Origin of the sequence: Deefgea salmonis, from assembly GCF_020531905.1 — a bacterium.
Lineage (GTDB): Bacteria > Pseudomonadota > Gammaproteobacteria > Burkholderiales > Chitinibacteraceae > Deefgea > Deefgea salmonis.
Genome location: NZ_JAJAWG010000015.1, coordinates 1 through 57,671 on the forward strand (window position 1 = coordinate 1; position 57,671 = coordinate 57,671).

A 57,671-nucleotide genomic window follows, 5' to 3' on the forward strand; every position below is an offset into this window, starting at 1 on the left:
ATGCGGCATTCTATACGGCGCAATTCGCTGCGCTCATTGACGCCCTACACAAGCATTGCGACGTACGCGGTTATATCAGTGGTGTATTTGCGTCTAGCCTTTCAACAGCAATGCTTTGCTGGCAATACATCTAAGTTTCATCTTGATCGTGGGTCTGGGGCTGGTAATCCCCTGTATCCAGCCGAGCGAGGAACAAGCGGGGCGGGGTTTTTGCGCTCATTGTTTGAGGCCGCAGGCCGAGTTTTGAGCGCAACCGCCTCGATTGTCCGCAGCGAGGGCACCGACGAAGTCGGCGCAGATACCGGGGGCTGCTTTGGGGTGAAGGGGGCTTTGCAGATGACGGGGCCCCCGCAAAGTTGCAAACTTTGTGGGGTGTGGGGCAAAGTCCCTTCCCGCCCGCGCGGCGGAACGCGCGCCAAAAACCACGCGGCGCAGCCGCAGAAAAAACAACACCGCCGGGGTTAATCGGGCGGTTGTTTGATCGCGGTAAACGTTGGGCTGCGCAAGCTTAGCCCAACCTACAGGGCTGGCAATACATCTAAGTTTCATCTTGATCGTGAGTCTGGGGCTGGTCATCCCCTGTATCAAGCCGAGCGAGGAACAAGCGGGGCGGGGTTTTTGCGCTCATTGTTTGAGGCCGCAGGCCGAGTTTTGAGCGCAACCGCCTCGATTGTCCGCAACGAGGGCACCGACGAAGTCGGCGCAGATACCGGGGGCTGCTTTGGGGTGAAGGGGGCTTTGCAGATGACGGGGCCCCCGCAAAGTTGCAAACTTTGTGGGGTGTGGGGCAAAGTCCCTTCCCGCCCGCGCGGCGGAACGCGCTCCAAAAACCACGCGGCGCAGCCGCTTAAAAAACAAAACCGCCGGGGTTAATCGGGCGGTTGTTTGATACAAAATGCGGCGCACTACGCTTCGCTTTGAGTGCGCCCTACTAGCTCTATTTGAACCTGCGTTGTTTTTCAATTTGCATATTGAATTTCTCAGTAATTGACTCATGATTATGATTTATTTCATTAAAATCATAATTATAATTTTTAGGGATTGATCCAAGTTGATAGCATATTAGTATGAGACTTCTATCTAACCCTGCTTTGTAGTTATACAAATCAATCATCAAAGGGATGTACTTGCCTGCATAATATCTAACGAGCATCTTATCGCATGGCATTTTATTAAGTTCCAACACAGCAAGAGAGTAACGCGTAAATCTGAGGGTTAGGTCTTGTGTAGTAGGACGAAAAACTCCATCGGACTCAAAGACACCTAACTTTATCAAATGGGGTATTACTTCATCAATTGAAAGGTCAGGATTTGCTATGTTATTAAAGTAGTGCTTCACAATCTGTAAATTATCATGCTTATTTAACTTACTATCAATCGTTTTTAATATCATATCCATACTTATCTTTCTTGAAATAATTTCTTTTATTTCATCTTCACAACGATGGAGTTCATTAATAATCTGACCGTAATAAAACGAAACTCTAGTTTTAATAATATTATCTATCACAGCTAAAACTGAAACCATTGCAACGGCGGCTGAAAGTAACTTAATAGGAAAATCAAATAATTTTATAAATCTCTCAAACCCTTGAGATGAAAAATCTAAAGAGTATATTTTATACTCTACAGATAAAATTTTAAAAAACGACAATATAGCGATTAAAATAAAAAAACATATAAAAGCATAAATTATTTTTATAGAATTATTAGCCTTCATTTTTCCACCAACATGTAATATTTACAGCCTTGATCGTTTTGTCGAGGACTTAAACCAGCTCATAGAGTGAAATAACTGAAAGGCATTCCACCGATTTGCGAACTATCAATAAAACGGTGGAATGCGCTTCGCTTATTCGCACCCTACACTTTATTTCGCCGACTCATGGAATACGGCGCAACGCCACAGCATTGCGCTCCCCCCCTCATCACTCCGCCGTCAACGCCACCAGCGCCGCAGCGACATCATCGGCACTCACGCCTTCCGCCAACGCCACTGGCGCGTCAGTCAACGCGGCGATGCCTTCTTTCTTCAAACGCCCAACCCACTGCCCGGCGTCTTTACCCGAAGCAAAGCCGGAACTGGTCAATAACAAACGACCAGCAGCGTCGCTGAAGTTGAAGTAGAACTGGCCGTCTTCAAGGCGGAATTGCTTGAAGCTTGGCAGCGCAACTTTGACGGCTTTTTCTTTGACGGCTGGCAGTGCGTTCATGCGGCGCAGGCCGACCGCTTCACGCACTTGCTTGAGTAGCGGCGCGGCAACGGCGCGGGCTTTCATTGCACCAATCTGCAGCAATGCTTCGATTTGCTCAGGATGCGCCATCAGAGCTTGGTATTTGTCGCGCATCGGGCCGATGTGGCTTTCAATCAGTTCAATGGTGTGCTTTTTCGCGTCGCCCCAGCCAAGGCCGGCGACTAAATCTGCGCGGAATTTCGCGGCTTGCTCAGGTGTCGCGAACGCTTCGTAAATGCTGACCAAATGGCATTCTGGGTCTTTCGGTTCGCCCGGCAACAGGCTGTTAGTGACAATCTTCGCCACGGCGTCTTTGAGCGCTTTGGCGCCGCCTTCAAATAGCGGAATGGTGTTGTCGTATGATTTACTCATTTTTCGGCCGTCCAGGCCCGGCAGCGTGGCGACTTGTTCTTCGATATGCGCTTCAGGCAAGACGAAGAAATCTTTGCCTTGGCCGAATAAATGATTAAAACGCGCGGCAACGTCGCGGGTCATTTCGATATGTTGAATTTGATCGCGACCAACCGGCACTTTGTGCGGGTTAAACAGCAAAATATCGGCGGCCATCAAAATCGGATAGCAAAATAGGCCCATGGTGATACCCGCATCGGGATCTTCACCCGCAGCTTCGTTGGCGTCGGTTGCGCCTTTGTAAGCGTGGGCGCGGTTCATTTGCCCTTTGGCGGTAACGCAAGTCAGTAGCCAATTGAGTTCGGTCACTTCCGGCACGTCCGACTGGCGATAAAACGTTACGCGTTCAGGATCGAGGCCAGCAGCCAACCAAGTCGCGGCGATTTCAAGGCGCGAGCGCTCAATGCGGGCGGGATCATCGCATTTAATCAGCGCGTGATAGTCGGCCATAAAAAAGAAGCAGTCGGTATTGGACTGTTGGCTAGCGACAATCGCTGGGCGAATCGCGCCGACATAATTGCCCAAATGCGGTGTACCCGTGGTAGTAATGCCCGTTAAAACACGCAAACTCATTATTTTTTCCTCAAACTAAAACCGTGCCAGCCCCTGCAAATGGCAGAAAGCAAATTGATGGCGGCAAGTCTAGCAGGCGGCGCAGCAAAACCATAGCGTCTGTGCGCTGGCGCGGGTTTTATGCCAAGACGCCTTGGTCAATGCCACCACGACATTGACCAAAGCCGTCAACGCTTATCCGGCTCGGATTTGCTTTAGCGCAGAGCTTGTCGATGCGATGACTTATTTTGCCGATTTGATCGCCAGACATTAACCACAAAGCGGGCTAAGTCGCCGATAATCACCCCACTCATTTCAATAGGACTCACGACGATGAATGCTACCGATCACTCTGCCATCACCCTTGAAATTTGCGCCGGCTCGGTGACGTCTTGCCTTGCAGCGCAAGCAGGCGGCGCGCAGCGCGTTGAGTTTTGCGATAACTTGCTCGAAGGCGGCACCACGCCATCATATGGCCAGCTGGCTGCAGCGCGCGATCGCTTATGGATTACGTTGCACGTGATCATCCGGCCACGCGGCGGCGATTTTTTGTATAGCGATTTGGAATTTGAAGTGATGGAGCGCGATGTATTGGCGTGTAAAAGGTTAGGGGTGGATGGTATTGTCATCGGGCTATTGACCAGCGATGGCCACATCGATATACCCCGCACTAAACGCTTGGTTGAACTGGCGGCACCGATACCGGTGACGTTTCATCGTGCCTTTGATGTGGCGTGCGATCCGGTGCAAGCACTGGAAGACATCATCAGCGCGGGCTGTGTTCGTTTGCTCTCCAGCGGCCAAGCGGCGAGCGCAATCGAAGGCGCGGCGTTACTCAAAGCACTGCAAACGCAAGCGGGCGATAGATTGATCGTCATGCCGGGCGCGGGCGTGCGCGGCCACAATATCGCCGAACTGGTGGCGGCCACAGGCTGTAATGAGTTTCATAGCTCAGGCCGTGCGCCGTTCCCCAGTGGCATGGTTTACCGTAATCCCAAGGTCAAAATGGGCGCGCCGGGGCAAGATGAATACAGCGTGGTGGAGACCGATCCGCAATTGGTGCGTGAATTACTGGGCAACGCACAAAATGCCGCCGCGCTACGTGATTAATGTCTACAAATTGACGTAAAACTTTCAAGACTTTCTGGTTATCCTGCGCATTTGCTGTATGTTGTTATGTATGCCAACTCGTGCAGGATTAACCATGTCACTCCAAGATAAAGTTGCTTTGATTACGGGCTCAACCAGCGGTATTGGTCTGGGCATAGCGCGCGCTTTAGCCCAGCAAGGCGCGACGATTATTCTCAATGGTTTGGGCGATCCGGCGCAAATCGAAATCATCCGCGCCAATTTAGCCGCCGAATTTGCCACCCCAGTGCATTTCATCGCCGCCGATCTGAGTAAAACTGCGGCGGTTGAAGACTTAATGCAGCAAATCGACGCGCAATGCGCTCGACTGGATATTTTGGTCAACAATGCTGGCATGCAGTTTGTTAGCCCGATCGAAGACTTCCCGCCCGAAAAATACGATTTAATTATCGCGCTGAATTTATCGGCCGCGTTTCACACCATCCGCCTGGCTGTTCCCGGCATGAAAGCGCGCGGCTGGGGACGCATTATCAATATCGCCTCGGCGCATGCCTTGGTCGCCTCGCCGTTTAAATCAGCGTATGTCGCGTCGAAACACGCGGTGTTGGGGCTCACCAAAACCGTAGCACTGGAACTGGCCGAGCACGGCATCACCGCCAACGCCATTTGCCCGGGCTATGTAATGACGCCGCTGGTACAGCAACAAATTCCCGATACCGCCAAAGCGCGTGGCATTAGCGAAGCAGCGGTGATTCGCGACGTGTTGCTCGCCGCACAGCCAACCAAACGCTTTGTCGAAGTCGATGAACTGGGCGCTTTAGCCAGTTTCTTATGCAGCGATGGTGCGCGCTCAGTCACCGGTGCGGCACTGCCGGTCGATGGCGGCTGGACTGCGCATTAATCATCATTAAAGACCACCCCTGCGCCAAGATTTCCAGCCACTGAAAACGCGGGCATGGCGGGCGAATAACACCGAGGATCATCATGAGCAAAAAGAAAATCGCGATCACCTGCCAAGGCGGCGGCAGCCAAACCGCTTTTACCGCTGGCGCGCTCAAAGCCTTGTACGACAATGGCTTTGCCGAGCATTACGAGCTGGTCAGCATTACCGGCACTTCCGGCGGCGCGCTGTGCGCCACGCTGATTTGGTACGCCCTGCTCAAAAAAGACCGTTACATTCCACAGCGCATGCTTGACCTATGGGCCGACAATACCGCGCAATCGGATGCCGAATTACGCTTTAATGATTATTTAGTGGACGCAATGCGTAAGGTGAATAGCGGTCAGATGCCGCAATTTAATATCAGCCCCTACTCGCCCTTGATGCAAATGATGAACAGCGTGACCGGCAAGCAATTCCGGCCAAACTTTACCGATTTTCGCGCCTTGCTCGAATCGCATATCGATTTTGCTGAGCTCAAAGCCATGGGCGCCAATACCGAGATGCCCGCGCTGATTTTGGGTGCGGCCGAAGTGTTAACCGGCCAATTGGCGAAATTTAATTCGCGCACCGAGGCGATTCGCGTCGAGCATATTTTATCGTCGTGCGCCGTGCCGAATATTTTTGAAGCGGTTGAGTTTGATGGTAAAGCGTATTGGGATGGGCTGTTTTCGGACAATCCGCCAGTCGACGAAGTGATCAAACCGATTTACGTTGGCGAAAAAAATATTCCCGATGAAATCTGGGTAATTAAAATCAACCCCAATGGCTGCAAAGCAGTGCCCAAATCACCCGAAGCAATTGCGGATCGGCGCAATGAAATGATCGGCAATATGTCGTTATTTCAGCAGCTGACCAGCATTCGCACACTGAATGAATTGCTGCTCAATCACGCCTTTACGCCCGAATTTTTAGCCAAAAACGGCGTAAAAGAACCCGTCAAGCTACCGCGCTGCCTCAGTAGCGACGATATTCGCCCCTACCACATTCCATTTATTGAGATGTCTGAGGCGCTGCAAAGCACTTTAGATTATGAAAGCAAGCTCGATCGCAGCCCAAAAAACATCCACAAATTAATGCACGACGGCGAGCAACAAGCGCGGCTATTTTTAGCCGAAAGACTGGCTGCGAGCTAGGGTCGGTTGACGTTTGGTTTTCAGTCGCAAACCAAACGTCGTTCGATGTGAGCTTGCTACAACGCTAAATCGCCGCGAACAGTAGCCAGCGCTCGGCGCTGGCCACTTTAAAGCACCATCACGCGGCGACCTTGCGCGTCGCTTTGAATGGCTAATTCTAAGATTCGCATCACATTCCGCGCCTGCGCCGCCGTCACTGGATTGTCTCCAACACCGAGTAAGGCATCACGAACACCGGCGTAATACGCCGCATAATTGCCGGCGGGTAATGGCAAGGCTTGGACTGAAATTTGATCATTTTGACTTTGAAAATGCTGCGCCTGCCGAGGGTCATCCCCCCAAGCCGCCTGCTCAGGCAATAATCCGGCCTTTAACCAAGTCTCTTGGGCATCAAGCCCATTCACCGACCATGCGCCTTGTGTGCCTTGCACTAAAAAGCGCGCTGTGCCACCACTCACCAAGGTGCTCGCGGCCAAAATCGCTCGCATTTTTGGGTAGTGCAAAATCACATGAAAATCATCCACCGCCTGCGCGCCACTGCGCCGCAAAGCCAAATCGGCAGTCACGGCATTAGGCATGCCAAATAACTGCAATGTTTGGTCAATTAAATGCGGGCCTAAGTCATACCACAGCCCAGCACCCGCGACATTGGCTTCACGCCAGCGCGCTTTCACTTCAGGACGATAACGATCAAAACGGGAAGTAAATTCAACCACATCACCTAAAACACCACTTTGCAGCATTTCACTCAAAGCAATAAAGTCATTGTCCCAGCGCCGATTATGAAATACCGACAGCAATAATCCCGCTTGCTCGGCGCGCACGGCTAAGTCTTCTGCTTCACGTACTGTCAAAGTAAATGGCTTATCCACCACCACATGCTTACCGGCCGCAATGGCGGCGCGCGCCAAGGGATGATGCGCGTCATTGGGTGCGGCGATGACGATTAAATCTAAACCGGGGTGCGCCAATAAGCGATCCGGCTCGGTTTTGACCACAATATCCGGCCAATCGGCCAACACATCCGCAGGCCGTGAGCTGGCAATGGCGACCAAACGCAATCCCGGCGTCGCATTAATCAGGGGAGCATGAAAAGTTTTACCCGCGTAGCCATAACCAATCAGGCCTACGCGCAAAGTTTTAGTCTTTGGCATAAGTACTCGTGCAAAAAATTTTATGGCAAGACGTAAAGGCCGATAAGACATCCAGTACGACAAAGCGATACAACGATGCAAAAATGCTGTTACGGGTCTACTTACGTCTTCAAAATTGAATCACTGAGTGTTGCTTATATCGCAAATAAAAACCCTTGTCGCTAAGTTAATACCGCAGGCCGACGCATTAACTAGGCAGTTTATTGCTGACAAAATGCAAGTTAAGCCATATTAATTGCAGGCATTAATTTAAGGCTTTGTTTTTTATCGCAGAATAATTAAGCCATTTAAAAAAACTTAAACCGCACCAATTTAAATCGCCACAATCGGTGAATATTGCCACAACATATCCACATGAGAAATATCATCCTCAAGATAAGGCGCAGAGACGGTGGCAAAGCCACTTTTGGCGTAAAAATCTTGCAAATGCGCTTGTGCCCCAATTTTATTATTAAGACCAGGGTATTGCTCGACAGCCCCTTTTAAACCGCGTGATATCAATTGATACCCAAGACCAGTGCCACGAAAATCAGCCCGCGTAATCACCCGACCCAAAGAAGGTTCGGCGTATTTCAAGCCCGGCGGCACCAAACGCAAACAAGCGACCAAACGATCATCGCAATACGCTAATAAATGCGTTGCGACTAAATCCAAATCATCGATATCGGCATAAGCACACGCCTGCTCAACAATAAATACTTGCTGTCTGAGTTGTAAATATTGAAACAATATCGGGGTATCAAATTCATCAAAAGTGAGCCAGCGCCAAACTATATTCATCATTACACTCAAAATAAATCAATTAAATCGATCATAAAAAAATACGGCATGCAATAAAAGCCGGATACTGACTTCAATCGTTCGCATTCATTTCATCAGACAAAAACATTTGCAAGCCAATCAACCGCGACGATGGCATCGCAATCCGCGCCTGCCTATAAAAAAAGCATCATTTTCCTAAATAAAACAGGATAAATGATGCTTTTAAAGCCGGCTAAAGCCAATTTAGCAGCCTAAACGTTCACGCCATTTTGCCACTTGGACTAAAACTTGGAACGGCGCGGTGCCGCCGACGTGATTGCGCGCTTCTAAGCTGCCTTGCAGTGTCAGCACATGGCAAACGTCTTCTTCGATTAAAGGAGAAAAACTTTGCAATTCAACCAAGGTTAAGTCCGACAAATCTTGGCGTTTTTGCTCGGCATAACGCACCGCCAACGCCACCGCTTCATGCGCATCGCGAAACGGCAAGCCGCGTTTGACCAAATAATCGGCCAAATCAGTCGCTGTCGCAAAACCTTGCTTAGCGGCACGCTCCATCGCATCGGGCTTCACAGTAATACCGCGCATCATGTCGGCATAAATCCGCAAGGTATCAGTGAGCGTATCTACAGTATCAAATAGCGGCTCTTTGTCTTCTTGATTGTCTTTGTTGTAGGCCAACGGCTGGCCCTTCATTAAGGTCAACAATGAAATCAAGCTGCCATTCACGCGGCCAGTTTTGCCGCGAACGAGTTCAGGCACGTCCGGGTTTTTCTTTTGCGGCATGATTGAAGAGCCGGTACAGAAACGATCGGCAATATCAATAAAGCCAAAGCGTGGACTCATCCACAAAATCAGCTCTTCCGAAAGGCGCGATAAATGCGTCATGATCAAAGCGCCAGCAGCGGTAAATTCAATCGCAAAATCTCGATCGGACACGGCATCGAGTGAATTTTCGCAAATGCCTTCAAAACCGAGTAATTTGGCAGTGATTGAGCGATCAATTGGGAAGGTCGTCCCGGCCAATGCCGCAGAGCCTAAAGGCATGCGATTGACCCGTTTACGGGTATCGACTAAACGCTCAGCATCACGGCCAAGCATTTCGACATACGCCAGCATGTGATGACCAAAAGTCACCGGTTGCGCCACTTGTAAATGAGTAAAACCGGGCATCACGGTATTGGCATTGCTTTCGGCCAAATCGAGCAAAGACTTTTGCAATTCACGCACCAAGCGCAGCAAGACATCAATCGCTTCGCGCAAATACAAACGAATATCAGTGGCCACTTGATCGTTGCGCGAACGACCGGTATGCAAACGCTTGCCCGCATCACCGATTTTATCGGTCAAACGGCGCTCGATATTCATATGCACGTCTTCGAGATCCAAACTCCATTCAAAACGGCCGGCGCGGATGTCATCCAAAATATCCGCCATGCCACTTTGAATCGAACGTAAATCGTCGTTGGATAAAACGCCCACTTGATTGAGCATCCCCGCGTGCGCCAGCGAGCCTTGAATATCGACCTCCGCCATGCGGTTATCAAAAAATACCGATGCGGTATACCGCTTTACCAATTCACTCACTGGTTCATTAAAGCGACCAGACCAAGCTTTGTTTGCAGATTCGGACATGCGAAAAATCCAGATATAGTTGGAACAATGACAGCGATTATAACGACAGCCGAGCAAAAGCTGCACTCGACTTGCTCGATGCGCCAGAAACCGCCCACTTTAAGCGCTCATTGCGACGACAAAGAGACGCCCGCGAATACAATCAGCCTCGCCAGCGCCGAACATCAGCCCTTTATCGGCCGCGAACGCGCAGTGTTAAGCCTTTTAAGAAGTTGCGTAAGAACTGATCGCCGCAAGGGCGAAAATGCTTGTGATCTTTTTTACGGAATAATGCCGATAGCTCTGGCTTGGATACTTCAAATCCGGCTTCAGCCAACATCGCGTAAATATCATCGTCTTTGAGTTCAAAAGCGACGCGCAATTTTTTAAGCACTAGATTGTTGGTGACCGGCAATTCAATCGGCATTGCCGGACGGCTTTGGTCTTTACCACGGCGCAAATACACCAAACCATCGAGAAAATTGGCCATCGTCACATCATCACATTCTTGATATTCCAGCTCTTCTTCTTTTTTTAAAAACGCCATCATGGTGGCTTTATCTAAAGTTTGGCCGGCCAATTGCAGTACATCGACTAATTTGGCATCGCTTAAATCGAGCATGTAGCGAATGCTACGCAGTACGTCGTTATTTAACATGTTTGCAATCCTTCCATTCAGAGTGACTCCATTGTACCTGCTGCGCTGCGCTTCGCCGTGCGCAATCACGCATTGCCAACCCCAACAACGCGCAGAGCGAAAGCTGGCATCGGAGCAAAATCGTTTTGATCGCCAGCAAATCAAACGCGACCAAAGTAAAATCGAGCACATTGGCTGTCGCTTTTCTGCTGATCTGACCCCGCTTACTGAGGTTGGGGTCGATAATGCGCTGCTGGAACTTGCAAAGCGCGGTAGAATCACGCGATTCGTAGAATCAATTTCGCGCAGTGCCCAATACCCAGCTGTGCGATAAAAAGGCCTTATCCGCCGGAGACCAGAGCAAGCCATGAGCCGTGATATGAAACCCATCCGCAGTAGTAGCCGCAGTGCCAGCAGCAGCGCCAATAGCCAACGTAAAAGTGGCGGTAGCTCATTAATCACCGGTTTACTGCTTGGATTGTTTGTTGGTATTGCCATTGCGGTCGCCGTGGCGCTGTATTTAAATCGCAGCGGTAATCCATTTAAAAACGGCAATGCCACCCCAGCGGATGCGGTGAGCTCAGCGCCTGAAACCGCCGTCGCGCCGCCAGAAGTTTTGCTGCCAGGCAATGGCAAAGAAGTGGCACTCAATCCCGCCCCAGCCAGTACTGTCGCCAGCAAACCGGCCAGTGCCAACGCCAGCGGCGAGCGTTTTGATTTTTATAAAGTGTTGCCTGAGCTCAACGAAGAATCGGCCGTTGCCAGCACGCCAGCGCCAGTCAAAACGGCCAGCCCCAAAGCCAGCCCAACCGTTTCACCCGCAGCAACCCCCAAAGCGGAAGCCAATAAAAATGCTTGGCTGCAAGTGGGCGCGTTCAAAGATGAAGGCGACGCCGACAATCTGAAAGCCAAGTTGGCGCTATTGGGCGTTGAATCACGCATTCTCACCTCAGATATTCCTGACAAAGGCATTTGGCATCGAGTTCGCATTGGCCCTTTTAATTCAAGCGCCGATCTCGATAAAGTCCGCGGCCAACTCAAAGCCAATGGCATTGATAGTGCCATGGTAAAAGCCAATTAATCGACCCGCAGGTGATCATTCGGGATGTGCAGCAAATGGGGATCGGACAGCCCCATCCCAACTTGCAACCCTCAATCCCCTCTCTTTTCTAAGGAAACATGATGTTAAAGCACTGGATTAAAACCATCGTCGTCGCCGCGTCATTGCTCAGCGCCACCGCAGCTTTTGCCTTTACCGAAGGTAAAGATTACAAAGCCATGAGCAAACCGATGCCCGTTGCTGTACCTGGCAAGGCCGAAGTAATCGAGTTCTTTTGGTATGGCTGCCCACACTGCTTTGCCATCGAACCGTATGTCGATGCATGGGCAGAAAAGCTACCGAAAGACGTTAATTTCCGCCGGGTTCATGTGATGTGGGATGGCCGCAATGATATGGAAGGCCACGCCAAGATCTTCCTCGCGCTACAAGGCATGGGCTTGGATGCCAAATACCAACAAGCGGTGATGAAAGCGGTCCAAACAGACCGTATCGAATTACGCAACGAAGCCAAACTGCTGGAATGGGTTAAAAAACAAGGCATTGATGTTGCCAAATTTAAAGCCAATTACAATGGCTTCTCCACCCAAATGCAGCTGAAAAACCTGACTAAAATCACGCAAGACTATCAAGTAGACGGCGTACCGATGTTTGTCGTTAACGGCAAATGGGTGACTAGCCCAGCAATGGTCGGCGCGGAAGATGCCACCATTACCAAAATGGTCGATGAACTGATCGCCAAAGATCGTAAAGCACCGAAAAAGAAATAAGCCCTTAATCCTGATAAAATACGCCACGCTGCCAACAAGTAGCGTGGCGTATTTTTTATTGAATCAACGTATATCCAGCTAGCCCTTATCCAGATTGGGCTAGCGATCAATACTCTGTTGAATAAACCTCAACCCGGAAGGACAACATGCTCCGCATTACCGAACTCAAACTGCCGCTCGACCATTCTGAAGCCGAACTTAAAACCGCCATCGCCGCTTATTTGAGCATCGCCGAAACCGACATCAATGGCTTTAGCGTATTTAAACGCAGCTTTGACGCACGTAAAGGCCATATGCTGCTGGCCTACATTATCGATTTGGACGTGGGCGCGCTCGAAGCGAAACTGCTGGCGCAATTTAAAAACAATGTGCATGTGCTGCCAACGCCAGACACCCGCTACCACTTTGTCGGCCAAGCACCGGCCGCCTTGCCACATCGCCCTATCGTTGTTGGTTTTGGCCCATGTGGGATTTTTGCGGCGCTGATTTTGGCGCAAATGGGCTTTAAACCGATTGTGCTCGAGCGCGGTAAAAAAGTGCGTGAGCGCACTAAAGACACTTGGGATTTATGGCGTAAAAACACGCTGCATCCCGAATCGAATGTGCAATTTGGTGAAGGCGGTGCCGGGACTTTTTCTGACGGCAAGCTGTATAGCCAAATCAAAGACCCGCGTCATCTCGGCCGCAAAGTACTCAATGAGTTCGTCAAAGCGGGCGCACCCGATGAAATTCTGTTTATCGCCAAGCCGCATATCGGCACGTTTAAACTCGTCAGCATGGTCGAAAAAATGCGCGCCGAGATTGAATCACTCGGCGGCGAAATTCGCTTTCAGCAGCGCGTTGACGATCTCATCCTTGAAGATACCGCCGATGGTAACAAGCAAATCCGTGGCGTTCGCATCACCGAGATTGGCGTCGAAGGCCAGCCTAGCAGTGAAATTTTGAGTGAACACGTGGTCATCGCGCTCGGCCACAGCGCGCGCGATAGTTTTGAAATGATGCACCATCGCGGCGTCTTTATGGAAGCCAAACCGTTCTCGGTCGGCTTTCGCATCGAGCATCCGCAATCCTTAATCGATGCCGCGCGCTGGGGACAATACGCTGGCCATCCGATCTTGGGCGCTGCCGACTATAAACTGGTGCATCACGCCGCCAATGGCCGCGCCGTGTATAGCTTCTGTATGTGCCCGGGTGGCACTGTCGTTGCCGCCACCTCTGAAGTGGGTCGCGTCGTCACCAACGGCATGAGTCAATATTCGCGTAACGAGCGCAACGCCAATTCCGGCATGGTGGTCAGCATCAATCCAAGCGACTATCCCGGCGGCGCCATGGCTGGGATTGAATTCCAACGCCAGCTCGAAAGCCAAGCGTTTATCCTCGGCGGCGAAAACTACAACGCGCCAGCGCAATTGGTCGGCGATTTCCTCGCTGGCCGCGCCTCCCGCGGTGTCGGCGCAGTCGAGCCATCGTACAAACCCGGCGTGAACTGGACTGATCTGGCCAGCACACTGCCCGATTACGCCATTACGGCCATGCGCGAAGCACTCCCCGCCTTCGGCAAAAAAATCCGTGGCTACGATATGCACGATGCCGTGCTAACCGGCGTTGAAACGCGCACTTCATCACCACTGCGTATCACCCGTGGTGACAATTGCCAATCGCTCAACGTGCGCGGTCTCTACCCCGCTGGCGAAGGCGCAGGCTACGCCGGTGGGATTTTATCGGCTGGGGTGGATGGGATTAAAGTCGCGGAAGCGTTGGCGCTGGATCTCTTAAAATAAGGGTATATCTACGTAGGCATTGATTAACAATAGCTACAAACAAATACAATGGGCAGGTATATCCTGCCCTTTTTTTTGCTGCCGATTCAAGCCAAGGGGCGGAGTCAACAGATCCTCGGTAAGCAATCCATTGCGTGATATAATCGATGCCACTCCTTCACGACTTAGGCTCAGCCATGCACATCGCGCCTTATCTACTCAGTGTTTTGCTTGTCGCCAGTCATCATGGCTGGACCGCCCAGTCCAGCACCGACGACGAGTGGCAAATTAGCAAAGTAGTGATTCTCAATCGACACGGGGTTCGCTCCCCCACCAAAGACACGGCACTGATGCAGCAAGTGACGCCCGATCGCTGGCCTGCGTGGCCAGTGGCACTGGGTGAACTCACGCCACGGGGTGGACAATTACTCCAGCTACTTGGCCATTATTATCAAACCGCATGGCAAAACAATGGGCTATTACCCGCCCAAGGCTGCCCAGCAACCGGCCGCATGCTGGTGTGGGCCGATAGCGAGCAAAGGACCCGCGCCACCGGTCAAGCTTTGATCGACGCCGTTGCGCCCAATTGCGGCGTCGCGCTGCAAAGCCAAGCGAACGCCAGCCAAGTTGACCCGCTATTTCATCCGCTAAAAATGGGGATTTGTCAGCTCAACCCCAAGGCAGTGCGCCGCTCGATTCAGCAGCAACTGGGCACTGAGCCGGTCGATCAACAATTTGCCAGCGCGTACCAACAACTGGCGGCAACGCTCAATTTGAACGCTGCGCCGCTGTGCACGGCCCAGCCACAAAGCGATTGCCGCCTGCCACAATTATTGCCCAGCCGTTTGCATGTCGATCACCACGGCGCGCATTTTAAAGGTGCGCTGGGTTTGGCTTCTACATTCAGCGAGATTTTTTTATTGCAATACGCCGACGGAATGCCCGATTCACAGGTCGGCTGGGGGCGAATTGAGCAGCCAGCGCAGTGGCAGCAACTCTTTACTGCGCATAATGGCAATTTTGCGCTGACCCAAAAAAATCCACTCATAGCCAGCGCCAATGCCACGCCCTTATTGCAGGTCATTAGCGATGCGCTGCAAGATCACGCCCCCGCCAACGGCGGCACTTTGGCCCAGCAAGCAGCGAGCGCCAAAATCGTTTGGCTGATTGGCCATGACACCAATATTGCCAATGTCGCCGGTGCGCTCGGCCTTAATTGGCAGCTCACCGAGCAACCCGACAACACCGCGCCAGGGTTAGCGATGATTTTCGAGCGCTGGCAACAGACGCGCAGCCAACGAGAGCAAATCAAGATCAAATTGGTTTATCAAACCTTGCCACAAATGCGCGCCATGACGCCGCTGAGCCTGCACGGCGAACAGCCGGGCATCATTGAGCTCACTCTGCCGCAATGCACGGGTGCGGCCTGCACCCCAAGCCGTTTTGCCAAATTGAGCCGCAGCCGGCAAGTCAAAGCCTGCCAATATCAGCCATAAGCAGACAGCGTGGTGCCAGTGTCTAGGTGGGTTTAAGTCGATAAGGTTACGGCTTATTCGCCGCTCGATGAATCACGGCGAACGGGGGGCAACCATTGAATTACGCTAATGGCTTGCTCTAGTCGCTGCAAACTTAGATTTTTTTTCGCTAAGGCCATATTGAGCGCTGCAGCCAAAGGCATGGCTTGTGCGGTTTCGCCCTTGGCGTTTTTAATCGCCCGCGCAATCATTTTGGCGTCGTTCTCAGTAAAGCGCGTAGCCCATTGCGCGGCGACGGCAGTGGCTTGCGTGGCGATTTTTTCTTGCATCACAAACTGAAACGCCACATCGCTCATCATCACAATGTATTGCGTGCCATTGCGATCGAGCGCGGCCTGCGCGGTTTTAATTTCGGCGATTTGCTGGCGTAACTCTTCAACTGGCGTCAATTGCGCCTCCTGATCTTGCAAAGGAAATGGCATTTCATCCTCAAAGCACAAAAAAAATCGAGGATAACAGAAGGCAACAGCGCGCGGTCATTCGGCGCAATGTGCTGAACAGGTTGCGACTCAGGCGTGACAAAGTCGCCAGCGCCGCGATGACCGTGAGCCAAACGAGGGAACAGCGGAGCTGGGCGCGATCAAAATCGCCTTTCTTTTCCCCTAACTCTTTGACGGACAAAGAAAAGAGGGTCCCCGTCACGGACTGCGACTGTAAAACAATGTGCCGCAGGCACTTAAAACCATCAACACGTAATCTGAACATCAGTAAAATCAATAGGTATTGCTTCAAACACCATATAAAACAAAGCCTGAAAAGCAATACCCACCCATCAACTTTAAATCATGGCTTGATTATTCGCAGCCTTCTGGGCGACAAAATCCACCGTGCTCTGCGGGCAAAGTTGCGGGTGCTTGCTGCTGTATCCAAGCCACAAAAGCAGCGGGTTGACCTAAAAATGGGCCTAAATCAATGCCTGCCCCCTCCGCGAAACGCAAAGATGGAAAACCACGCAAACCGTGCTGCGCCATGTCTTGCTGGGTTTGGGCAAAATGCGCGGCGATCGTTGTCGCTTGCTGCTGCATCGCTTGCTCAAATGCTGAGCGAGTGAAGCCAAGTTCCGCCGCCAGATCCAACAAGACCGCGAAATCCGCAATTTGCCGCCCTTGCTGATAATGCGCTTGCTGGATTTTTTCTAACATTTTCAGTGCCGATCCACCGAGTGCTGCGGCGGCAAAAACTGCCAAAGTCGGCGGCGTTGAATCAAACACCGCATGCGGATTACGCAGCAAACCGTCGAAATACGCTGACGAAAACACTTGTCCGGTTAAAGCGGCGATGCGCTGATCATGCGGCATCACATAATCGCGCAATGTCGGGGTCACGGGCTGGCGGCGCTCGCCACTCATCATACCGCCAGCGTGGAGTAGGATTTCAATGTCAGGACATTGCTCAGCCACCGCCTGCAATAAGGGCGCTGCGGCGTAGCACCAGCCGCACAGTGGATCAAAATAATAATCTAAACGTTTTACCATTTCATTTCACCTTGATTCACTTTGGCTCCGATTTCTAAGGACATATCGGTCTCGATTTGCGGGTAGGCATTTTGCATGCTGCGAATGAGCTCAGCACTATTTTTAGCCATGGCGGCATTTTTCTCAAATTGCTGCAAATATTGCTGAGTAAACGTAATCTGGCTGGCATCCAATGGCGTACCGGCACGCATATGCCCTGGAATCACCGTCACCGCTTGCAATGCGGCCATTTCATCCAGTTGCGCTAACCAAGCTTGGCGTTCGGCAATGGTTTGGGTATCGGCAGTCCAAACATGAAGCCCACCCGTCACCGCGATATTACCGGCAATGGTTTTGATCGATGGAATCCACACATACGGGCGGTGCGCCAAGATGCCGGTATTGCCACGAATTTCAATGGTTTCCCCTTCTAACTTCAGGGTATTGCCCTGCAAAGCTTTGGGCAAAACTGGGTTTTTCGGCGCATTGGCGCCCATTTTTGGCCCCCAAAATGCGACTTTACCCGCCAGTTTGCTGCTGATTTTGGCCAGTACCGCAGGTGTCGCAACGACTTGCGCTTGCGGGAACATGTTTTTTAATACTTCAACGCCAAAATAGTAATCCGGATCGGCTTGACTAATCAAAATCGTGGTTAATTGCTTGCCGCTGTCGAGCACATTGGCCCCAATGCGTAAGGCATCGGCACGCGTAAAACCACTGTCGATGAGCACAGCTTCTTTTTCTCCGCTAATCAACACCGAATTGACATGAAAGCTGGCGGCGTCGGCGTTGTAGACTTTAAGTTGCAACGGCGCTTTGGCGCTATCTTGGGCTTGGGCGACGTTAAAGCTTAGCGCTAAAGTGCTGGCGAGTAGTGTAGTGCGAAACATGGTGACTTCCTTGGGTGGTTTGATTGAACTGACGCCAGTGTAGTTGCATTAAACAGCCAGATAAATACGCTATCATGGCCATGATTGTTGCAAAATTCGATCAAATAGAGGAAGTCCACGATGGATAGACTGAAAGCCATGCAAGTATTTAGCAGCGTCGCCAGCACCGGCAGTTTTAGTGCCACGGCCGATCAGCTCGACATGTCGCGAGCCATGGTGACGCGCTATATCGCCGAGCTGGAGCAATGGCTGGGCGCAAGACTACTGCAAAGAACCACCCGCAGCGTAACGCTGACCGATGCCGGCGAAAACTGCTTGCGGCGCAGCCAGCAAATGCTGGCGCTGATGCAAGATATTGAGGAAGAAAGCACCCAGCATGCTGGCGAGCTGCGCGGCCAATTGCGCTTAACCTGCAGCATGTCGTTTGGCCATGCGCATTTAGCGGCGGCGATTAGCGATTTTTTAGCGCAGCATCCGGCGCTAAAAATTGATTTAAATGTCAATGATGTGGCGGTGAATCTAGTTGAATCCCGCATTGATTTAGCGATTCGAATCAGCCTTGACCCTGATCCTTTATTGATTGCGCGCCCTTTGGCAGCTTGCGAATCGGTTTTAGTTGCCTCGCCGGGGTATCTAGCGCAACACGGCATGCCAAATAGCCCAGAGGCGCTTACCCTGCATCATTGTTTAAGCTACGCCAATTTTGGCAAAAGCATTTGGCATTTTCATCGCGACGAAGTTCGCAGCGAAGTCGCCGTCAGCAGTCGCTTTAGCGCCAATGAAGCCACCGTTTTACTGCACGCGGCAATAGCGGGCAGCGGCATTGCCTTGCAACCGAGTTATTTGGTCAACCCTTGGCTTGCCAGTGGCGATTTACGCCTCGTCTTGCCTGAATGGCAAGCGCCAACGATGACGATTTATGCGCTATATCCATCACGGCGACATTTATCCCCTGCCGTTCGCGCCCTGCTCGACTTTTTGCGCGCGCGCTTTAGCACGCCGCCGTGGTAAACATTACGCCAATGGTTGAATTGGATTGAAATGCCGATTGCGCTCAACAAGATTCAGCAGCGAATTTAAGCACAGCAAAAAAGTCAGCGACATCCCGAGATTAAACAATAAATGCGCCGCAGCAACCGCTTGCCCTGTGTCACTAATGTGCTGCGTTAACCACGTTGAAAATACCCCAATAAAAGGCAGCAACAGCAACACGCCCAAGGTATTAAACAATAAATTGTACCGCGCGGTTTTGCGCGCCAAGGCATTCATGCCAACGCTGGCAATCAAGGCGGTGGATGTCGTACCGATATTGGCACCAATGGTGATCGCAATCGCCGCTTGTGGCGGCAATAAGCCTTGTTGCACCAACACAATCGCCAGCCCCGTCGTCACGCTACTCGATTGCAAAATCGCAGTAATCACCAGCCCAGCCAACACCCCAATCACCGGTGTTTCGGCCAGCGCCAAAAATTCCAGCACCGCAGGCATTTGCCCCAAAGGCAGCATCGCTTTGGAAATCAAATCCAGCGCAAAAAAGATCATGCCAAAATAAAACACCACCTTACCAATTCGACCATGCCGCGCCGGTAATAATTGCAACAAAGCCCCAAGCGCGATCAAGATCAACCCTAAGCCCGTCATCTTAAACGACACCAACCACGCCGTAGCCGTGGTGCCAACATTGGCCCCAAGCAACACCCCTAAACTGGCGCGAAAAGAAATCACCGAAGCATCCACCAAGGCCACAGTCAGCGACGTAACCGCGCTACTCGATTGCAAAATCGCGGTAGAGACCGCGCCAACGCCAAAAGCAGCCCAACGATTGGCGGTAAATTTACCCAGCCAATGCCGTAATGTATCGGCGCCCACTGTTTTGAGTTGATAACTAAAACCCTGCAAACCATATAAAAACAACGCAATCGCTGCGACAACCGCAACAATCAGATGAAACAAGGCCATGAGTTACTCACAAAAACACAAAAAAAAACTGCTATGGACATTCAGCAGACGACACGGGGCTGATTTCAGCACAATCCCTTGCGGCAAATCTTAAAGCAATTCAGTTGCTAACTATATTGAAGTAATACCAATTTTTGTAAGAATCGCTGCCGTTGGTCCAATCCAACGCACAGCTCAGGCATAATGTGGCGCAAACTCGATACCGATATGCACTAACAAACAAGTGCGAACACGCCAAATCAAACGCCGGCACCGCATCGGAATCAAATCAAAATCGAGAAAAATCAGGGTATTAAGTTGCAGCCCTTTATTTAAAAAGGCTGCAGTCTAATACCCCTAAGAAATGGAATTATTGTGCTCACACCCAACATCAATACCGACATTCCCGCGTATGGCGTGGATGATTTAACTGAGCAAAGCTGGCAATGGCTGCATGCCGTTGGCCAATTGGCAGCGCAAGCGCTCGCCGCCATGCCCAAAGGCACTTTGGCGCTACTTGAAGCGCAAGATCGAGTGTATTGGGTGGCGCTGATCCACGATGAATATTACCTCGCCACCGCAACGATTTTTGATGGCGAAATCAATATTGAACACGGCGCACTGTTGCGTGATTTGTATGGCTTTAGCATCGAAGAACTCAACTTCATGCGCGAAGGCCTGACCGACTGGCTCACCGCACAAACCACGCTAAAAATCGCCGAACCACGGCAATTGCAACGCTGGAGTGAGCTACCAGTGCACAGCGCGTGCGACGATTTCCACAGTTAAATTTACAAATCAGTCGATCGCACCGAACGCCCCTTCGCGAGAGCAACGGGGTATTTTTCGGCATTGAGCTGCAATTTGGCTTGCGCGGCAGCGATTAAATCAATTTGCGTTACTTGGCAAAATTGCAGCAAATACAGCAAAATATCCGCCACTTCATGCTCACACGCTTGGCGCTGCGTGGCACTTAAGGGCGTGGCAGTGCTTGATACTTCCCATTGAAAAATCTCCAGCAATTCGGCCGCTTCAACCGATAGCGCCATGCTTAGGTTTTTAGGGCTATGAAACTGCCGCCAATCGCGCGCTAGCGCAAATTGATTCACTTGCTCTGAGAGCTGTTGCAGCGAATCGCTCGGCTCGATTTGATTCATCCTTCCTCCTTGTAACGCGTGCGTTGATCAAAGCAGCGCGCAGCAAAAAGCCGACGATTAACGTCGGCCAGTGCACTGAAACTGCAACCGTTTAAGCGACGATTTGATCGACTTTAGCAGCGTTTAATGCCGCTTGTAGTTTGCTTTCATCTTCGTGTGACAACGACGTTTGAATCAAAGTGCCACCGGTGCCGCGCAGTTGCTCGAGCACTTTGTCTGGCGTCATGCTGCGCACCAAAACAAATAGCGTTGAGCTTTCTGGCTGCATATTGGCCGCCAAATCTTTCATGAACTGATCATTAATGCCCAAATCAGTCAAAGCGCCCGACAAAGCACCGGTAGAAGCACCAATCGCCATCCCAACGACCGGCATTAAAAAAAGCATCCCAATCAAGGCACCCCAAAAACCACCGCTCACTGCGCCTGTTGCCGTCAGATTTAACGCTTGGTGCAACTTGACTTTGCCATCGGCATTTTTGGTGACCACCACGGCGTCTTCTAAATCAATCAGGTATTCAGCTTGTAATTTACGCAAAGCCAAACGAACTTCTTCGGCTTTATACATATTGTCATAACCCACGACCACTAATGAACTCATTTCAATTCCTTTCAGTAAATTAAAATTAAATTTCAAATCACACAAGAATATACCGCATTTATTATTGCACAGTGCTTTCAATGCAAATAGGAAAACCCCAGGGCAAATTGATAAAACACCCTGATTTGGTATTTTTTACGCCTGGCGCTGCAGCAAAAAATCCAAAACAAACACCAATAAAACACTGATCAATACCATCGGCAATAACAACGCCAACGCCAGCAAGATCAAACTGCCAGTTTTCCAGTGTAGTAGGCTCTGCGTGGTTTTGGGCGCAGCCAATTGGCCAACAGGGCGACGCTTTAGCCACATCATTACGCCACTGACTGAGATCAAAATAAGTAATAAGCACGCCGATAACATTAATAATTGATTCGGCAGACCAAAATACTTGCCTTCATGAATCGCAATGCCATATTCAACCGCTTTGGGCACCCAGCCATATTCAGCAAATCGAATGTCCGCCAACACTTTGCCGCTGTATTGATCTAAATGCAGCGTTCTTTGCTGCGCTGGATCGTCCACCGCCAACGACAGCGTATAAACGCCCTTGGCATCTTTGGGCGGGCTGATCGATAAACCCGGCTGCATGTTTAGCTTGCGGGCAAGGCTTTGGATTTGCGTTAAGCTCAAAGCCGTCGCCGCCAGCGGTTGCGACGGATGCGCGGTGTGCGCACTGTGCGGCAAGGGCGCAGCTTCGACGGCCCACGGCACGGTTTTATCCACCGTTGAATTTAAACTGCGAGTGAGCGGCGTTGACTCAGGCAATTGATCCCACAAGGCACTGGGATAGCGCTGCCAAACATCGGCAAATTTTTCACCCCAAATCCCAGTCCACGGTAAACCGGTAAGCAGCAAAAACAGCAGTACGCCCGAGCACCAAAATCCAGCGATCGCATGTAAATCACGCCAAAAAACGCGCTTACCCGCGCCCAGCCGAGGCAAAAAAGTCCCCCACATCCCCGCCTTGCTCGGCCACCACAAATACAATCCCGACAGCACCAGCAAAATCCCCCAGCTGGCCGCCAACTCAATCAGCGCATCACCCCACTGCCCGAGCAATAATTCACCATGCAAACGCAGCGCAATGCCTTGCAAAGTCCAAGCAAAATCTTGTTCGCCTAAAATGTGATTGCGATACGGGTCAATAAACACCAAGCGCTCAGCGCCGTCGGCCAATTGAATTTTAAATTGCGCGCTACGATCCCTTGCTTGCGCTGGGGTGTATTTGGTCAGCTGCATCGCCGGATAATTTTGCTTGAGCGTCGCCAGCATGGCATCGGCCGTCACCGCTTGTTTGGCCGGGCTAAGCAGTAATAATTGCGGATATAACAATGGATCAAGCTGCGGTTTAAACAGATAAATCGCGCCAGTCACCGCCAACAGCATGAGTACCGGCATCACCAATAAACCGGCGTAAAAATGCCAGCGCCAAACTACGGCATAAAAGTGTGAGGGTTTTGTTTTCGACATACCAAGTCTCCGACCGCGAGCGGTTGATTAGACGTGCTGCGAGCACGGCCAATCAACCGCGCTAGCGGCCTAAATTTAAAATCAATGTGTGTTTTTAAATCGAGAGAACAGCCGGCGGGGCGTGACTTGGCGGGCGTAAAAAATCAACTGAAACGACGTGTAAAACCGCCAAAACACGCGGCAGATTACCAGCAAAAGAAGCGAGCAATGGCAGTGAAATCGCCACCGTCGGTGGGCAAATCGCATTGGCGCTGGCGGCCAATAAGCATATTTTACAAATACTGTTCGTTGGCGCAGCAGGCGCAGAATCAACAGGTAGGTCGCTCGTTTTAAATACGCTACTACACAACGCTGGGCGTGCGAAATCCGGCATCGGCGGGCGATGCAGCACACTCATTAGCAGCATCGCCAGCACTGCAAACAGCGCCAGCGACAAACCGCTTAATCGAAACCCACGTGAAATCCGCATTGAGAACTTGAGAATAAAAGGCCGGCGGATTCTACGAAGCACGGCAAACCGACACAAGCGCTATTTGCAATCGCCATAAAAAACAATAGGTATATTGTCACAGCCCTTGATAAAAAAGAGCTGCAGCAATATACCCACAGGTAACAATAAACAACACCCCGCCAATGGCTGGGCTGAGACCAGCCAATTAAGCCGACACAAAACGCTCATGCGACGCTGGCGGTATAAATGTCCAAGCAATAAAGCGACTTTGCTTTTGCCCTTGGCTCATTTCAATCGTGCGTACATCACGCGCACCGGCTTTTTCTAAAGTGCGATACAACAACGGCAAGCTACTGGCTTTAGACACTAAGCTGGTAAACCACAAGCAACGCTGCGCAATTTGTCGGCTCTCTGAAATCATGCGCTGAATAAACGCTTCTTCACCGCCCTCACACCACAACTCGCCGCCTTGACCACCAAAATTGAGCAGCGGTTTTTCTTCTGCGGCGCTAGCGGCCTTGCTGGTGCGCGGCGCTTTGCCGAGGTTTTTCCATTTTCGCTGCGAGCCAGCACTGGCTTCTGCCAAAGACGCATGAAACGGTGGATTACAAAGGGTTAAATCAAAAAATTCATCGTCTTGCATAACGCCTAAAAACATCGCACCGGGGATTTTTTGCTGACGTAATTGAATGTTTAATTGTGGATTGGCCGCCGCAATCTGCTGGGCATTGGCCAGCGCCACTGCATCGATTTCGGAACCAACGCATTCCCAACCGTATTCGCTCGCGGCAATCAAGGGATAAACGCAATTGGCGCCGCAACCAATATCGAGCACGCGCACCGTCTTCGGCATCTGCCCACGATGGCTATCAATCAATAAATCCGCCAAATTATGAATATAATCAGCGCGCCCCGGAATCGGCGGACACAAATAGCCTGCCGGTACATCCCAATTTTGTACCCCATAAAAAGCAGCCAATAAGGCGCGATTGAGCATTTTCACTGCGGCTGGATTGGCAAAATCAATCGACTCATCCCCATACGGATTCACCGCCACAAACGGCGCTAACGCTGGGCACGCGGCAATCAAGCTCGGGAAATCATAGCGACCACGATGCCGGTTGCGCGGATGTAATTGTGCTGGCGCTTTGGCCACGCTGGGCGCGGCGGGACGAGAAGTTTTAGAACGCGGTTTTGCTTGCATATTATTTAGCCTTAAATCAGTGCTGCCATTCTCGCACATTCACAGTGCGATTCGCAGGAATCGAATCTAGCCTAGGGTCGGTTGGCGTTTGCTTTGCCAACACGCTGGCGCGATTTTCGCGGCGAATCAAGGCATAGTCAGCGATGCATCTCGGCGATATGCGTTTGCGAGTACGCACAGTCACCGCAAAAACGACCGTCCATCAGCATGACAGCGTCTTACGCCGCCGTTCATGCCATGACTAAAACAGTCATGGTCATCTCGGCGTAAACTGGCGATCTTTTTATTAAGCCACGCGAAATGACAGCAAACAGCCAAACGATTCGCTTTTTACGCCAAAGGATTCCTCGCTTTGAATGTATTGTCGGTTGCCATGACTGCTGTGGGCCGGTGACCACGTCACCAGAAGAAATGTCACGCTTGCCACGCAAAACCGCCGCAGAACACGAAAAAGCGCTCGCCGAATTATCTTGCCCACATCTGGCAGAAAAAGGCTGTAGTGTGTATTTGGAGCGGCCGCTGATTTGCCGCTTATTCGGCACCACGAACGCCTTGCCCTGTCCGCATGGCCGCCGCCCTGAATTAATGATAGATCCCCAAATTGAGCAACAAATTCATCACTATATGGCGAGCACTCGGCAAATACTGGTTTAATCAAACATCAAATTAACATCCGTAAAAAACATTGGCCACAGTCAATTTTAGCGCCAACCTCTCAACCAAAATCAGTTACAGAAAACAAAATGAATGCCGATACTATATTAAATAAAAACATCGCCAAAACAGGCCAATAACCGTTTTATGGCAAAGCGCTACAACAACGTAAAACACTTTTTTCGGTCAACTTATTGCGGTTATTCCACGCAGCAGCATGCATAACCACATCACTTATTTCAATTGATCTGCTTTCAATTTACACCGTCCACCACGAAAAATTGACGCCATATCCGACCGGAGCTTTGATCATGTTTGCTAAAATTTCTACTCGTCTCATGCTGGGCTTTGGCTTATTGCTCGCACTCTTACTCGCCATTATTGCCATCAGCGTCTTTAATCTTCGCAACTTGCAGCAATCTAACACGCAAATTTTGCAGTCCGACGTGGCCATTGGCGATCAAGCGCAAGAAATTCGCTATCTCGTGACTCGAACCCGCCAAAAAGAAAAAGACTTATTTTTTGCCTTGGATGTGCAAAATCCAGATGCCGTAAAAAAACTCAAAGCCGAATGGGATACCCAACTGACGGCACTCAATACTGCAATTAGCAATTTCAGCGCATTGCCACTCTCACCCGAGCTCAAAAGCAGTGCCACTCAAATGCCCATGCAAGTGACAGGCTATCAAGAGGCACTGAACACCGTGTATGGCCAAATTGCCTCCGGCCAAATCACCACGCCGCAACAAGCCAATCTGGCGCTTGAGCCCTATAAGCAACCGATTCGTGACCTCGGAGAGAGCGTTAAACACAGCTATGATGTGTCGCATCAAGCCGTGTTGGCGGCACAATCAAAAATCACCGAACAAGCCGATCAAAGTCGCAATTTTCTCTTACTGATGGGCGCAATCGCCCTACTTGCAGGCATTACCGCTGCCCTTTTCATCAGTCGCTCAATTATTCGCCCCTTGCATTTTATGCAACACGAAATCATGCAAATTGATCAACAAAGTGACCTGACTCGCCGCCTGCCGCTCAATGGCGGCACTGAGCTGGCCGATATGGCGCAGGCCATTAATCGTTTACTCGGCGCACTCGCCACCACCTTGGGCGAGCTACAACATCAATCATCACAGCTAAAAAACTCAGCGCAACAATTATCGACTACCTCAGCACAAGTCAAAAACAGCTCTGAAATACAGTCCGATCAAAGTGTTTCAATGGCCGCTACGCTAGAAGAAATCTCCACCAGCATTAGCCATATCGCCAACTTATCGGGTGATGCACGGCAAATGTCACAGCAGTCGGGTCAAGCGGCCAGCAATGGCGTTGAGCACATTAGTACCATGGTCGCCGACATTGGCCGCATTGCCGATTCGATTCGCCAAGCCGCGCTCACCGCTGAAGAACTCGATGCCTCATCCGATCGAATTTCTGGCATTACGATGGTGATTAAAGATGTCGCCGACCAAACTAATTTACTTGCGCTCAATGCGGCAATCGAGGCCGCGCGTGCCGGCGAGCAAGGCCGTGGCTTTGCTGTCGTGGCTGATGAAGTGCGTAAATTAGCCGAAAAAACCGGCCGTTCTGCACAAGAAATTTCGGCCATGATTAGCACGATTCAGCACGGCGCTAAAAACATGGCCGAACAAATGCGCACGTCGGTCAGTAGCGTGGAAATGGGGATGCAAGTGGCTCACAATGCTGGCCAAGCCATGAGCAGCATTAGTGGCAGCGCGCAATCGGTAGCGCAAGTGATTGAAGAAGTGAATATTGCACTCGCGGAACAATCATCGGCCAGTCAAATGCTCGCCAATCGTGTTGAATCTATCGTCCAAATGATTGATGAAAACACCCAAAGTACCGCGCATGTGGCTGGCACCGCTCTCACCCTCGACACCATGGCCGATACACTGAGTAATCAAATCTCGCGCTATCGCGTCAGTTAAACGACGCACTGATGCAATAAAATTCGGCGGCCAAGGCCGCCGTTTTTATTTCAGTGTATGGATTTGATCAGTTAAAATTGTTTTTTTCCTTCCGCAAATCAATTATGCCTATTCGTCCAGTATTAAAAATGGGTGAACCCTTGCTACTAACTACGGCGCAAACCGTCAGCGAGTTTGATACGCCCGAACTCCACGCACTCATCGTTGATTTATTCGATACGATGGCCGACAGCCAAGGCGTGGGCATTGCCGCGCCGCAAATCGGCGTTAGCCTGCAAATGGTGGTGTTTGGTTTTACGCAAAGTGCGCGCTATCCCGATGCCGATGCGGTGCCACAAACGATTCTCATCAACCCCATCATTACCCCCATTGGCCTTGAGCTCGAGTCTGGATGGGAGGGGTGTCTGTCTGTACCCGGCTTGCGCGGTGTTGTTCCACGCTATACCCAGATACGTTATCAAGGCTTTGATCAATTTGGCACGCCGATTGATCGCACCGTGAGTGGCTTTCACGCGCGTGTGGTGCAACACGAATGCGATCATCTATTTGGCGTACTCTACCCACAACGCATCAGCGATATGACGCAATTTGGCTATACCGAAGTGCTATTTCCCAAGCTGAAGGCAGGGCAAGATGAGTAAAAAATCCAGCGGTGGATTAGTCTATTCGACCGAGCACGGCACCATGTGCCCCACGTGTCGCCAACCGATGGCAGCCTGCACCTGCACAGCGGCGCTCCCCAGCGGCGACGGCATCGCCCGAGTGGGCCGCGAGCTCCGCAAAGGCAAGGCCGTGATTGTCGTCAAAGGCTTAATCCTCGATAACGCTGCACTCACCGCGCTGGGCAAACAACTCAAAACCTTATGCAGCACCGGTGGCACGGTCAAAGATGGGCAAATCGAAATTCAAGGCGAGCATCGCGACAACATCATCAACGAGCTCAACCGACAAGGCTTTAAAACCAAACGTGCCGGCGGCTAAAGCCTGCTGGTGTTGGATTGAGTTGGTTGCGGCGTCTTAATTAACGCAAGGCAAGGCGCCAAAAGGCTCGCAGTAGCGCAAAATTACCAAGCCAAGAGTGGCCTGCATCATAGCCGTCATCAGAGATCGAATTTATGCTCAGTTTGGGTGCAACAGTGGGATGGCCATAGGCCAAAACACGTTTGCGTAACAACTTAATCGCTGCTTTCAATTGATAATCGTGTCTATGAACAAGCTCTTTATTCTGGCCATCAGCGCAGCATGCGCCTTTCCGCTCAGCGCTGCGGCTAATATTAATATCAGCATCGGCACGCCGGTGGTGATTTCACCGGCAAGGCCAATCTTGCTGCTCGGCTCGCGCAATCATCAAGGTTATTACTGGGATGGTCGCCGCTGGCAAACGCCGCGCTATTGGTCATCGCACTATCGCTATCACCAAGGTCGTTGGCATGATCGCCACGATAAAAAATATAAGAAGTATAAAAAGCATCACCACCACGGCCGTGATCGTGATCGCGGCCGAGATGATGATTAGTCAAAAATGAAATGATTAGACGTAAAAAAGCCGATCTAAAAGATCGGCTTTTTTGAATTTGGTGCCCGGGGCCGGACTCGAACCGGCACACCTTTCGGCGGGGGATTTTGAGTCCCCTGCGTCTACCAATTCCGCCACCCGGGCATGAGTGTGTTCTGTGTAGGAGGCGGATTATTCCTGATTCCACTTGGCTTGGCAAGCATTTTAACCAAAAATTATTGCGGTTTAAAAATATCTCAATGAAATCAACGGCCATTCAAAATAAGCCGCTATTGCAAGCCAAGCGGTACTGCGTTTCTTTCGCATCATGCGCTGTGCACGGCCTTACTGATTACGCGGTTTAAAAAAAGTGTAGTTTTGGTAAGGCTCAAACGCCTGATAAATCGCCACCGAACGCGCTGGCAATTGCAGCAACACACTACCGGCCTGCATTTTGCAATCAGGCGCGCCACCTAAAGCATCACGCAACGGCACGCCGTCGTACCAATGCGAATAAGGAATCAATAAACGACTCGCTAGCGGCGTATCGGCCAAATTCACCACCACCAAAGCGGCCGCCCCCGGAATATCGGTGGCACGTAAAAAAACTATGGTATTGCCCGCCAATCTATGCCCCAAAACGATGATATCGCCATACTGTAGGGCGGTATTTTGCTGGCGAATGGCAATCAATTGCTTCACCCACGCCCGCTGCGCGTGATTCCAGTCCGCCTCGTTCCAGCGCATTGGCCGGCGGCAATCTGGATCCGCGCCACCTTGCATACCAATTTCTTCGCCGTAATACACCAGTGGAATGCCCGGCAAAGTAAATTGCATTGCCATCGCCAGTTGCGCGTCATGCAAATTACCAACGGTGGTAATCAAACGCGGCGTATCGTGGCTGGATAACATATTCCACGAACACAACAGTCCTTCCAGTCCATACGCATCACGAGCGTCTTGAATCGCCGCATTCATTTGTACGCCATCGATTTCTCCTGCCAGCCAAGCCAAAATCGCGGTGCGATACCAGTAATTCATCATGCCACTATAACCAGCACCAGCCTGAAACCAGCCACCAGAAAAACCATTTAATTCACCCAGTAAGCCAGCTTCTGGATACACATTCCCCACCAGCGCGGCCATCTCTTGTGCCACGGGTATACCGACGTCTTGCGCGACATCAAAGCGCCAGTTGTCGATACCCCGACTTAACCAATATTGCACCACGCTATTGGGCTGGCGATATAACACGTCTCTGACTGCTGGATTAGCCAAATTGAGTTCCGGCATTAAGCCGTAATCTTGCCAACATAAATACCGCCCATCAGCCAGAAAAGTAAACCAATCGCGCTTGCTTGGATCGCCTTGTTGCGCCGCCAAAAACCACGGATGCAATTCAGAAACATGATTGAGAACGGCATCTAACGTCAAATTCATGCCTTGTTGATGCAAGGTATCGATCAAGCGTCGTAATGCCGTTTCACCACCAAACATCGCGTCAATGGTAAAAAAATCCGTGGCGTCATATTTATGATTGCTCGGTGCGCTAAAAATCGGCGTGAGGTAAACCCCGGTCACCCCTAAGTCCAGCAGATAGTCGATTTTGTCAGCGATACCATCCAAGTCACCACCAAAAAATTGCTGTCCCCACGGCTGATTTAAGGTGCTGTCATCCCAGTCCCGTTTGGCTATATTCGGCCCGTCATAAGCGGCATGGGCCAGTTTTTCTGCGCTACTAAGGCCGCCACCAATCGCAAATCGCTCGGGGAAAATCTGATACACAATTTGGCTGGCACGCCGACGAGTAAGGTCATCCAGTTGAGTCATCACATCGCCCTATTGACAGTGAAATACATTAACCGTAGCAGAACATCAACCGACTCCAGCATTGTTTTTAACTGATTCAAAACTGACAAAAACTAAAAAACAACACTCCCACTTTATTTCTTAACTGCAACAAATTGGTAAAAATATAATCAGATACTGAGTGCTGACTCAATGCTTTGCTGGCCAAGCAAAATCTCGCGGCAAAACAGTTTTGATTCTGGTGATTCATTTTTAAAGCAATGATTTGATGTTGTGTTCACTCAATGCAAATCAAGCGTAGAGCCCAACGACAGATCGGCGCTTCAATAAGCTGCAATTGGAGACCTCATGACCGAGCACAATTACATTCTGAAGCTTATTACCATCCACGGCGTCGAGCAGCCCATCGCGACCGGGACTTACGACTCAATCCTCAACGCTTACAACAACAAACGCAAAAAACTCAATATCGGTCAACGCGTCACCATGTCGCGCCGTTATGACACCGGCGATGTGGTGCTCAAAACTTGCGCGCCGAGCGGCCGGAAATACCCGACTCAGCGTAGCTATATCATGGCGAGCTACTGCCGCTAATCGATACTCGCTAGCACAGCACCAGCATAAACTACACCGCCACTCACTCGCCGCAACGGCGAGTAGTACGATGTATGGCCATGCAGGCCTTTTCAATATTAAGCCGTATTGATATACCCATTAGCACGATATAAAAGCAGTGCGGCGCAATCACCGCTGAAGCAGAAAATACTGACAGTCATATAGAACGAACGTACAATTTGTTTTATTTACTCAAGCCACATCGTGACGCCTCAGCGCAAAATTATTCATATCGATTGCGACTGTTTTTATGCCGCCGTTGAAATGCGTGATCGACCTGAACTCCGCGCAGTCCCGCTCGCGGTGGGCGGCTCGGCAGAGCGCCGTGGCGTCATTGCCACTTGCAACTACCTTGCGCGCCAATTTGGCATTCATTCGGCGATGTCGACGTATCGAGCACAACAGCGTTGCCGGCAACTGGTGGTGGTGCCGCCCGATTTTGCCCGTTACAAAGCGGCATCACAGGCAATGCGCGCCATTTTTACCGACTACACCGATCAAATCGAGCCGCTTTCTTTAGATGAGGCGTATTTAGACGTTAGCGGGCAGCCGCATTGCGCAGGTAGCGCCTCACGAATGGCCGAACAAATTCGGGCGCGCATCGAGCGCGACATCGGCATCACCGCCAGCGCCGGCATTGCGCCAAATAAATTACTCGCCAAAATTGCCAGCGACTGGCGCAAACCCAATGGGCAATTTGTGATTCGGCCACAAGATATTGCCGAATTTATGCCGCAATTACCGGCGAGAAAACTATGGGGTATTGGCAAGGTCACGGCGGATAAATTGGCGTTGCGCGGTATACATACCTGTGCCGATATTCAGGCTTGGTCATTAGAGCAATTAATCAGCGAATTTGGCCGCCTAGGGCATTTACTGCACGAACAAGCCCAAGGTGTCGATCATCGCCCGGTAGCCCCGCATGAAAGTCGAAAATCATTATCGGTAGAAAATACATTCGCCCATGATTTAAGTACTGCAGCTTGCCAGCAAGCGCTCGCAGAATTATTTAGCGATTGGCAAATTCGAATGCAGCGTTTAGCCGATGAGCGAATTCATAAAGTATTTATCAAAATTAAATTTGCTGATTTCACACAAACGACAGTGGAATGTATTTGCAACTCGCCGCAATTAAATACCTATATTCAACTACTCGAACAAGGCTTAAAACGTAGCCCACAGGCCGTGCGTTTATTGGGTTTGGGGGTACGTTTTGACGAACGCAGCAATGTGCCTGAACAGCTTTGTTTATGGTGAAATGACTTGATACGACATTTTTATGCTTTGCTGATGTCGTAAATCAAGCCAGCAATTGAGCGCCAGCACATTAATATATGCTTATATTTGAAAAAACTCAGCAAATTAGCTAAAAATGAATATCACGTGAGCTAATTTATTTTTTTGTTGAGTTGAATGCCAGAAGGCCTGACAATGAATGAAATATTCAATTTATGGTTTAAATTATCAATGCCGCATTTTAAATTTCGCCGCGCCACACTCTGCGTCACACTGGGTCTAAGCTTTGGTTCAGCTCACGGCATGACCATCGGCGAATTGCAATTACAATCTTATATTGGCCAACCCTTTCGCGGCCTTGTGCCCTACCGCTTAAATGCCGGCGAAGCCCTCAATGAACAATGCATTGAATTACGCGCAGCTAACAATGAATTACCCGGCTTAGGCCCAGCCACCATCCAAATCCGTCCCAATGGGGAACAGAGTGGCGTATTGCTAATCGAATCACGCGCTGCAGTCGGTGAACCAACGATTGCTTTTGCGGTGAAGCTCGCCTGCGCCAATCAACACATTACGCGTGATTTCACTGCCTTTTTAAATATCGCCCCACTCGGCACCGAGCGCGAAATAGCAAGTCGCACCTTGCCGCGTGAAGTACGCACTCGTCGGCCTGAATCCAGCAATATGCAAGATGTATCGCCCAGAAGCGATCAACCGCTTACGCTAAAAAAACCAATGAGTTTGCGCGAACTGACTAAACGCTATTATCCCGAAAACACGCCGCAATATCCTCGTTACTTGCAAAAGCTCAGCGCTAGCAATCCCGATCTTGATCCCAGTGCCGAACTGAGTGCTGGCACCGTGGTGAGCATTCCCGATAAATTACGTTCAGTACGAAAAAAATCGCCAACCACACCGACAGTAGAAGCGGGTCAATTGCGACTCGATAGCGATCCAAGTCAACGCACTAAACCAACGGCTACGCCATCAACCGCGCAGTACACGCAAGTTTTAGAAGAGAAAGTCAAAACCCTAGAAGAATTACAGCTCAAATTACAACTGGAAGTCGAGCAACTAAATGCGCGTCTAAGCCAGCTCAACAGCGCCAGCTTACCAATCGCCAGCGTGGCAATCGCAAGCGCACCCGAGATGCTCAGCACCGCCAGTACGGTGAGCCCAGCCGCCGCTGCCGCCATAACCGCCAGCCGACCCAATAAAAAACGCATTATGCCAACCCCAGAAGTCGCAGAGCCCGCAAGCAAGACGCCAACTTGGCTGATTGGTTTAGGCTTAATGGGTATCGTCACCACGATTGGCGGCTGGCTATTTTGGCGTCGCCGCCAAGCGCAGCAAACAAATGAACTCGCCCACCACAGCGAACAAACCTTGATGGGGCAATTTAAAACCTATGCCACGCGGCATAAAGCCAGCGAACATACGCCAACCATGATGTCTTTTTTACATCACCCTGGTGCAGGAATTGAAGTCAGCGATTTTGATTCGGTCGATTTGGCACGCATCCAAATTATGTTGGGACAAGGTGAAGTCGCCGAAGCGATTGATTTACTGTATCGCAGCATTGATGAAGACCCAGAAGATATCGAGCGTTGGTTAATGCTATTCCGAGTTTTCCGCCAACAGGGCATGAAAACCGAATATGCCAATTTGGCGAAAAACTTAAGCCTGATCGTTAAAGACGAAGCCGATTGGGAACTGGTGCGCAATATCGGCTCAAAACTTGATCCCGAAAATGAGCTCTATCAACGCCAAAATCGCCCGAGCACGATGGCGGCCGAGATCATCACGGCAGACAGCAAAGGGGTCGAGCTAGACATCCATCCTGATCCGACACCGGCCACGATGATGCATGCCTTCTTAGATATCGAAACCCCATTCGTCCCGACGCCAACACCAACGCCGACGATGGACTTTGAAATCAGCGAAGTCGCGCCAATCAACACGCCAGAAGTGATGTTGGATATTCAACTGCCTGAAGTGCACGATGAAATGCATGAGATTTCGTTTCAAGCCGCCGAGGAAATCGAAATGTTTCCGGCTTTTGAGCCCGAAATAACACTGGGCAGCGCTGAGTCAACGGTGCCACATTTGGATTTTCTTGACTTCAACTCAGAGAATCATCCTCAGCCCGAGCGCAAACCTCATCTCGAATAAGGTGCGAGCAGCGCATGCTGCATCGCGCATGTTAGACTTGTGTTTTTGTCTGACTGAAGGATTTTTCTTATGAGCCCAACTCTGCCAACCAAAGTGGTGATCGCCACTCGCGAAAGCCCGCTGGCACTCTGGCAAGCTCATTTTGTGAAGTCTTGGCTAGAAAAGACTTATCCGAATTTATCGGTTCAATTGCTGGGCATCACCACCCAAGGCGATAAAATTTTAGACGTTACCCTCAATAAAATTGGCGGTAAAGGCTTGTTCGTCAAAGAGCTCGAACAAGCCATGAGCGAGGGGCGTGCCGATTTGGCCGTCCACTCGATGAAAGACGTCCCCATGGTGTTGCCAGAAGGCTTTAGTTTGGCGGCCATTGGTGAGCGCGAAGACCCACGTGATGCCTTTGTTTCCAATCGATTCAAACATCCGGACGAGCTGCCTGCTGGCGCGATTGTCGGCACCGCCAGCTTGCGCCGCGAAAGCCAAATTCGCTCACTGTATCCGCATTTAGTGGTTAAGCCGCTGCGTGGCAATGTCGGCACCCGCCTCAAAAAACTCGACGACGGTGAATTTGACGCCATCATTTTAGCGGCCGCCGGTTTAAAACGACTCGGTCTTACCGAACGTATCGCTTGCGAGCTGTCACCTGAAATTAGCCTACCGGCACCGGGGCAAGGCGCTGTAGGGATTGAAATTTGCAGCGATCGCGCGGATTTAATGACCTTACTGGCACCATTCAATCATGCAGAAACCGCCGCTTGCGTCACTGCTGAACGGGCTTTATCCCGTCGTTTAAATGGCTCATGCCAGATTCCGCTGGCGGCTTATGCCACCAATGAAGACGGCTTTTTACGCTTACGCGGTTTAGTGGCCATGCCCGATGGCAGCCATCGCGTGGTGGCCGAATCCAATGGCTCATTCGCTGCGGCGGATGGCTTAGGGCGTATCGTTGCCGACTTACTCTGCACCGAAGGCGCTCGCGAGATTCTTAAACAACTAGCGGTATGACTTTAGCGCTTGCTGGCTTGCGACTATGGATTACCCGGCCTGAAGCACAGGCTGGGTATTTAGCTGCGGCGCTCTCTAAACATGGCGCGCAATGCTATACCCTACCACTGCTCACCATTACGCCACCCAATCCAGCGCAAGAACTCCAGAACGCGCTGGCGCAGCTTGATCAATTTGACTTGGCGATTTTTATTAGCCCTTCGGCATTAGATCAAGTGATGTTGGCGCGCTCAACGCCTTGGCCCAGTCATTTACCCGTTGCCGTGATCGGCCCGGGCAGTGCCGAACGAGCCGCCCAATTGGGTATGCAACACATCATTTGTCCCGCACAGCAATTTGATGGTGAAGGCTTATTGGCGACGTTGGGGGATCAAACCGGCAAAAAAATTGTGCTGTTTCGTGGCAATGGTGGCCGCGATATATTGCCAGCAGGCTTAATCGCGGCAGGTGCGAGCGTACAATTGGTGACGGCCTATCAGCGCCGCGTTGCCGCTTTAGATCCGCAAGAGCTTGAGCAGCAATTGGCTTTGGGCTGCGATGGCATTATTATTTCTAGCTCAGAAGCAGCACAACACTTATTGAGCTGGGCTGGAGAGCAAGCGCAGCTCAAGTTACAATGTAGGCTCTATTTTGTTCCGCACCCACGAATTGCCGCGACACTCAAAGCGCATGGCGCTCAGCATATTGAGCCAACCGAGGCCGGCGATGATGGTATTACCCGTTCGATTTGCCGGTATTTTTCACCGGTTTCATCTCAAAAAGTGTAGAGCCCGATGAATCAAGACAATCCAAATACTTTTTCTGCGGCACTCAATGCCACACCACGGCGCATTGTGCCGCAACCCGCGTTGATTTTAGCGATTGTGGCCATTTTAGCCAGCGCAGGCGCTTGGCTATACCAGCAAAACGCGATGGAGTCACTCAAGTTAGAACTGAGTCGTGAACTGGCCAGCAATAATCAATTACAGCAAGCGCTACGCCAATCGAGCCTAGAGTCTAGCCAAACACAGCAAAAAATTATCTCGCGCTTGGATATTCAAGAAAACAAGCAAGCAGAGGCCGGCGCGCGACAAGAAGCGCTCAATCATATGTACGATAACCTCAGTCGAGGCGAAACCTTACATAGCCTCGCAGAAGTCGAACAAATGCTGTCTTTTGCCAGCCAACAATTACAAATTGCTGGCGATATCAATAGCGCATTAACCGCGTTAAATAATATCGACGTGCAACTGGCTCAGCTAAATCGTCCAGAGCTTATCAATGTTCGCCAAGCGCTGACGAAAGACATCAACACCTTAAAAGGCACACCTTATCTCGATGTGATCGGCATTACCGCCAAGCTCAATAGCATTATTGATAGTATTGATAGCTTGCCGCTGATTGTTGATGCCGGCCACAATAATGCGCCAACACGATACCAAGCCAATACCCAGCACAATTCTGCACAACGCTTTGGCGCTGAAATTTGGCATGAACTCAAGCAACTGATTCAAATTCGTCGTATTGATCAACCCGATCTGGTCTTGTTATCTCCTGAGCAAGGCTTCTTTTTGCGCGAAAACATCAAACTGCGCCTACTCAATGCCCGTGCCGCATTATTGCTACGCAACGAAAGCGCATTTCGCAGCGACCTCAAAGCAACTGAGCGTTATTTGCAGCAGTTTTTCGATGCCCGCGCCCCTGCGACTGATAATGCGATTAAGGTCTTGCGCCAACTACAAATGCAACCGCTCGCGATCACCATGCCTGATTTAAGCGCCAGCCTAACTGCCGTTCGCGCAGCACGCACCACTGCCGAGAGGGCCAAGCCGTGAGATTCTTAATCTGGTTGATTGGTTTATTTTCACTGGCGGTTGGCTTAACGCTATTTGCCCAAGTCAATAGCGGCTACGCTTTGATCTTTCTACCGCCTTGGCGGCTTGAAATCTCACTGAATATTTTCATTCTGCTGTTGATTGGTTCAGTGATTGTGCTGTATTTGGGGCTGCGGATGCTGGCTGAATTAGGCGGTTTACCCGAACGAGTACGCCGCTATCGTTTACGCCAACAAGAAATCGCGTCAGTGCAGCTCGAACGAGAAGCACGCACCGCATTTTATGAAGGGCGTTTTCAGCGCTCAGAACGGCTCGCCAGCGAAGCTTTTGCGGCCAGCCCCAATGACGCAGCGTATGCAGTGAATGGTTTATTGGGTGCTCGAGCCGCACATTCAATGCGTGATTACGCCAAACGCGATGCTTATTTCGAGCAATTACAAGCGCGGCTTGGTGAACAACATTTAGCAACATTGATGTCAATGGCCGAGCTTTATCTCGATGAACGCCGCTACACAGAAGCGAGCCAAGCCATTGCTGCTGCGCGAGAAATCAATCCTAAACTCACAGCGGCAATGAAAATTGAATTGCGTTTACGCCAACGCGAGCGCAATCCTGATGCGGTGCTCAAGCTGGTTGAACAATTAATGCGCAGCGACGCGCTCGATGCCGAGCAAGCCAACCACATTCGGATTGCCGCGTATCAGCAACAATTACGCCAACATCCAATGAGCGTGCGTGAACTAAAAGATTGGTGTCGTAAAGTCCCTGAGGCGGACAGACTCAACCCACAATTAGCAGCAAGCATCGCAACTCAATATCAAGAGCAAGGTGAACCCGCGCTCGCTCGCGACATCTTGGCCGCAGCGATTGATGCCCAGTGGAATAGTGAATTACTCGAGCAATATGGTTTACTTGGACTGCGTGGCGAAGCGCTAACCGCACAGTTGCAACAGGCCGAACAATGGCTTAAACAGCAACCGAATGATCATCGCTTGCTACTGACTTTAGGTCGGCTTTGCTATCAACGTGAATTATGGGGTAAGGCGCAGACTTATTTTGAAGCCAGTATTGCCGTCAAACCTAGTGCCATTGCACATGCCGAATTGGCTCGACTACTCGATCAGCTAGAGCACACCGAACAAGCCAACTTACATTACCGTGCCAGCTTAAGCATTGCACTTAGCTGATTGACATGACTCATCGACAGCAACAAGGCGGCTAAGCCGCCTTTTTTATTGCTCAAACTAACTCTGGCCCTAATGCCGCCTTGAGTACATATTTAACCCGACCATCCATCACGCGGCGTTGAATCCACCAAATGCCCCCTTTACGCGTAGGCCAATCGAGCTCTTTACCCGTCAATAACAGCGATGCCACTTGGCCAATATGCGGCTGATGGCCGACCATGACCACCACTTTGCCGATATCGCGTGGCCAGTGTGCCAACTCTAAATAGGCCGCGTTAAAGCCACCTAAATTAATCCGTGAATCCACCACCGCATCCGCGCGTAGATATTGTGCGGTGGCTTGACTCCGAACCGCTTCACTGCAAATCAAACGATATTGCGCAACGTCTTTAAGTTGCGTGCGCAGCCAAGCCGCCATTTTCTTAGCCTGCTTGACGCCTTTGGGCGTGAGTGGCCGCGCCAGATCATCGAGCCCTTCTGCTGCATCAGCATGGCGCCATAGAATTAAATCCATCGATTAATTCCGTGTTCCGGCCGCTAAATCGGCGAGTAACTGTGCTTGTGCCGATCTGATTTTGCCGCCACGCGCAACTTTTCGACGATAACGCCCGTCTGAAAGCATTTCCCACGCCTGAGAATTATCTACCAAAAATGGCCGCAAACTTTCACGAATCACACGGCGCTTCACTTTGGGATTTAAAATCGGAAATGCAATTTCAATGCGACGGAATAAATTGCGTCCCATCCAATCGGCACTGGATAAATACACGTCTTCTGCACCATCATTGAGGAAATAAAACACGCGATGATGCTCTAAGAAGCGACCAATCACTGAACGAACTCGGATGTTTTCTGAAACGCCAGGCAAACCAGGACGCAAGGCGCATACGCCACGCACAATCAAATGAATGGTCACGCCGGCATTCGAAGCCTCATACAATTTATCAATAATTGAAGGTTCAAGTAGCGAGTTCATTTTGGCGATAATCACCGCTTTACGCCCAGCTTTGGCATGCACAATTTCACGCTCAATCGCAGCGATAAATTGGCTATGCAAAGTAAATGGCGCTTGCCACAATGCGTGATGGTCACCCGCTAAACCCAAGCCAGTGAGCTGCATAAACACATCATTCACATCGCTGGTAATATCAGCATTGGCCGTCAGCAAACCAAAGTCGGTATAGAGCTTGGCGGTGCGCGGATGGTAATTGCCGGTCCCGACGTGCGCATAACGATGCAAACGCCCTTCTTCACGACGAACAATCAACAGCATTTTGGCGTGCGTTTTATAGCCATACACCCCATAAACCACATGAGCACCGACGCTTTCTAGCTTCGCAGCCCAGTTGATATTGGCTTCTTCATCAAAACGCGCCATTAATTCAACCACCACGGTGACTTCTTTACCGCGAATCGCCGCTTCTTTGAGCGCATCCATTAAGACCGACTCGGCACCAGTACGATAAATCGTCATTTTAATCGCGACCACCTGCGGGTCACGCGCCGCTTGCTGTAGCAAATCGACGACGGGCGTAAAGCTTTGGTAGGGATGGTGCAATAAAATATCGCCCTGCCGAATCGCCGAAAAGAAATCAGCTTGTTTACGCAATTCAGGCGGAATACCGGGCATAAATGGCACATATTTCAAATCCGGACGATCAACTTGGTCTGGCACTTGCATTAAACGCACCAAATTGACCGGCCCATTGACCCGATAAATGTCTTCTGAAAGCAAACCAAATTGCGACGATAAAAAGTCTTGTAAGTGTCGTGGACAATTATCGGCCAACTCTAAGCGAACAGCATCACCATAAGGACGTTGCGATAGCTCACCTTCAATGGCGGCACGCAGATCTTTGATGTCTTCATCATCTACCGAAACATCCGAATCGCGGGTGACACGGAATTGATAGCAACCGAGAACATGCATGCCAGAAAATAGCTCATCGATATGCGCGTGCAAAATCGACGATAAAAAGACGAAACCATGCTGAGTGCCAGCGATTTCATCGGGCATTTTGACAAAGCGAGGGAAAATACGTGGCGCCTGAACAATCGCAATCCCAGAATTACGGCCAAAGGCATCAGGGCCTTCTAACTCAACAATAAAGTTGAGCATTTTATTTGAAAGGCGTGGGAATGGATGCGATGGATCCAAACCAATCGGCGTTAAAATCGGCTTGAGCTCACGGAAAAAATAATTTCTAACCCATTCACGCTGCGCCTCAGTCCATAAACTACGCCGAAAGAAATAAATCCCCTCGGTTTCCATTGCTGGGAAAACATTCTCGCGCAAAATTCGATATTGCCGTTCGACTAAATCGTGCGCCTCTTTGGTCACCAATTCAAAAGCATGATGCGGCGTAATCCCTTCAGGTAACAGCCGAGAAGGATTGTGCCGGATGTTTTCTTTTAACCACGCCATTCTGACTTCAAAAAACTCATCCAGATTGCTCGACACAATGCACAAAAACTTCAAGCGCTCTAAAAGTGGATTGCGCACGTCCTCGGCTTGCGCCAACACGCGGCGGTTAAATTCAAGTAAACCCAATTCACGATTGAGCAAGAGTTGATTGTCGGCGGGTTTGTAAGTCATGGCAGCGCTCTTTGATGGCGATTGAGGTCAATTGAATTAGCTTCTAACTCAGCTTATGCAACGCTTTTAAAACACAACAGGCCGCAAATGCGGCCTGTTTGATCATATCAATTACTGTGGCACGTAGCCTTGGACAGCATCAGCACCTGAACCAAAGAAGTAATTTTCCAATTGCTGTTGCAAGTATTTACGTGCACTTGGATCTGCCAAACTCAAACGATTTTCATTAATCAACATCGTTTGGTGCTTCACCCAAGCAGTCCAAGCTTCTTTAGACACTTGTGCATATACTTTCTTGCCCAGCTCACCCGGTAGCGGTGGAAAATCCAATCCTTCAGCTTCACGGCCTAATTTGACACACTGAACAGTACGGCTCATTTAATGCCTCCATATTATTACAATAATGTTTCAGTTCAATGACATTCATTGAACGTTAAATAAGAAATTGAGTACATCGCCATCTTTTACAACATATTCTTTGCCTTCAGCACGCATCTTGCCGGCTTCTTTGGCACCTTGCTCGCCCTTGTAGGCGATGAAATCGTCAAACGCGATCGTTTGTGCACGAATAAAGCCGCGCTCAAAATCGGTATGGATCACACCCGCCGCTTGCGGTGCGGTATCGCCTTTGTGAATGGTCCACGCGCGAACTTCTTTCACACCCGCAGTGAAATAAGTTTGCAGGCCAAGTAATTCATAACCAGCGCGAATCAAGCGATTCAAGCCTGGCTCGTCTTGACCAAGCGACTCCAAAAATTCAACTTTATCGGCTTCGTCTAATTCTGCGATCTCGCTTTCAATCGACGCGCAAACAGCAACAACCGGCGCACCTTCAAGTGCCGCGTGGGCTTTTACTTTGTCGAGTAATGGATTGTTGTCAAAACCATCTTCGGCAACGTTGGCCACATACATTGCAGGTTTGATCGTCAACAGGCACAACGGTTTGATTGCCGCTTTTTCGTCATCGGATAATTTGAGCGAACGTGCTGGCAAGCCTTCGTTCAGATGCGGTAAGAGTTTTTCCAACACCGCGACAGTAGCCAGTGCGTCTTTATCGCCGGAACGCGCTTTTTTACCATCACGTTGAATGGCTTTTTCGACGGTACTCATGTCGGCCAAGGCCAATTCAGTACCAATGACAATGATGTCGTCGATAGGGTCAACGCGGCCAGCGACGTGGATGATGTTATCGTTTTCAAAACAACGCACCACGTTCACAATCGCGTCAGTTTCGCGGATATTGGCCAAGAATTGGTTACCCAAACCTTCGCCTTTACTCGCGCCAGCGACGAGGCCAGCGATATCGACGAATTCAACAATCGCCGATTGAATTTTTTGTGGATTAACAATTTTGGATAATTCGGCTAAACGATGATCTGGCACTTCAACGATGCCGACATTCGGCTCAATGGTGCAAAATGGATAGTTAGCTGCTTCAATGCCTGAATTGGTCAATGCATTAAATAGCGTAGATTTACCGACGTTGGGCAAGCCAACAATGCCGCACTTGAGACTCATGAATCATTCCTTGCTGGGCGAAATCACCCAATAAATACTAAACCATCAATTTTAACTGATGCGAGCACCGATTGGCGCGCATCAGCAATCAAAACCGCTTATTCACGAAAAAACGAGGCAAAAATAAAGCCTTCAGGAAAACAAATGCTAATTCGCCATTTTTGCCATGCGGTTTGTGGGCTTCAGAATCAAGTTTGCATTAATGCAATTGATGCTTGCTGCGCGACGATTCGCCATTTTCACGGAAGAAATCCCGAATTTCGATGACCATTTCTGGAATTTGCTCAGCCACTTCGTTGTCATGGCGCACTAAATCAATGCCTTCTTTGAGCATGTCTTCACGCATTTCATCGTCCGAACCACTCATGATGGCCATAAACATGAACTGGCCTTCTTCTTCGTCAATCAAAGGCTGCCATTCATCTTCTGCTAAGCCTGCACCAAAGCAAAAGCCTAAGCTCCATTCTTCGATGCTGGAGTTTTGCATTGATTCATCTTCCCAATACAGCAAAGGCTCATAAACTGGCGGGTCTTGCGCTAATTCATCAGCGATTTGATTGTATAAACGCATCACCAAATTAATGATGCTGTCCCCTTCTGGCAGCGCAAAAATCACTGCCTCTGGACGATCCCAGATTTGAGCGAGCCATTGACCCGGCATCACACTGGCTGGGCCAATCAAAATGGCGGTTAGATAACCATGCAACATAGATAATGACATTGCGTCTTTGCCAACGACATCTGAATATAAAAATTGATCCAGTTGATCAAGCTCTTCATCAGTCAATGGCTGCTCTAGTAATAAAGACATACACTACTCCAAGAATAAAACACGAAATCGGCAAGCCGATTTACCATGGGTATTTGCATGAAGCCTTTTATTTAAAACGACCACAATAACATACCCACCATTTAACTAGTGCGAGCCAGCCCAAGTGCGAGCTCGCATTTAAAACCAAATCCGATCGAACTATTTCGATATTTTTTTAGGCCGCGTCCAAGCAGGTACAGTCAACTGTTTAGCCCGAGCAATCGTCAATTCTCCTGCTGGCGCGTTCTTGCTAATCACCGAACCAGCCCCTGTCGTTGCCCCAGCACCAATGGTCACTGGCGCGACCAGACAATTATTACTGCCAATAAACACATTATCCTCAATCACAGTGGTGAATTTATTCACCCCATCATAATTGCAAGTAATCGTCCCTGCGCCCACATTAACACCCGCGCCAATTTTTGCATCGCCGATATAGCTCAGATGATTAATTTTTGAGCCCAACTCGACGCTAGACTTTTTAATTTCTACAAAATTGCCAATATGCACTTGTGCCGCCAATTGCGCACCCGGTCGCAAGCGGGCATAAGGACCAATCAAACTCCCCGCCCCCACCACCGCGTCTTCTAAATGGCAAAATGGGTGAATCACCGCACCATCAGCAATCGTGACATTTTTTAGTACGCAATGTGCACCAATACTCACGCCTTGCCCCAAAACGACATGACCTTCAAAAATGCAATTCACATCAATGAACACATCTTGTCCATGCACCAATGTGCCACGCACATCAATCCGCGCTGGATCGGCTAAGCCAACGCCTGCGGTGAGCAAGGCTTTGGCGCTTTCACCTTGATAAATACGCTCTAAGCTGGCGAGCTGCAGTTTATTATTAATCCCTTCTGCCTCCCAATGATCCAAGGGCTGCACCGTCGTAATGTCAACACCATCACGCACCGCAAGGGCGATTAAGTCGGTGGCATAATACTCGCCTTGCGCATTGTCGTTCTTTAGCTCAGATAACCAACCGGCCAAACGCGCCGTCGGTAAGGCTAAAATACCGGTATTCATTTCAGTAATTTTGGCTTGCTCGATTGAGCAATCTTTTTGCTCAACAATGCAAGTCACCAGACCAGCTGCATTGCGAACGATTCGACCATAACCAGTTGCATCATCCAGAATGTCGGTCAGAATACCGACTTTGCCATCGCTACTTGCCGCCAGTAAGGCTTGAATGGTGCTCAAACGCGTTAATGGCACATCACCATACAGCATCAGGGTAATGCCACCAACGCATTGTGGTACGGCCTGTGCCAAGGCATGCCCCGTGCCAAGCTGCTCAGACTGGCAGGCCCAGGCTAAATCAGTTTGCTCGGCTAATTGCTTTTGCACTTGCTCGCCGCCATGACCATACACAATGACCATTTTTTGCGGCTGTAATTGACGCGCAGTATCAATAACGTGCTGGACTAACGGTTTGCCCGCAAGACGATGCAATACTTTTGGCAAACTAGAGTACATCCGTTTACCTTGCCCTGCAGCCAGAATGACCACGTTTAATGCAGAAGCCATCACTTATCCCTAAATATAAATGGTTTGTCGCTATTCTAATCTTCAGCGTGGTTCACGCCCAGCATGACATGACTTTATTGCGTTATCTGCTTGCAACTCACGCGCGTGATAAAGAAAAAAGGCAGCCGAAGCTGCCTTTTTAATTTTTACAATCCGATTATTGCAAACTCAATTGCAATAATTAGTGGCCGCCCCGTTTCAATTTAGAAACTACAGCAAGTTTCGCTACAGCATCCATCAATTCAGCCTGCGCCATCGCAAAGTCCATCGAAGAAGAATGGTTTTTCAACGCGTCTTCTGCGCGGCGTTTAGCTTCTAACGCCTTCGCTTCATCAATGTCAGCACCACGAATCGCAGTATCGGCCAAGACTGTTACCACATCCGGTTGAACTTCAAGCATGCCACCTGAAACAAACAGAATGACATCATCTTCGTTCGAGTTGGCGATCTTAATACGGATCGCACCCGGACGAATACGGGTCAACAGCGGAGCGTGCCGCGGCAAGATACCAATCTCACCCTTATCGGCAGGCGCTGAGATAAACTCAGCCAAGCCAGAGTAGATCAGCTCTTCAGCACTAACTACGTCCACACGCATGCTCATGGCCATCGCTTAACCCCTTATTGCATCGACTTGGCTTTTTCGATCGCTTCTTCGATGCCGCCAACCATATAGAAGGCTTGCTCTGGAAGGTGATCGTAATCGCCATTCAAGATGCCCTTGAAGCCCTTGAGGGTTTCTTTGAGCGGAACGTACTTGCCTGGCGAACCAGTGAACACTTCAGCAACGTGGAACGGTTGCGACAAGAAACGTTGAATCTTACGAGCACGAGATACTGACAATTTGTCTTCTGGAGACAATTCGTCCATACCCAGAATCGCGATAATATCTTGCAATTCTTTGTACTTTTGCAATGTTTGCTGAACGCCACGCGCTACCGAGTAGTGCTCTTCGCCAACGACTTGCGGATCCAATTGACGTGAAGTTGAATCGAGTGGATCTACCGCAGGGTAGATACCTAACGACGCAATATCACGGCTCAGAACAACCGTCGCATCCAAGTGAGCGAAGGTTGTTGCTGGTGATGGATCGGTCAAGTCATCCGCAGGAACGTAAACAGCTTGAATCGATGTAATCGAGCCAGTCTTAGTCGAAGTGATCCGCTCTTGCAGCGCACCCATCTCTTCAGCCAATGTCGGTTGGTAACCCACGGCAGAAGGCATACGACCCAACAACGCCGATACTTCAGTACCAGCAAGGGTGTAGCGGTAGATGTTATCCACAAAGAACAAGATGTCACGGCCTTCGTCACGGAAATGTTCCGCGATCGACAAGCCCGTCAACGCTACGCGCAAACGGTTGCCTGGTGGCTCGTTCATTTGACCGTAAACCATCGCCACTTTATCAAGAACATTAGAGTCCTTCATTTCGTGGTAGAAGTCGTTACCCTCACGAGTACGCTCACCCACACCAGCAAACACAGACAAACCACTGTGCGCTTTAGCGATGTTGTTGATCAATTCCATCATGTTCACGGTTTTGCCGACACCGGCACCACCGAACAGACCCACTTTACCGCCTTTTGCAAACGGGCAAACAAGGTCAATCACCTTGATACCGGTTTCCAACAAGTCGATCGATTGGTTCAACTCATCAAATTTTGGTGCAGATTGGTGAATCGCACGAGTTGCCTCGCCGTTCACAGGACCTGCATCATCAATCGGGTTGCCCAATACGTCCATAATACGGCCCAGCGTTGCATTACCTACTGGCACCATAATTGGTGCGCCAGTGTTGGTAACACCTGTACCGCGTTTAAGACCATCGGTACTACCCATGGCAATGGCGCGCACTACGCCGTCGCCGAGCTGCTGCTGAACTTCCAGCGTCAGTTCTGCGCCAACTAGTTTGAGCGCGTCATACACCTTGGGAATATTGTCGCGTGGAAATTCCACGTCAACAACTGGCCCAATGATTTGTACGATTTTACCTTGGCTCATCGTTTTTCCTAATCCAGTTAATCCGTCAGGGCCCAATTAAACTGCTGCCGCGCCGCCAACAATTTCCGAAAGTTCTTTCGTAATTGCCGCTTGACGCGTTTTGTTATATAGCAGTTGCAGGGAGCCGATTACATTGTCAGCGTTGTCAGTTGCAGCCTTCATCGCCACCATACGCGCCGCTTGTTCTGATGCGATGTTTTCCGCTACGGCTTGGTAAACCAAGGCCTCTACGTAACGGTTCATCAAGTCATCAATCACCGTTTTTGCATCTGGCTCATACAGGTATTCCCAGTTGTGCGCAGATTTCGGCTGTTCAAACGATTCGCTAGCTAATGGCAGCAATTGTTCAATCACTGGCTCTTGCTTCATGGTGTTAATGAAGCGAGTGTAAACAATGTGTACTTCGTCTACTTCGCCAGCAACGTAGGCATCGATCATCACTTTGATCGGGCCAATCAGCTGTTCCAGATGCGGGGTATCACCAAGACCAACAGCCGAAGAAACAATCTTCGCGCCATTACGCTTCATAAAACCCAGCCCTTTATTGCCGATTGCGGTCACAACGACTTCAACGCCATTGTTGTGCAATTCTTTCATTTTATTGAAAGCCGAACGCAGGGCGTTGGTGTTCAAGCCACCACACAAACCTTTGTCCGAAGACACCATAATCAGGCCAACCCGCTTGACGGTGTCGCGCGTTTGGAGATATGGATGCTCATAATCGACTAAAGCTTGGCTCAAGTGGCCAGCCACATTACGGATTTTTTCACCGTAAGGACGGGCCGCTTTCATACGCTCTTGAGCCTTGCGCATTTTCGACGTGGCAACCATTTCCATGGCGCGGGTGATCTTCTGCGTATTTTTTACGCTTTTGATCTTAGTACGAATCTCTTTACCGCTTGCCATGATTTGATCCTTTTATCAACGTCTCAAATCAGTAAGCAGCGCCGGCTTTAAAAGCTTCAACTGCTTTCATAATGGCTGCTTCATCATCAGAAGACAGCTCGCCCTTATCATCAACACGTGCCAATACATCAGCATGGTTAGCTTTAAGATGGCTAAGGAATGCAGCTTCAAATGCCAGTGCGCGATCAACAGCGACGTCGTCATAAACGCCTTTGTTAATCAAGAGCAGGGTAACACCCAACTCACCCACTTTCATCGGGCTGTACTGAGCTTGTTTCATCAACTCAGTCACCATCTTGCCGCGTTCCAATTGCTTACGTGTTGCTTCATCAAGGTCAGAAGCGAACTGGGCAAATGCCGCCAATTCACGATACTGAGCTAAAGCCAAACGTACGCCGCCACCCAATTTTTTGATGACTTTAGTTTGCGCAGCACCACCCACACGCGATACTGAAATACCGGCGTTCATTGCTGGGCGAATACCCGCGTTGAACAAGTCAGTTTCCAAGAAAATCTGACCATCAGTAATCGAAATCACGTTGGTTGGTACGAAGGCAGAAACGTCACCAGCTTGAGTTTCGATGATAGGCAATGCAGTTAACGAACCTGTTTTACCTTTCACTTCACCATTAGTGAGCTTCTCAACTTCAACTTCATTGATACGCGATGCGCGTTCCAACAAGCGGCTGTGGAGATAGAAAACATCGCCAGGGAATGCTTCACGGCCCGGAGGACGACGCAATAACAATGAAATTTGACGGTAAGCAACGGCTTGCTTAGACAAATCATCATAAACAATCAAGGCATCTTCACCACGATCGCGGAAGAACTCACCCATGGTGCAACCCGAGTACGCAGCGATGTATTGCAATGCAGCAGCTTCAGAAGCGGCAGCAGCAACAATAATCGTGTGACCCAGAGCACCGTGCTCTTCCAACTTGCGAACCACGTTAGCAATCGAAGATGCTTTTTGACCAATCGCCACATAGATACAAGTAACGCCAGTACCTTTTTGGTTAATGATCGCATCAAGAGCAACCGCAGTTTTACCCGTTTGGCGGTCACCAATGATCAACTCACGTTGGCCACGACCCACTGGTACCATAGTATCAATTGATTTGATACCGGTTTGCAATGGTTGCGACACCGATTGACGAGCAATAACACCCGGCGCGATTTTTTCAATCGGCGCAGTCAGCGTTGTACCCAATGGGCCTTTGCCGTCGATGGGTTGACCCAAAGCGTTCACAACGCGACCGATCAACTCACGACCGATAGGCACTTCCAAAATACGACCGGTACACTTAACAACATCACCTTCAGCGATGTGTTTGTAGTCACCTAAAATAACAGCACCTACAGAATCGCGCTCTAAGTTAAGCGCCAGACCAAAGGTATTACCCGGGAATTCCAACATCTCACCTTGCATCACTTCCGATAAACCGTGCACGCGCACGATACCGTCAGTAACCGACACTACAGTACCAGTCGTGCTGGATTGTGCGCCTTGCGGTAGATTTTGGATCCGAGCTTTAATCAGTTCACTGATTTCGGACGGATTAAGTTGCATGATTTCTCCTAACTCTTCAGGCTTGTCGCAAGGGCAGTTAATTTGCCACTAACTGAGGCATCAATAACTAAGTCACCAATCGTTACTTTCACACCACCGATTAACTCGGGGTTGACACTAACATCGGCGCTAATCTTGCGTTTAAGTTGCTGAGTGAGCGTAGCCGTCAGTTCGGCCAGTTGGGCATCAGTCATAGCAAAAGCAGATTCAATGTGCGCTTGCGCTACACCTTCGTCTGCCGCTTTCAGTTGTTCAAATAACGTCGATACAGCCGGTAAAGTGGCAAAACGACGATTTTCGAGCACTGCTGCCAGGAAGTTTTTAACCTCGGCGTTTGCGTCAGTACCCAGAAGCCCAACCAACAGCTCCTGGATTTGATCAGCAGAACACTTTGGATTAGCCACTACGTCAAGAATCTCTTGGTTCTGGGCAATAAGCGCCAGATTAGCAAGCGTATCCGACCATTGAGAAAGCGTACTGCTTTCTTTAGCCAGCCGGAAAACGGCCTCGGCGTAGGGTCTAGCGACGGTTATAAGTTCTGCCATGACTATCTTACAATTCCGCTTTGATGGATGACAGCATATCAGCATGCTTCGCTGCGTCGATTTCGCGACGTAAGATCTGCTCAGCACCAGCAATTGCCAATACGGCAACTTGCTGACGAAGCGTTTCTTTAGCTTGCTGAATTTGCTGCTCGATTTCACCTTGGGCGCCAGCGATCAGGCGTTCGCCTTCCACTTTTGCAGTACCCTTAGCTTCATCGACAAGTTGTGCTGCACGCTTTTCGGCTTGAGCAATGATCTCGGCTGCGCTTTGTTTTGCTTCACGCAGTTTTTCTGCTGATTTTTTCTCAGCATTCTCAAGATCTTGTTTGGCACGATCTGCAGAGGCCAGGCCATCTGCAATGCGTTTAGCACGCTCATCCATCATCTTGATCAGCGGAGGCCAAACGAACTTCATCGTGAACAGGATCAAGAGACCAAAAGTGATCATCTGACCTATGAGAGACGAATTAAATTCCACGCTGAATGTCCTCCTTAAAGGCTGATCAAAAGATTACTGAGCAGCAACAGTCAGAGCAGCAAGGAATGGGTTGTTGAAGGTGTAAAGCATAGCCACACCAACGCCAATCATCGAAATCGCATCCAACAGACCAGCGATAATAAACAGTTTAGTTTGCAAAACTGGAATCATTTCTGGCTGACGAGCAGCAGACTCAAGAAATTTGCCACCGAGGATAGCAAAACCAAGTGCAGTACCAATAGCAGCCAAACCAATGATGATCGCAGCAGCGATAACAGTCATGCCTTGTACGGAAGCAATTACTTCAGGTGAAACCATTTTGAGACTCCTAGTTTGATTCAAAAGTTACGAGGTTGGGTAAAACTTAGTCTAATGCCGTGCACCCAACCGATACACGCCACTAGACTTAAAATCAATGGTCTTCTACCGCCAAGCTCAAGTACACAATCGTCAACATCATAAACACGAAGGCTTGCAGCGTAATCACCAAGATATGGAAGATGGCCCATGGCGTGCCAAGCACCCAGTTAATCCACCACGGCAGCAAAGCGATCAAGATAAAGATCAACTCACCGGCATACATATTACCGAACAGACGCAAAGCCAAAGAGATTGGTTTTGCTGCCATTTCCACCAACTGGAAAGCGAAGTTAATTGGCGCCAAAATAATGGACATCAACAAACCTTCAGCATGAAATGGCGCAGTAAACAACTCTTTAATCCAACCAAACAAACCTTTAGCAGAGATCGAAAAACCAATGATCATTAGCAAAACACTGAGTGACATCGCGAAAGTTAGGTTGACGTCAGCCGTTGGCACCACGCGTAAATAAACATGATGTGGATCGGCACCGTAGAAAGTATGACCATACCATTGGGCAAAAGTTGGCAACAAATCAACCGGCAATAGGTCCATTGCATTCATCAAGAAGACCCAGCAAAAGATCGTCAATGCCAATGGGCCAATTACTTTTGACTTGCCGTGGAAAGCATCCTTGATTTGGTTGTCGACCATCTCAACAATCAACTCAACAAAGTTTTGCAAACGGCCCGGTACGCCTGGCGTTGCTTTACGAGCAACGTAGGCAAATACGCCGACAAACAACATGCCCAATGCCAAAGAAATCCAGAAAGAATCCAAATGGAAACCGCCGAATAAATCAGACTTTGCAAAGGTCAAATGGTGCTGGATATAACTAGTTGCATCTTGTGCCATAATTTACTTTTTACCGTCAAATTTAATTAAAAGCCCAAACCAGTAGGCGCTAGCTGCAACTAAGTATCCTGCGAATACCCAAGCCCAAGCGACATCCCGATAAAACATAAAGAACGCTGCGAATGCAAGCAACGTTACTGAAAGCTTTGCCATTTCGGCTGCAAAGTGGCGTCGCAACAATTCTGCTGCGGCAGCTAATCGAGCACGATAGGCAATCAACGAATACAACACGCTGCCTAAGACTGCAATTAATCCACCTGAAAAACTTGCAATTGCCGCCTTCTGATCCACAATCAAAAGTAGCGCAATTGTAAGGAGCATCGTAAATCCGATTTGTAATCGAATGATGCCACGAATCTGTGCCTTCCCGTACATCACATCACCGTAAGACAAACGACGCGATTATACGGAGTTGATTTGCCTTGCGTCAATTTATTACCGTTGACTTTGGTGGATTTATTTTTATTTTTTACAAAAAAATCGAAGTTAAAAAAATAGCCGATGTCTTTCTAAAAGCGTAATAAATCAAAGCGCTATGCATTTCGATCGTTTTGACCGTCAATTTAATGACAAGTAGTTTTTGCAAAACTTACAGCCGAGCCAACAAAGCATCCAGTTGATCCAAACTACCATACTCAATCGTTACCCGACCACTCCCCTTCTTGCCCGATTGAATAACAACCCGAGCGCCAATTCTACTCGACACTTCCTCCTGCAAGCGCAGCACATCAGGATCAGGCTTTTGCGGCTTGATCGTCATCGGCTCTTGCTGCATTTTTTTGACTAAGGCCTCAACCTCTCGAACCGATAGGCCTTTTAATACCACCAACCGTGCCGCCTCTAATTGTTGCAAGGTATTGAGCGGCAGCAAAGCGCGAGCATGCCCCATATCCATTTCGCCGCGTAGTAGGATTTCCCGTACAGGCTCAGTTAAGTGCAATAAACGTAATAAATTTGCCACACTTGAGCGTGATTTTCCCACGGCTTGCGCTGCCGATTCTTGCGTTAGACCAAATTCATCGATTAAACGCTGAATACCAACCGCCTCTTCCAGCGGGTTGAGATCTTCGCGCTGGATATTCTCAATCAAGGCCATTGCCAGTGCGGCCTCATCGGCAATCACTCGCACCAAGGCAGGAATCTCAGTCAACCCAGCCAATAAGCACGCTCGCCAACGACGCTCGCCAGCAATAATTTCATAACGATCAATGTCGATTTCACGCACCAAAACTGGCTGCATCAAACCTTGCGTGCGAATTGAGTCAGCCAACTCATTGAGCGCCACTTCATCCATTGAAGAACGAGGCTGATATTTACCGGGTTGCAACACGTCCAGTGCCAAGGTTTTTAGTGTATCGCCCACCGATGGATCCCCCATCAGCGCATCTAAACCGCGCCCCAAACCTTTAAATTTTTTACTCACCATGCGTGTTCATCCTAAAAACCGGGAAATACAAAGCGCAAATTAATCGACGCTACGCAATCATGACCTTGCACAACGATCATTTCATATACTCGGCGCAATATCGCCGGTGGCATGTCGCGCCAACATTTCAGTCGCCAGTTGTAAATAGGCTTGCGCCCCTTTAGACGATTTGTCATACGCCAAAATCGGACGGCCATAACTCGGCGCTTCAGCCAAACGCACATTACGGGGAATGACGGTGTGATACAGCTTGCTGGTGAAATGCTTCACCAACTGCTCTGAAACCTGTTGGGCCAAAGTTGAGCGCGGATCAAACATCGTCCGAAGCAAGCCCTCGATCTCGATATCTTTATTCAGACTTTGCTTAATCCGCCGCAAGGTATTGACCAGATCAGACAGGCCTTCCAAAGCATAGTATTCGCACTGCATTGGAATCAGCACCGCATCTGCGGCCACTAAGCCGTTGAGCGTCAGCAGGTTGAGTGCTGGAGGACAATCGAGTAAGGCATAATCGTACTGATGATTTACTTGTGACAACGCCGCTTTCAATCGCGTCTCGCGTTCAGCAGCATCGACCAGCTCAACTTCAGCTCCAGCTAAATCGCGCGAGGCTGGCAATAAATCAAAGCCGCCACTTTCGGAGTTTTGCGTGGTTTGCGCGATCGTCGAATCACCGAGCAATAAAGAATAGATTGAATGTTTTAGCTTGGACTTATCAATCCCAGAGCCCATCGTGGCATTGGCCTGTGGATCAAGATCAACCAGCAACACACGCTGACCCAAATGCGCCAAACTGGCCGCCAAATTCACTGCCGTGGTCGTTTTACCAACGCCCCCTTTCTGATTCGCTATTGCCAACACTTTCATCGTCGTTCCCATCGGGATTTGAAGCGCTTTAAGGTGATGCGGCCGACACTCAAACCACTTTCACCACATGGACTAAATGCCGCTCGGCATCTAAACCTGGCACGGACAGACTATCTACCCCCACCACGTGTACGCCTGCAGGCAATAGTGCGATTTCCTCATAGGGATATACCCCTTTAAGTGCCGCCCACTCGCCGCCCTCGGCCAATAAATGCCCGGTCAAACGAACAAACTCAGACAACTCCGCAAACGCGCGCGAAGTAATAATCTGAAACCCTGTTTCTGGTTGATACGCTTCGACGCGATCGGTGACTACGCTGATATTGTCGAGTTTTAACTCTAAAATCGCTTGTCGCAAAAACGTGGTTTTTTTGTGATTTGAATCTAGCAAAGTCAGCTGCCAATCGGGCCGCGCAATCGCCAATGGAATACCTGGCGTGCCAAAACCCGAGCCGACATCCAACATGCGTAAAGCGTGGTCAGGCAATTTGGCGAGCGGCGCCAATGAATCGAGTAAATGGTGTGGCACCATCCGTTCAGGCTCACGAATTGCGGTCAAACTGTAGGTTTTATTCCATTTTTCTAACAAGCCAACGTAGGCCAATAATTTATTTTGCTGCTCGATGCTCAGGTCAAGACCCATCTCAGCCAAACCTTTGGCGAGCATCTCGGCTAAATTTTTATCCACAACCACGCTCATTTCAATTCCTCATTCACGGCGGCGACCCGCTGATTTTTTTTCAAGTACACCACCAACAAGGCCAACGCTGCTGGCGTCACACCCGAAATCCGTGAAGCCAAACCTAATGTTTGTGGGCGCTGTGTGCTTAATTTTTGCTGGATTTCTTTAGACAATCCTGAAATTACGCTGTAATCAAAGTCATCTGGCAGCGCAACATCTTCTAGAGTATCGCGTTTTGCGACCTCAAATTGTTGTCGTTCGATATAACCCTGATATTTAACGTTTATTTCGATCTGTTCTGCCACAGTCGCGTCGCTGACACCGGGTCCGGCGACCGCCAACGTCATTAAACTGTCATAAGTCACTTCGGGACGGCGTAATAATTCAGCCAAAGTGTATTCACGCTCAATGGCTTTTCCCAATACCCGTTCGGCATCGGCGGCAGCCAAAATCCGTGGATTCACCCACGTCGATTTCATCCGCTCAAGTTCAGTCGCAATCGCTTCGCGCTTAATTTCAAATGCCTGCCATTGTGCATCGCCAACCAAGCCTAAGCGACGACCATGCTCGGTCAAACGCAAATCGGCGTTGTCTTCACGCAATTGCAGACGGAATTCAGCACGACTGGTAAACATACGGTATGGCTCGGTAACGCCCTTAGTAACTAGGTCATCGACCAATACCCCAAGATAAGCTTCATCACGACCCGGGCACCATGGCGCTTCATCACGCGCGTATAACGCGGCATTCAAACCGGCAAACAAGCCCTGCGCGGCGGCTTCTTCATAGCCGGTCGTGCCATTGACTTGCCCAGCAAAGAACAATCCGGCAATGGCTTTGGATTCAAAGCTATTTTTAAGCGCACGCGGATCAAAATAATCGTATTCAATCGCATAGCCCGGACGAATAATCCGCGCATTTTCCAGACCCACCATCGACTGCACTGCGGCCAATTGGATATCAAACGGCAAGCTGGTTGAGATACCGTTCGGATAAAATTCATGCGTCGTTAAGCCTTCGGGCTCAAGGAAAATCTGATGGCTATCTTTATCGGCAAAACGATTAATTTTGTCTTCAATACTCGGGCAATAACGCGGGCCGACCCCTTCAATCTTGCCAGTAAACATCGGGCTGCGATCAAAGCCAGAGCGGATAATGTCGTGGGTGCGCGCATTAGTTTGCGCAATCCAGCACGGCATTTGCCGTGGATGCATGGCGCGTGAACCACGTACAGAAAACACCGGCTCTGGCGTGTCGCCCGGCTGAATCGGCAAAATACTTAAATTAATCGTCCGACCATCGATGCGTGGCGGCGTCCCTGTCTTTAATCGTCCAACCGGCAAGTTCAATTCACGCAAACGATGTGACAACGTCACCGATGCCGGATCGCCAGCGCGACCGCCGACATGGTTTTCTAAACCCACGTGGATTTTACCGCCCAAAAAAGTCCCTGCGGTCAGCACCACGCTGGCGGCCATAAACTCAATACCAACTTGTGTCACGGCACCAATAACTTTATCGCCATCGAGCAGCAAGTCGTCGACGGCTTGCTGGAAAATATCCAGATTTTCTTGATTTTCCAACATGCCACGAATCGCGGCTTTATATAAAATACGATCCGCCTGCGCACGAGTCGCACGCACTGCCGGGCCTTTACTGGCATTGAGCGTTTTAAACTGAATCCCGCCCATGTCGGTCGCCAAGGCCATTGCGCCACCTAAGGCGTCAACCTCTTTCACCAAATGCCCTTTACCAATCCCGCCAATGGACGGATTGCAGCTCATTTGTCCTAAGGTTTCAATATTGTGCGTCAGCAACAAGGTTTTACGCCCCATACGGGCGCTGGCGAGGGCGGCTTCAGTACCGGCGTGACCACCACCAACTACAATCACATCATATCGAACGGGATAGCGCATGGCGCATTTCCAAATAAAAGCAAAGGGCGAATATTCTAAGACAAAACAGAGACTTGCGCGAGGAATTCACGGCAATAAAACTGAATTTTAGTTTCCTAATTGGCCTACTCCGCACAATTTTTCGTGTGATTTTATTCGAAGCATCATGACTTCAGCGAGTATGCATCAGGACCAGACATAAAAAATGCACCGCAAATACGGTGCATTTTTAGATTTTTAGGGAGAAACTCAAATAGAAGTAATTTTAAATACCACAATGCCGAGCGGCCTCAAGTGCGGCGCCAACAATCCCTGCGTCATTTTTTAAATCGGCAGGCACGACTGGAAAACGTAAATCTTTTAAGTTTGGAATAAATTTCTCATGTTTTTTACTAATGCCACCACCAATAATCAAAAAATCGGGTGAAAATAATAATTGAAGATGCAATAGATATTTATTTAAACGCTCAGTAAACGCAGGCCATTTCATTGCCGTTTCTTCTTTCACTTTGGCTGAGCAATATTTTTCTGCAATCTCGTCACTTGGGAAAATAAGATGTCCAAATTCAGTATTACTCACTAACTGGCCGTCAACAATCAATGCGCTGCCAATCCCCGTTCCCAAGGTAATGACAATCGTTTTGCCCTGCCGGCCCTTTGCGGCACCAAAGACCACTTCAGCCAAACCTGCGGCATCCGCATCATTCATTAAAACCAATGGTAAACCCGTCGCTTGAGCCAAGACTTCTTGCGCTGGCGCTTGAATCCAACTCTGATCGACATTCGCCGCCGACAAAGTGACACCATTATGTACAATGGCCGGAAAAGTACAGCCGATTGGCCCTGTCCAGGCAAAATGCTCAACCAATTGCTTGAGT

Annotated in this window: 56 protein-coding genes, 1 tRNA gene and 1 pseudogene (1 of these 58 running past the window's edge); 21 read left to right on the forward strand and 37 right to left on the reverse strand. The window is 49.8% G+C overall.

The window, feature by feature from the left end; translation table 11 throughout:
- Positions 1-937: 937 nt before the first annotated feature.
- Complete coding sequence (locus LG219_RS14345; RefSeq protein WP_226765136.1) at positions 938-1,720, reverse strand: hypothetical protein; 783 nt, start codon at positions 1,718-1,720, stop codon at positions 938-940.
- Positions 1,721-1,928: 208 nt separating this feature from the next.
- Positions 1,929-3,221 (reverse strand): tryptophan--tRNA ligase, encoded by a 1,293-nt coding sequence (locus tag LG219_RS14350; RefSeq protein ID WP_226765193.1) that lies wholly within the window; start codon positions 3,219-3,221, stop codon positions 1,929-1,931.
- Positions 3,222-3,530: 309 nt separating this feature from the next.
- Between LG219_RS14350 and LG219_RS14355 the strand changes: the two genes are divergently transcribed.
- The 3 genes from LG219_RS14355 to LG219_RS14365 all read left to right on the forward strand — a co-directional run bounded on the left by LG219_RS14355 (position 3,531) and on the right by LG219_RS14365 (position 6,362).
- Positions 3,531-4,307, forward strand: a complete 777-nt coding sequence (locus LG219_RS14355; RefSeq protein ID WP_226765137.1) for a copper homeostasis protein CutC — start codon at positions 3,531-3,533, stop codon at positions 4,305-4,307.
- A gap of 94 nt (positions 4,308-4,401) precedes the next feature.
- Complete coding sequence (locus LG219_RS14360) at positions 4,402-5,187, forward strand: 3-hydroxybutyrate dehydrogenase (RefSeq protein ID WP_226765138.1); 786 nt, start codon at positions 4,402-4,404, stop codon at positions 5,185-5,187.
- Between the two features lie 83 nt (positions 5,188-5,270).
- Positions 5,271-6,362, forward strand: coding sequence for a patatin-like phospholipase family protein (locus LG219_RS14365; RefSeq protein WP_226765139.1), 1,092 nt, complete (start codon positions 5,271-5,273; stop codon positions 6,360-6,362).
- 107 nt (positions 6,363-6,469) lie between these two features.
- Here the strand turns inward: LG219_RS14365 and LG219_RS14370 are convergent, their stop codons facing one another.
- The 4 genes from LG219_RS14370 to LG219_RS14385 form a co-directional block, all read right to left on the reverse strand.
- On the reverse strand, positions 6,470-7,516 hold the full coding sequence (locus LG219_RS14370; protein ID WP_226765140.1) for an oxidoreductase: 1,047 nt from the start codon (positions 7,514-7,516) through the stop codon (positions 6,470-6,472).
- Positions 7,517-7,828: 312 nt separating this feature from the next.
- Entirely contained in the window at positions 7,829-8,299 is a 471-nt protein-coding gene (locus LG219_RS14375; protein WP_226765141.1) for a GNAT family N-acetyltransferase, read from the reverse strand.
- 222 nt (positions 8,300-8,521) lie between these two features.
- The gene (gene argH / locus LG219_RS14380; RefSeq protein ID WP_226765142.1) at positions 8,522-9,910 is read right to left on the reverse strand and encodes an argininosuccinate lyase; all 1,389 of its coding nucleotides are present in this window, start codon (positions 9,908-9,910) and stop codon (positions 8,522-8,524) included.
- A 172-nt stretch (positions 9,911-10,082) separates the two neighbouring features.
- On the reverse strand, positions 10,083-10,547 hold the full coding sequence (locus tag LG219_RS14385) for a YehS family protein (protein WP_226765143.1): 465 nt from the start codon (positions 10,545-10,547) through the stop codon (positions 10,083-10,085).
- 346 nt (positions 10,548-10,893) lie between these two features.
- Here LG219_RS14385 and LG219_RS14390 point away from each other — a divergent pair, with 346 nt between their 5' ends.
- The 4 genes from LG219_RS14390 (at position 10,894) to LG219_RS14405 (ending at position 15,609) form a co-directional block, all read left to right on the forward strand.
- The gene (locus LG219_RS14390) at positions 10,894-11,607 is read left to right on the forward strand and encodes an SPOR domain-containing protein (RefSeq protein ID WP_226765144.1); all 714 of its coding nucleotides are present in this window, start codon (positions 10,894-10,896) and stop codon (positions 11,605-11,607) included.
- Between the two features lie 98 nt (positions 11,608-11,705).
- Positions 11,706-12,353 carry a thiol:disulfide interchange protein DsbA/DsbL gene (locus LG219_RS14395; RefSeq protein WP_226765145.1) on the forward strand — a complete coding sequence of 216 codons (648 nt, stop codon included), beginning with the start codon at positions 11,706-11,708 and terminating at the stop codon, positions 12,351-12,353.
- A gap of 146 nt (positions 12,354-12,499) precedes the next feature.
- On the forward strand, positions 12,500-14,134 hold the full coding sequence (locus tag LG219_RS14400; RefSeq protein WP_226765146.1) for an NAD(P)/FAD-dependent oxidoreductase: 1,635 nt from the start codon (positions 12,500-12,502) through the stop codon (positions 14,132-14,134).
- 146 nt (positions 14,135-14,280) lie between these two features.
- Positions 14,281-15,609 carry a histidine-type phosphatase gene (locus tag LG219_RS14405; RefSeq protein ID WP_226765147.1) on the forward strand — a complete coding sequence of 443 codons (1,329 nt, stop codon included), beginning with the start codon at positions 14,281-14,283 and terminating at the stop codon, positions 15,607-15,609.
- A 53-nt stretch (positions 15,610-15,662) separates the two neighbouring features.
- On the opposite strand, the gene LG219_RS14410 is transcribed toward LG219_RS14405, so the two are convergent.
- The 3 genes from LG219_RS14410 to LG219_RS14420 form a co-directional block, all read right to left on the reverse strand.
- The gene (locus tag LG219_RS14410; RefSeq protein ID WP_226765148.1) at positions 15,663-16,070 is read right to left on the reverse strand and encodes a hypothetical protein; all 408 of its coding nucleotides are present in this window, start codon (positions 16,068-16,070) and stop codon (positions 15,663-15,665) included.
- 372 nt (positions 16,071-16,442) lie between these two features.
- A complete protein-coding gene (locus LG219_RS14415; protein ID WP_226765149.1) occupies positions 16,443-17,123 on the reverse strand; it encodes a DsbA family protein in 681 nt (226 codons plus the stop codon).
- Entirely contained in the window at positions 17,117-17,992 is an 876-nt protein-coding gene (locus LG219_RS14420) for an MBL fold metallo-hydrolase (RefSeq protein WP_226765150.1), read from the reverse strand. The genes LG219_RS14415 and LG219_RS14420 overlap by 7 nt, the downstream gene beginning before the upstream one ends.
- Before the next feature lie 120 nt (positions 17,993-18,112).
- Between LG219_RS14420 and LG219_RS14425 the strand changes: the two genes are divergently transcribed.
- A complete protein-coding gene (locus LG219_RS14425) occupies positions 18,113-19,003 on the forward strand; it encodes a LysR family transcriptional regulator (protein WP_226765151.1) in 891 nt (296 codons plus the stop codon).
- A 3-nt stretch (positions 19,004-19,006) separates the two neighbouring features.
- On the opposite strand, the gene LG219_RS14430 is transcribed toward LG219_RS14425, so the two are convergent.
- Positions 19,007-19,951 carry a Na/Pi cotransporter family protein gene (locus tag LG219_RS14430; protein WP_226765152.1) on the reverse strand — a complete coding sequence of 315 codons (945 nt, stop codon included), beginning with the start codon at positions 19,949-19,951 and terminating at the stop codon, positions 19,007-19,009.
- A gap of 354 nt (positions 19,952-20,305) precedes the next feature.
- On the opposite strand from LG219_RS14430, the gene LG219_RS14435 reads away from it, so the two are divergent.
- Complete coding sequence (locus LG219_RS14435) at positions 20,306-20,719, forward strand: hypothetical protein (RefSeq protein WP_226765153.1); 414 nt, start codon at positions 20,306-20,308, stop codon at positions 20,717-20,719.
- Between the two features lie 2 nt (positions 20,720-20,721).
- Here LG219_RS14435 and LG219_RS14440 read toward each other — a convergent pair whose 3' ends face one another.
- The 5 genes from LG219_RS14440 to rlmF form a co-directional block, all read right to left on the reverse strand.
- Entirely contained in the window at positions 20,722-21,087 is a 366-nt protein-coding gene (locus tag LG219_RS14440; RefSeq protein WP_226765154.1) for a nucleotide pyrophosphohydrolase, read from the reverse strand.
- A 91-nt stretch (positions 21,088-21,178) separates the two neighbouring features.
- Entirely contained in the window at positions 21,179-21,685 is a 507-nt protein-coding gene (locus LG219_RS14445; protein ID WP_226765155.1) for a DUF1269 domain-containing protein, read from the reverse strand.
- A 135-nt stretch (positions 21,686-21,820) separates the two neighbouring features.
- Positions 21,821-23,158, reverse strand: a complete 1,338-nt coding sequence (locus tag LG219_RS14450; RefSeq protein ID WP_226765156.1) for a PepSY-associated TM helix domain-containing protein — start codon at positions 23,156-23,158, stop codon at positions 21,821-21,823.
- 94 nt (positions 23,159-23,252) lie between these two features.
- Entirely contained in the window at positions 23,253-23,627 is a 375-nt protein-coding gene (locus LG219_RS14455; RefSeq protein WP_226765157.1) for a hypothetical protein, read from the reverse strand.
- Between the two features lie 187 nt (positions 23,628-23,814).
- Positions 23,815-24,813 carry a 23S rRNA (adenine(1618)-N(6))-methyltransferase RlmF gene (gene rlmF / locus LG219_RS14460; protein ID WP_226765158.1) on the reverse strand — a complete coding sequence of 333 codons (999 nt, stop codon included), beginning with the start codon at positions 24,811-24,813 and terminating at the stop codon, positions 23,815-23,817.
- 300 nt (positions 24,814-25,113) lie between these two features.
- On the opposite strand from rlmF, the gene LG219_RS14465 reads away from it, so the two are divergent.
- From LG219_RS14465 to LG219_RS14485, 5 genes are all read left to right on the forward strand, one after another.
- Positions 25,114-25,467 (forward strand): YkgJ family cysteine cluster protein, encoded by a 354-nt coding sequence (locus LG219_RS14465; RefSeq protein ID WP_226765159.1) that lies wholly within the window; start codon positions 25,114-25,116, stop codon positions 25,465-25,467.
- Between the two features lie 311 nt (positions 25,468-25,778).
- Positions 25,779-27,416 carry a methyl-accepting chemotaxis protein gene (locus LG219_RS14470; RefSeq protein WP_226765160.1) on the forward strand — a complete coding sequence of 546 codons (1,638 nt, stop codon included), beginning with the start codon at positions 25,779-25,781 and terminating at the stop codon, positions 27,414-27,416.
- A 104-nt stretch (positions 27,417-27,520) separates the two neighbouring features.
- The gene (gene def, locus LG219_RS14475; protein ID WP_226765161.1) at positions 27,521-28,057 is read left to right on the forward strand and encodes a peptide deformylase; all 537 of its coding nucleotides are present in this window, start codon (positions 27,521-27,523) and stop codon (positions 28,055-28,057) included.
- The gene (locus LG219_RS14480) at positions 28,050-28,397 is read left to right on the forward strand and encodes a translation initiation factor Sui1 (RefSeq protein WP_226765162.1); all 348 of its coding nucleotides are present in this window, start codon (positions 28,050-28,052) and stop codon (positions 28,395-28,397) included. The genes def and LG219_RS14480 overlap by 8 nt, the downstream gene beginning before the upstream one ends.
- 226 nt (positions 28,398-28,623) lie before the next feature.
- Positions 28,624-28,932, forward strand: a complete 309-nt coding sequence (locus LG219_RS14485) for a DUF2502 domain-containing protein (RefSeq protein ID WP_226765163.1) — start codon at positions 28,624-28,626, stop codon at positions 28,930-28,932.
- A gap of 59 nt (positions 28,933-28,991) precedes the next feature.
- Here the strand turns inward: LG219_RS14485 and LG219_RS14490 are convergent.
- Positions 28,992-29,076: transfer RNA gene (locus LG219_RS14490), tRNA-Leu, on the reverse strand.
- A gap of 180 nt (positions 29,077-29,256) precedes the next feature.
- Positions 29,257-30,741: a glycoside hydrolase family 13 protein gene (locus LG219_RS14495; RefSeq protein WP_226765164.1), complete on the reverse strand. Its 1,485-nt coding sequence runs from the start codon at positions 30,739-30,741 to the stop codon at positions 29,257-29,259.
- Between the two features lie 327 nt (positions 30,742-31,068).
- Between LG219_RS14495 and LG219_RS14500 the strand changes: the two genes are divergently transcribed.
- From LG219_RS14500 to LG219_RS14530, 7 genes are all read left to right on the forward strand, one after another.
- The gene (locus LG219_RS14500) at positions 31,069-31,314 is read left to right on the forward strand and encodes a hypothetical protein (RefSeq protein WP_226765165.1); all 246 of its coding nucleotides are present in this window, start codon (positions 31,069-31,071) and stop codon (positions 31,312-31,314) included.
- A gap of 225 nt (positions 31,315-31,539) precedes the next feature.
- Positions 31,540-32,592 (forward strand): DNA polymerase IV, encoded by a 1,053-nt coding sequence (gene dinB / locus LG219_RS14505; RefSeq protein ID WP_226765166.1) that lies wholly within the window; start codon positions 31,540-31,542, stop codon positions 32,590-32,592.
- Between the two features lie 174 nt (positions 32,593-32,766).
- Complete coding sequence (locus tag LG219_RS14510; RefSeq protein ID WP_226765167.1) at positions 32,767-34,743, forward strand: type IV pilus assembly protein FimV; 1,977 nt, start codon at positions 32,767-32,769, stop codon at positions 34,741-34,743.
- 69 nt (positions 34,744-34,812) lie between these two features.
- Entirely contained in the window at positions 34,813-35,748 is a 936-nt protein-coding gene (hemC, locus tag LG219_RS14515; RefSeq protein ID WP_226765168.1) for a hydroxymethylbilane synthase, read from the forward strand.
- Positions 35,745-36,515 carry a uroporphyrinogen-III synthase gene (locus LG219_RS14520; RefSeq protein WP_226765169.1) on the forward strand — a complete coding sequence of 257 codons (771 nt, stop codon included), beginning with the start codon at positions 35,745-35,747 and terminating at the stop codon, positions 36,513-36,515. The genes hemC and LG219_RS14520 overlap by 4 nt, the downstream gene beginning before the upstream one ends.
- Positions 36,516-36,521: 6 nt before the next feature.
- Positions 36,522-37,562: a uroporphyrinogen-III C-methyltransferase gene (locus LG219_RS14525; RefSeq protein ID WP_226765170.1), complete on the forward strand. Its 1,041-nt coding sequence runs from the start codon at positions 36,522-36,524 to the stop codon at positions 37,560-37,562.
- A complete protein-coding gene (locus tag LG219_RS14530) occupies positions 37,559-38,749 on the forward strand; it encodes a heme biosynthesis protein HemY (protein WP_226765171.1) in 1,191 nt (396 codons plus the stop codon). The genes LG219_RS14525 and LG219_RS14530 overlap by 4 nt, the downstream gene beginning before the upstream one ends.
- A gap of 52 nt (positions 38,750-38,801) precedes the next feature.
- Here the strand turns inward: LG219_RS14530 and LG219_RS14535 are convergent, their stop codons facing one another.
- From LG219_RS14535 to ppgK, 20 genes and pseudogenes are all read right to left on the reverse strand, one after another.
- Entirely contained in the window at positions 38,802-39,263 is a 462-nt protein-coding gene (locus tag LG219_RS14535; RefSeq protein WP_226765172.1) for a SixA phosphatase family protein, read from the reverse strand.
- A 3-nt stretch (positions 39,264-39,266) separates the two neighbouring features.
- A pseudogene (ppk1, locus tag LG219_RS14540) lies at positions 39,267-41,348 on the reverse strand (polyphosphate kinase 1); the annotation flags it as partial.
- A gap of 108 nt (positions 41,349-41,456) precedes the next feature.
- The gene (locus LG219_RS14545; protein ID WP_226765174.1) at positions 41,457-41,723 is read right to left on the reverse strand and encodes an oxidative damage protection protein; all 267 of its coding nucleotides are present in this window, start codon (positions 41,721-41,723) and stop codon (positions 41,457-41,459) included.
- A 45-nt stretch (positions 41,724-41,768) separates the two neighbouring features.
- Positions 41,769-42,863 carry a redox-regulated ATPase YchF gene (ychF, locus tag LG219_RS14550; RefSeq protein ID WP_226765175.1) on the reverse strand — a complete coding sequence of 365 codons (1,095 nt, stop codon included), beginning with the start codon at positions 42,861-42,863 and terminating at the stop codon, positions 41,769-41,771.
- A gap of 199 nt (positions 42,864-43,062) precedes the next feature.
- Positions 43,063-43,674 carry a YecA/YgfB family protein gene (locus LG219_RS14555; protein ID WP_226765176.1) on the reverse strand — a complete coding sequence of 204 codons (612 nt, stop codon included), beginning with the start codon at positions 43,672-43,674 and terminating at the stop codon, positions 43,063-43,065.
- Between the two features lie 159 nt (positions 43,675-43,833).
- Positions 43,834-45,207, reverse strand: a complete 1,374-nt coding sequence (gene glmU, locus LG219_RS14560; RefSeq protein ID WP_226765177.1) for a bifunctional UDP-N-acetylglucosamine diphosphorylase/glucosamine-1-phosphate N-acetyltransferase GlmU — start codon at positions 45,205-45,207, stop codon at positions 43,834-43,836.
- Positions 45,208-45,388: 181 nt separating this feature from the next.
- Positions 45,389-45,817, reverse strand: a complete 429-nt coding sequence (locus LG219_RS14565) for a F0F1 ATP synthase subunit epsilon (protein ID WP_173532861.1) — start codon at positions 45,815-45,817, stop codon at positions 45,389-45,391.
- Positions 45,818-45,828: 11 nt separating this feature from the next.
- The gene (gene atpD, locus LG219_RS14570) at positions 45,829-47,208 is read right to left on the reverse strand and encodes a F0F1 ATP synthase subunit beta (protein WP_182076073.1); all 1,380 of its coding nucleotides are present in this window, start codon (positions 47,206-47,208) and stop codon (positions 45,829-45,831) included.
- A 36-nt stretch (positions 47,209-47,244) separates the two neighbouring features.
- The gene (gene atpG / locus LG219_RS14575) at positions 47,245-48,114 is read right to left on the reverse strand and encodes a F0F1 ATP synthase subunit gamma (RefSeq protein WP_226765178.1); all 870 of its coding nucleotides are present in this window, start codon (positions 48,112-48,114) and stop codon (positions 47,245-47,247) included.
- Between the two features lie 28 nt (positions 48,115-48,142).
- Positions 48,143-49,684, reverse strand: coding sequence for a F0F1 ATP synthase subunit alpha (gene atpA, locus LG219_RS14580; protein ID WP_226765179.1), 1,542 nt, complete (start codon positions 49,682-49,684; stop codon positions 48,143-48,145).
- A gap of 8 nt (positions 49,685-49,692) precedes the next feature.
- The gene (locus tag LG219_RS14585) at positions 49,693-50,229 is read right to left on the reverse strand and encodes a F0F1 ATP synthase subunit delta (protein WP_226765180.1); all 537 of its coding nucleotides are present in this window, start codon (positions 50,227-50,229) and stop codon (positions 49,693-49,695) included.
- A 7-nt stretch (positions 50,230-50,236) separates the two neighbouring features.
- Positions 50,237-50,707 (reverse strand): F0F1 ATP synthase subunit B, encoded by a 471-nt coding sequence (locus LG219_RS14590; protein ID WP_226765181.1) that lies wholly within the window; start codon positions 50,705-50,707, stop codon positions 50,237-50,239.
- 33 nt (positions 50,708-50,740) lie between these two features.
- On the reverse strand, positions 50,741-51,025 hold the full coding sequence (gene atpE / locus LG219_RS14595) for a F0F1 ATP synthase subunit C (RefSeq protein WP_173532855.1): 285 nt from the start codon (positions 51,023-51,025) through the stop codon (positions 50,741-50,743).
- Between the two features lie 94 nt (positions 51,026-51,119).
- A complete protein-coding gene (gene atpB, locus LG219_RS14600) occupies positions 51,120-51,923 on the reverse strand; it encodes a F0F1 ATP synthase subunit A (protein ID WP_226765182.1) in 804 nt (267 codons plus the stop codon).
- A gap of 3 nt (positions 51,924-51,926) precedes the next feature.
- On the reverse strand, positions 51,927-52,298 hold the full coding sequence (locus LG219_RS14605) for an ATP synthase subunit I (RefSeq protein WP_226765194.1): 372 nt from the start codon (positions 52,296-52,298) through the stop codon (positions 51,927-51,929).
- 214 nt (positions 52,299-52,512) lie between these two features.
- Complete coding sequence (locus tag LG219_RS14610; RefSeq protein WP_226765183.1) at positions 52,513-53,349, reverse strand: ParB/RepB/Spo0J family partition protein; 837 nt, start codon at positions 53,347-53,349, stop codon at positions 52,513-52,515.
- An 81-nt stretch (positions 53,350-53,430) separates the two neighbouring features.
- Entirely contained in the window at positions 53,431-54,216 is a 786-nt protein-coding gene (locus tag LG219_RS14615; RefSeq protein ID WP_284691703.1) for a ParA family protein, read from the reverse strand.
- A 49-nt stretch (positions 54,217-54,265) separates the two neighbouring features.
- Entirely contained in the window at positions 54,266-54,916 is a 651-nt protein-coding gene (gene rsmG, locus LG219_RS14620) for a 16S rRNA (guanine(527)-N(7))-methyltransferase RsmG (protein WP_226765185.1), read from the reverse strand.
- Positions 54,913-56,814, reverse strand: coding sequence for a tRNA uridine-5-carboxymethylaminomethyl(34) synthesis enzyme MnmG (gene mnmG, locus LG219_RS14625; protein ID WP_226765186.1), 1,902 nt, complete (start codon positions 56,812-56,814; stop codon positions 54,913-54,915). The genes rsmG and mnmG overlap by 4 nt, the downstream gene beginning before the upstream one ends.
- Positions 56,815-57,058: 244 nt before the next feature.
- Positions 57,059-57,671 carry the 3' portion of a polyphosphate--glucose phosphotransferase gene (ppgK, locus tag LG219_RS14630; protein ID WP_226765187.1) on the reverse strand. Its footprint extends 161 nt past the window's final position, so only the last 613 of its 774 coding nucleotides appear in the window; the start codon falls outside the window, past its right edge; it ends in the stop codon at positions 57,059-57,061.

What these genes read in the sequence shown, in the direction of transcription:
- LG219_RS14510 (WP_226765167.1), top strand. Translation starts at nt 32,767, where the DNA reads ATGAATGAAATATTCAATTTATGGTTTAAATTATCAATGCCGCATTTT.
- def (WP_226765161.1), top strand. Translation starts at nt 27,521, where the DNA reads ATGCCTATTCGTCCAGTATTAAAAATGGGTGAACCCTTGCTACTAACT.
- LG219_RS14545 (WP_226765174.1), bottom strand. Translation starts at nt 41,723, where the DNA reads ATGAGCCGTACTGTTCAGTGTGTCAAATTAGGCCGTGAAGCTGAAGGA.
- LG219_RS14605 (WP_226765194.1), bottom strand. Translation starts at nt 52,298, where the DNA reads ATGTACGGGAAGGCACAGATTCGTGGCATCATTCGATTACAAATCGGA.
- LG219_RS14565 (WP_173532861.1), bottom strand. Translation starts at nt 45,817, where the DNA reads ATGGCCATGAGCATGCGTGTGGACGTAGTTAGTGCTGAAGAGCTGATC.
- LG219_RS14485 (WP_226765163.1), top strand. Translation starts at nt 28,624, where the DNA reads ATGAACAAGCTCTTTATTCTGGCCATCAGCGCAGCATGCGCCTTTCCG.
- LG219_RS14370 (WP_226765140.1), bottom strand. Translation starts at nt 7,516, where the DNA reads ATGCCAAAGACTAAAACTTTGCGCGTAGGCCTGATTGGTTATGGCTAC.
- LG219_RS14555 (WP_226765176.1), bottom strand. Translation starts at nt 43,674, where the DNA reads ATGTCTTTATTACTAGAGCAGCCATTGACTGATGAAGAGCTTGATCAA.
- LG219_RS14400 (WP_226765146.1), top strand. Translation starts at nt 12,500, where the DNA reads ATGCTCCGCATTACCGAACTCAAACTGCCGCTCGACCATTCTGAAGCC.
- LG219_RS14430 (WP_226765152.1), bottom strand. Translation starts at nt 19,951, where the DNA reads ATGGCCTTGTTTCATCTGATTGTTGCGGTTGTCGCAGCGATTGCGTTG.
- atpB (WP_226765182.1), bottom strand. Translation starts at nt 51,923, where the DNA reads ATGGCACAAGATGCAACTAGTTATATCCAGCACCATTTGACCTTTGCA.
- LG219_RS14455 (WP_226765157.1), bottom strand. Translation starts at nt 23,627, where the DNA reads ATGCGGATTTCACGTGGGTTTCGATTAAGCGGTTTGTCGCTGGCGCTG.
- LG219_RS14445 (WP_226765155.1), bottom strand. Translation starts at nt 21,685, where the DNA reads ATGAGTTCATTAGTGGTCGTGGGTTATGACAATATGTATAAAGCCGAA.
- LG219_RS14495 (WP_226765164.1), bottom strand. Translation starts at nt 30,741, where the DNA reads ATGACTCAACTGGATGACCTTACTCGTCGGCGTGCCAGCCAAATTGTG.
- LG219_RS14450 (WP_226765156.1), bottom strand. Translation starts at nt 23,158, where the DNA reads ATGTCGAAAACAAAACCCTCACACTTTTATGCCGTAGTTTGGCGCTGG.
- atpD (WP_182076073.1), bottom strand. Translation starts at nt 47,208, where the DNA reads ATGAGCCAAGGTAAAATCGTACAAATCATTGGGCCAGTTGTTGACGTG.
- LG219_RS14520 (WP_226765169.1), top strand. Translation starts at nt 35,745, where the DNA reads ATGACTTTAGCGCTTGCTGGCTTGCGACTATGGATTACCCGGCCTGAA.
- atpE (WP_173532855.1), bottom strand. Translation starts at nt 51,025, where the DNA reads ATGGTTTCACCTGAAGTAATTGCTTCCGTACAAGGCATGACTGTTATC.
- LG219_RS14355 (WP_226765137.1), top strand. Translation starts at nt 3,531, where the DNA reads ATGAATGCTACCGATCACTCTGCCATCACCCTTGAAATTTGCGCCGGC.
- LG219_RS14525 (WP_226765170.1), top strand. Translation starts at nt 36,522, where the DNA reads ATGAATCAAGACAATCCAAATACTTTTTCTGCGGCACTCAATGCCACA.
- LG219_RS14385 (WP_226765143.1), bottom strand. Translation starts at nt 10,547, where the DNA reads ATGTTAAATAACGACGTACTGCGTAGCATTCGCTACATGCTCGATTTA.
- LG219_RS14535 (WP_226765172.1), bottom strand. Translation starts at nt 39,263, where the DNA reads ATGGATTTAATTCTATGGCGCCATGCTGATGCAGCAGAAGGGCTCGAT.
- LG219_RS14480 (WP_226765162.1), top strand. Translation starts at nt 28,050, where the DNA reads ATGAGTAAAAAATCCAGCGGTGGATTAGTCTATTCGACCGAGCACGGC.
- glmU (WP_226765177.1), bottom strand. Translation starts at nt 45,207, where the DNA reads ATGGCTTCTGCATTAAACGTGGTCATTCTGGCTGCAGGGCAAGGTAAA.
- argH (WP_226765142.1), bottom strand. Translation starts at nt 9,910, where the DNA reads ATGTCCGAATCTGCAAACAAAGCTTGGTCTGGTCGCTTTAATGAACCA.
- rsmG (WP_226765185.1), bottom strand. Translation starts at nt 54,916, where the DNA reads ATGAGCGTGGTTGTGGATAAAAATTTAGCCGAGATGCTCGCCAAAGGT.
- LG219_RS14425 (WP_226765151.1), top strand. Translation starts at nt 18,113, where the DNA reads ATGGATAGACTGAAAGCCATGCAAGTATTTAGCAGCGTCGCCAGCACC.
- hemC (WP_226765168.1), top strand. Translation starts at nt 34,813, where the DNA reads ATGAGCCCAACTCTGCCAACCAAAGTGGTGATCGCCACTCGCGAAAGC.
- LG219_RS14390 (WP_226765144.1), top strand. Translation starts at nt 10,894, where the DNA reads ATGAGCCGTGATATGAAACCCATCCGCAGTAGTAGCCGCAGTGCCAGC.
- LG219_RS14420 (WP_226765150.1), bottom strand. Translation starts at nt 17,992, where the DNA reads ATGTTTCGCACTACACTACTCGCCAGCACTTTAGCGCTAAGCTTTAAC.
- LG219_RS14365 (WP_226765139.1), top strand. Translation starts at nt 5,271, where the DNA reads ATGAGCAAAAAGAAAATCGCGATCACCTGCCAAGGCGGCGGCAGCCAA.
- atpA (WP_226765179.1), bottom strand. Translation starts at nt 49,684, where the DNA reads ATGCAACTTAATCCGTCCGAAATCAGTGAACTGATTAAAGCTCGGATC.
- LG219_RS14410 (WP_226765148.1), bottom strand. Translation starts at nt 16,070, where the DNA reads ATGCCATTTCCTTTGCAAGATCAGGAGGCGCAATTGACGCCAGTTGAA.
- LG219_RS14360 (WP_226765138.1), top strand. Translation starts at nt 4,402, where the DNA reads ATGTCACTCCAAGATAAAGTTGCTTTGATTACGGGCTCAACCAGCGGT.
- LG219_RS14345 (WP_226765136.1), bottom strand. Translation starts at nt 1,720, where the DNA reads ATGAAGGCTAATAATTCTATAAAAATAATTTATGCTTTTATATGTTTT.
- LG219_RS14395 (WP_226765145.1), top strand. Translation starts at nt 11,706, where the DNA reads ATGATGTTAAAGCACTGGATTAAAACCATCGTCGTCGCCGCGTCATTG.
- LG219_RS14470 (WP_226765160.1), top strand. Translation starts at nt 25,779, where the DNA reads ATGTTTGCTAAAATTTCTACTCGTCTCATGCTGGGCTTTGGCTTATTG.
- LG219_RS14585 (WP_226765180.1), bottom strand. Translation starts at nt 50,229, where the DNA reads ATGGCAGAACTTATAACCGTCGCTAGACCCTACGCCGAGGCCGTTTTC.
- LG219_RS14615 (WP_284691703.1), bottom strand. Translation starts at nt 54,216, where the DNA reads ATGAAAGTGTTGGCAATAGCGAATCAGAAAGGGGGCGTTGGTAAAACG.
- LG219_RS14375 (WP_226765141.1), bottom strand. Translation starts at nt 8,299, where the DNA reads ATGATGAATATAGTTTGGCGCTGGCTCACTTTTGATGAATTTGATACC.
- ychF (WP_226765175.1), bottom strand. Translation starts at nt 42,863, where the DNA reads ATGAGTCTCAAGTGCGGCATTGTTGGCTTGCCCAACGTCGGTAAATCT.
- LG219_RS14500 (WP_226765165.1), top strand. Translation starts at nt 31,069, where the DNA reads ATGACCGAGCACAATTACATTCTGAAGCTTATTACCATCCACGGCGTC.
- rlmF (WP_226765158.1), bottom strand. Translation starts at nt 24,813, where the DNA reads ATGCAAGCAAAACCGCGTTCTAAAACTTCTCGTCCCGCCGCGCCCAGC.
- LG219_RS14610 (WP_226765183.1), bottom strand. Translation starts at nt 53,349, where the DNA reads ATGGTGAGTAAAAAATTTAAAGGTTTGGGGCGCGGTTTAGATGCGCTG.
- LG219_RS14465 (WP_226765159.1), top strand. Translation starts at nt 25,114, where the DNA reads ATGACAGCAAACAGCCAAACGATTCGCTTTTTACGCCAAAGGATTCCT.
- LG219_RS14405 (WP_226765147.1), top strand. Translation starts at nt 14,281, where the DNA reads ATGCCACTCCTTCACGACTTAGGCTCAGCCATGCACATCGCGCCTTAT.
- LG219_RS14440 (WP_226765154.1), bottom strand. Translation starts at nt 21,087, where the DNA reads ATGAATCAAATCGAGCCGAGCGATTCGCTGCAACAGCTCTCAGAGCAA.
- LG219_RS14415 (WP_226765149.1), bottom strand. Translation starts at nt 17,123, where the DNA reads ATGGTAAAACGTTTAGATTATTATTTTGATCCACTGTGCGGCTGGTGC.
- atpG (WP_226765178.1), bottom strand. Translation starts at nt 48,114, where the DNA reads ATGGCAAGCGGTAAAGAGATTCGTACTAAGATCAAAAGCGTAAAAAAT.
- mnmG (WP_226765186.1), bottom strand. Translation starts at nt 56,814, where the DNA reads ATGCGCTATCCCGTTCGATATGATGTGATTGTAGTTGGTGGTGGTCAC.